General features: G+C 68.3%; 44 protein-coding genes and 7 pseudogenes (1 of these 51 cut by a window edge). 26 read left to right on the forward strand and 25 right to left on the reverse strand.

The window, feature by feature from the left end:
• From ACZ5WG_RS24515 to ACZ5WG_RS24525, 3 genes are all read right to left on the reverse strand, one after another.
• Positions 1–424: the 5' portion of an SAM-dependent methyltransferase gene (locus tag ACZ5WG_RS24515; RefSeq protein WP_468725900.1), read on the reverse strand. Its footprint begins 419 nt before the window's first position; only the first 424 of its 843 coding nucleotides appear in the window; it begins with the start codon at positions 422–424; its stop codon lies beyond the left edge, outside the window.
• Between the two features lie 285 nt (positions 425–709).
• The gene (locus ACZ5WG_RS24520) at positions 710–1,582 is read right to left on the reverse strand and encodes a transposase (RefSeq protein ID WP_468725984.1); all 873 of its coding nucleotides are present in this window, start codon (positions 1,580–1,582) and stop codon (positions 710–712) included.
• Positions 1,583–1,641: 59 nt separating this feature from the next.
• Complete coding sequence (locus ACZ5WG_RS24525; RefSeq protein ID WP_468725901.1) at positions 1,642–2,283, reverse strand: hypothetical protein; 642 nt, start codon at positions 2,281–2,283, stop codon at positions 1,642–1,644.
• A gap of 281 nt (positions 2,284–2,564) precedes the next feature.
• Here ACZ5WG_RS24525 and ACZ5WG_RS24530 point away from each other — a divergent pair, with 281 nt between their 5' ends.
• The 4 genes from ACZ5WG_RS24530 to ACZ5WG_RS24545 all read left to right on the forward strand — a co-directional run bounded on the left by ACZ5WG_RS24530 (position 2,565) and on the right by ACZ5WG_RS24545 (position 5,340).
• Positions 2,565–3,014, forward strand: a complete 450-nt coding sequence (locus tag ACZ5WG_RS24530; RefSeq protein WP_468725902.1) for a nuclear transport factor 2 family protein — start codon at positions 2,565–2,567, stop codon at positions 3,012–3,014.
• Between the two features lie 268 nt (positions 3,015–3,282).
• On the forward strand, positions 3,283–4,179 hold the full coding sequence (locus tag ACZ5WG_RS24535; RefSeq protein ID WP_468725904.1) for a suppressor of fused domain protein: 897 nt from the start codon (positions 3,283–3,285) through the stop codon (positions 4,177–4,179).
• A 147-nt stretch (positions 4,180–4,326) separates the two neighbouring features.
• Positions 4,327–4,554: a hypothetical protein gene (locus ACZ5WG_RS24540; RefSeq protein ID WP_468725906.1), complete on the forward strand. Its 228-nt coding sequence runs from the start codon at positions 4,327–4,329 to the stop codon at positions 4,552–4,554.
• A gap of 558 nt (positions 4,555–5,112) precedes the next feature.
• Entirely contained in the window at positions 5,113–5,340 is a 228-nt protein-coding gene (locus tag ACZ5WG_RS24545) for a hypothetical protein (protein WP_468725908.1), read from the forward strand.
• A 571-nt stretch (positions 5,341–5,911) separates the two neighbouring features.
• On the opposite strand, the gene ACZ5WG_RS24550 is transcribed toward ACZ5WG_RS24545, so the two are convergent.
• Positions 5,912–6,217 carry a hypothetical protein gene (locus ACZ5WG_RS24550; RefSeq protein WP_030873969.1) on the reverse strand — a complete coding sequence of 102 codons (306 nt, stop codon included), beginning with the start codon at positions 6,215–6,217 and terminating at the stop codon, positions 5,912–5,914.
• A 730-nt stretch (positions 6,218–6,947) separates the two neighbouring features.
• Between ACZ5WG_RS24550 and istA the strand changes: the two genes are divergently transcribed.
• The 3 genes from istA (at position 6,948) to ACZ5WG_RS24565 (ending at position 10,982) form a co-directional block, all read left to right on the forward strand.
• Positions 6,948–8,567 (forward strand): IS21 family transposase, encoded by a 1,620-nt coding sequence (istA, locus tag ACZ5WG_RS24555; RefSeq protein WP_468725985.1) that lies wholly within the window; start codon positions 6,948–6,950, stop codon positions 8,565–8,567.
• 12 nt (positions 8,568–8,579) lie between these two features.
• Positions 8,580–9,377, forward strand: a complete 798-nt coding sequence (gene istB / locus ACZ5WG_RS24560) for an IS21-like element helper ATPase IstB (protein WP_468725910.1) — start codon at positions 8,580–8,582, stop codon at positions 9,375–9,377.
• Between the two features lie 1,197 nt (positions 9,378–10,574).
• Positions 10,575–10,982: a hypothetical protein gene (locus ACZ5WG_RS24565; protein ID WP_468725912.1), complete on the forward strand. Its 408-nt coding sequence runs from the start codon at positions 10,575–10,577 to the stop codon at positions 10,980–10,982.
• 185 nt (positions 10,983–11,167) lie between these two features.
• On the opposite strand, the gene ACZ5WG_RS24570 is transcribed toward ACZ5WG_RS24565, so the two are convergent.
• Positions 11,168–11,587, reverse strand: a complete 420-nt coding sequence (locus tag ACZ5WG_RS24570) for a hypothetical protein (RefSeq protein WP_030862712.1) — start codon at positions 11,585–11,587, stop codon at positions 11,168–11,170.
• Between the two features lie 272 nt (positions 11,588–11,859).
• Between ACZ5WG_RS24570 and ACZ5WG_RS24575 the strand changes: the two genes are divergently transcribed.
• The gene (locus tag ACZ5WG_RS24575; RefSeq protein ID WP_468725913.1) at positions 11,860–12,249 is read left to right on the forward strand and encodes a hypothetical protein; all 390 of its coding nucleotides are present in this window, start codon (positions 11,860–11,862) and stop codon (positions 12,247–12,249) included.
• Positions 12,250–12,431: 182 nt separating this feature from the next.
• On the forward strand, positions 12,432–12,719 hold the full coding sequence (locus ACZ5WG_RS24580; protein WP_468725915.1) for an RICIN domain-containing protein: 288 nt from the start codon (positions 12,432–12,434) through the stop codon (positions 12,717–12,719).
• Positions 12,720–13,167: 448 nt separating this feature from the next.
• On the opposite strand, the pseudogene ACZ5WG_RS24585 reads toward ACZ5WG_RS24580, so the two are convergent.
• The 3 genes and pseudogenes from ACZ5WG_RS24585 to ACZ5WG_RS24595 all read right to left on the reverse strand — a co-directional run bounded on the left by ACZ5WG_RS24585 (position 13,168) and on the right by ACZ5WG_RS24595 (position 15,018).
• A pseudogene (locus ACZ5WG_RS24585) lies at positions 13,168–14,057 on the reverse strand (IS5 family transposase).
• 87 nt (positions 14,058–14,144) lie between these two features.
• A complete protein-coding gene (locus ACZ5WG_RS24590) occupies positions 14,145–14,780 on the reverse strand; it encodes a VOC family protein (protein WP_468725917.1) in 636 nt (211 codons plus the stop codon).
• A gap of 76 nt (positions 14,781–14,856) precedes the next feature.
• The gene (locus ACZ5WG_RS24595) at positions 14,857–15,018 is read right to left on the reverse strand and encodes a hypothetical protein (RefSeq protein ID WP_468725919.1); all 162 of its coding nucleotides are present in this window, start codon (positions 15,016–15,018) and stop codon (positions 14,857–14,859) included.
• A 63-nt stretch (positions 15,019–15,081) separates the two neighbouring features.
• Between ACZ5WG_RS24595 and ACZ5WG_RS24600 the strand changes: the two genes are divergently transcribed.
• Positions 15,082–15,576 (forward strand): hypothetical protein, encoded by a 495-nt coding sequence (locus tag ACZ5WG_RS24600; RefSeq protein WP_468725920.1) that lies wholly within the window; start codon positions 15,082–15,084, stop codon positions 15,574–15,576.
• A gap of 28 nt (positions 15,577–15,604) precedes the next feature.
• Here ACZ5WG_RS24600 and ACZ5WG_RS24605 read toward each other — a convergent pair whose 3' ends face one another.
• Entirely contained in the window at positions 15,605–15,796 is a 192-nt protein-coding gene (locus ACZ5WG_RS24605; RefSeq protein WP_468725921.1) for a hypothetical protein, read from the reverse strand.
• Between the two features lie 763 nt (positions 15,797–16,559).
• On the opposite strand from ACZ5WG_RS24605, the gene ACZ5WG_RS24610 reads away from it, so the two are divergent.
• Entirely contained in the window at positions 16,560–16,937 is a 378-nt protein-coding gene (locus ACZ5WG_RS24610; protein ID WP_468725923.1) for a hypothetical protein, read from the forward strand.
• A 591-nt stretch (positions 16,938–17,528) separates the two neighbouring features.
• Here the strand turns inward: ACZ5WG_RS24610 and ACZ5WG_RS24615 are convergent.
• Together ACZ5WG_RS24615 and ACZ5WG_RS24620 are read right to left on the reverse strand one after the other, a co-directional pair.
• Positions 17,529–17,810 (reverse strand): annotated as a pseudogene (locus tag ACZ5WG_RS24615) (IS5/IS1182 family transposase); the annotation flags it as partial.
• On the reverse strand, positions 17,790–17,948 hold the full coding sequence (locus tag ACZ5WG_RS24620) for a hypothetical protein (protein ID WP_468725996.1): 159 nt from the start codon (positions 17,946–17,948) through the stop codon (positions 17,790–17,792). The gene ACZ5WG_RS24620 and the pseudogene ACZ5WG_RS24615, both read right to left, overlap by 21 nt.
• A 339-nt stretch (positions 17,949–18,287) precedes the next feature.
• Here ACZ5WG_RS24620 and melC1 point away from each other — a divergent pair, with 339 nt between their 5' ends.
• On the forward strand, positions 18,288–18,713 hold the full coding sequence (gene melC1 / locus ACZ5WG_RS24625; protein ID WP_351777689.1) for an apotyrosinase chaperone MelC1: 426 nt from the start codon (positions 18,288–18,290) through the stop codon (positions 18,711–18,713).
• Positions 18,710–19,552 carry a tyrosinase MelC2 gene (gene melC2, locus ACZ5WG_RS24630; RefSeq protein ID WP_468725924.1) on the forward strand — a complete coding sequence of 281 codons (843 nt, stop codon included), beginning with the start codon at positions 18,710–18,712 and terminating at the stop codon, positions 19,550–19,552. The genes melC1 and melC2 overlap by 4 nt, the downstream gene beginning before the upstream one ends.
• 1,245 nt (positions 19,553–20,797) lie before the next feature.
• Here melC2 and ACZ5WG_RS24635 read toward each other — a convergent pair.
• The 3 genes from ACZ5WG_RS24635 to ACZ5WG_RS24645 form a co-directional block, all read right to left on the reverse strand.
• Positions 20,798–22,510, reverse strand: coding sequence for a glycerol-3-phosphate dehydrogenase/oxidase (locus ACZ5WG_RS24635; protein WP_468725925.1), 1,713 nt, complete (start codon positions 22,508–22,510; stop codon positions 20,798–20,800).
• Positions 22,511–22,558: 48 nt separating this feature from the next.
• On the reverse strand, positions 22,559–24,076 hold the full coding sequence (glpK, locus tag ACZ5WG_RS24640) for a glycerol kinase GlpK (protein WP_468725927.1): 1,518 nt from the start codon (positions 24,074–24,076) through the stop codon (positions 22,559–22,561).
• A 95-nt stretch (positions 24,077–24,171) separates the two neighbouring features.
• Positions 24,172–25,020, reverse strand: a complete 849-nt coding sequence (locus ACZ5WG_RS24645) for an MIP/aquaporin family protein (protein WP_468725929.1) — start codon at positions 25,018–25,020, stop codon at positions 24,172–24,174.
• A gap of 306 nt (positions 25,021–25,326) precedes the next feature.
• On the opposite strand from ACZ5WG_RS24645, the gene dhaK reads away from it, so the two are divergent.
• Complete coding sequence (gene dhaK, locus ACZ5WG_RS24650; RefSeq protein ID WP_468725930.1) at positions 25,327–26,334, forward strand: dihydroxyacetone kinase subunit DhaK; 1,008 nt, start codon at positions 25,327–25,329, stop codon at positions 26,332–26,334.
• A gap of 190 nt (positions 26,335–26,524) precedes the next feature.
• Here dhaK and ACZ5WG_RS24655 read toward each other — a convergent pair whose 3' ends face one another.
• The gene (locus ACZ5WG_RS24655; RefSeq protein ID WP_468725932.1) at positions 26,525–26,920 is read right to left on the reverse strand and encodes a VOC family protein; all 396 of its coding nucleotides are present in this window, start codon (positions 26,918–26,920) and stop codon (positions 26,525–26,527) included.
• Between the two features lie 183 nt (positions 26,921–27,103).
• On the opposite strand from ACZ5WG_RS24655, the pseudogene ACZ5WG_RS24660 reads away from it, so the two are divergent.
• A pseudogene (locus ACZ5WG_RS24660) lies at positions 27,104–27,930 on the forward strand (transposase family protein).
• Positions 27,931–28,697: 767 nt separating this feature from the next.
• On the opposite strand, the gene ACZ5WG_RS24665 reads toward ACZ5WG_RS24660, so the two are convergent.
• Complete coding sequence (locus ACZ5WG_RS24665) at positions 28,698–28,856, reverse strand: hypothetical protein (RefSeq protein ID WP_468725934.1); 159 nt, start codon at positions 28,854–28,856, stop codon at positions 28,698–28,700.
• Positions 28,857–28,915: 59 nt separating this feature from the next.
• Here ACZ5WG_RS24665 and ACZ5WG_RS24670 point away from each other — a divergent pair, with 59 nt between their 5' ends.
• From ACZ5WG_RS24670 to ACZ5WG_RS24685, 4 genes are all read left to right on the forward strand, one after another.
• Positions 28,916–29,773 (forward strand): hypothetical protein, encoded by an 858-nt coding sequence (locus tag ACZ5WG_RS24670; protein WP_468725936.1) that lies wholly within the window; start codon positions 28,916–28,918, stop codon positions 29,771–29,773.
• Positions 29,774–30,087: 314 nt separating this feature from the next.
• Positions 30,088–30,750 carry a tetratricopeptide repeat protein gene (locus ACZ5WG_RS24675; protein ID WP_468725937.1) on the forward strand — a complete coding sequence of 221 codons (663 nt, stop codon included), beginning with the start codon at positions 30,088–30,090 and terminating at the stop codon, positions 30,748–30,750.
• Positions 30,751–31,226: 476 nt separating this feature from the next.
• A complete protein-coding gene (locus ACZ5WG_RS24680) occupies positions 31,227–31,652 on the forward strand; it encodes a contact-dependent growth inhibition system immunity protein (RefSeq protein ID WP_468725939.1) in 426 nt (141 codons plus the stop codon).
• A 136-nt stretch (positions 31,653–31,788) separates the two neighbouring features.
• Positions 31,789–33,111, forward strand: coding sequence for a hypothetical protein (locus ACZ5WG_RS24685; protein ID WP_468725940.1), 1,323 nt, complete (start codon positions 31,789–31,791; stop codon positions 33,109–33,111).
• Positions 33,112–33,185: 74 nt separating this feature from the next.
• Here the strand turns inward: ACZ5WG_RS24685 and ACZ5WG_RS24690 are convergent, their stop codons facing one another.
• Positions 33,186–33,662, reverse strand: a complete 477-nt coding sequence (locus ACZ5WG_RS24690; protein ID WP_468725941.1) for a hypothetical protein — start codon at positions 33,660–33,662, stop codon at positions 33,186–33,188.
• 849 nt (positions 33,663–34,511) lie between these two features.
• Here ACZ5WG_RS24690 and ACZ5WG_RS24695 point away from each other — a divergent pair.
• On the forward strand, positions 34,512–35,696 hold the full coding sequence (locus ACZ5WG_RS24695; RefSeq protein ID WP_468725986.1) for an IS701 family transposase: 1,185 nt from the start codon (positions 34,512–34,514) through the stop codon (positions 35,694–35,696).
• Between the two features lie 256 nt (positions 35,697–35,952).
• On the opposite strand, the gene ACZ5WG_RS24700 is transcribed toward ACZ5WG_RS24695, so the two are convergent.
• From ACZ5WG_RS24700 to ACZ5WG_RS24710, 3 genes are all read right to left on the reverse strand, one after another.
• Positions 35,953–36,369 carry a hypothetical protein gene (locus ACZ5WG_RS24700; RefSeq protein ID WP_468725942.1) on the reverse strand — a complete coding sequence of 139 codons (417 nt, stop codon included), beginning with the start codon at positions 36,367–36,369 and terminating at the stop codon, positions 35,953–35,955.
• A gap of 314 nt (positions 36,370–36,683) precedes the next feature.
• Positions 36,684–37,904, reverse strand: coding sequence for a hypothetical protein (locus tag ACZ5WG_RS24705; protein ID WP_468725944.1), 1,221 nt, complete (start codon positions 37,902–37,904; stop codon positions 36,684–36,686).
• 426 nt (positions 37,905–38,330) lie between these two features.
• Complete coding sequence (locus ACZ5WG_RS24710; RefSeq protein ID WP_468725988.1) at positions 38,331–38,963, reverse strand: IS5 family transposase; 633 nt, start codon at positions 38,961–38,963, stop codon at positions 38,331–38,333.
• A gap of 88 nt (positions 38,964–39,051) precedes the next feature.
• Between ACZ5WG_RS24710 and ACZ5WG_RS24715 the strand changes: the two are divergent.
• Both ACZ5WG_RS24715 and ACZ5WG_RS24720 read left to right on the forward strand, forming a co-directional pair.
• Positions 39,052–40,075, forward strand: a pseudogene (locus tag ACZ5WG_RS24715) (IS110 family RNA-guided transposase); the annotation flags it as partial.
• 533 nt (positions 40,076–40,608) lie between these two features.
• Entirely contained in the window at positions 40,609–41,001 is a 393-nt protein-coding gene (locus ACZ5WG_RS24720) for a hypothetical protein (protein ID WP_468725945.1), read from the forward strand.
• 190 nt (positions 41,002–41,191) lie between these two features.
• Here ACZ5WG_RS24720 and ACZ5WG_RS24725 read toward each other — a convergent pair whose 3' ends face one another.
• The gene (locus tag ACZ5WG_RS24725) at positions 41,192–41,428 is read right to left on the reverse strand and encodes a hypothetical protein (RefSeq protein WP_468725946.1); all 237 of its coding nucleotides are present in this window, start codon (positions 41,426–41,428) and stop codon (positions 41,192–41,194) included.
• A 722-nt stretch (positions 41,429–42,150) separates the two neighbouring features.
• On the opposite strand from ACZ5WG_RS24725, the gene ACZ5WG_RS24730 reads away from it, so the two are divergent.
• The 3 genes and pseudogenes from ACZ5WG_RS24730 to ACZ5WG_RS24740 form a co-directional block, all read left to right on the forward strand.
• Positions 42,151–42,798, forward strand: coding sequence for a hypothetical protein (locus tag ACZ5WG_RS24730; protein ID WP_468725948.1), 648 nt, complete (start codon positions 42,151–42,153; stop codon positions 42,796–42,798).
• 644 nt (positions 42,799–43,442) lie between these two features.
• On the forward strand, positions 43,443–44,024 hold the full coding sequence (locus ACZ5WG_RS24735) for a hypothetical protein (protein ID WP_468725949.1): 582 nt from the start codon (positions 43,443–43,445) through the stop codon (positions 44,022–44,024).
• A gap of 467 nt (positions 44,025–44,491) precedes the next feature.
• A pseudogene (locus tag ACZ5WG_RS24740) lies at positions 44,492–45,424 on the forward strand (glycoside hydrolase family 18 protein); the annotation flags it as partial.
• 60 nt (positions 45,425–45,484) lie between these two features.
• Here the strand turns inward: ACZ5WG_RS24740 and ACZ5WG_RS24745 are convergent.
• Together ACZ5WG_RS24745 and ACZ5WG_RS24750 are read right to left on the reverse strand one after the other, a co-directional pair.
• Positions 45,485–45,844, reverse strand: a pseudogene (locus ACZ5WG_RS24745) ((2Fe-2S)-binding protein); the annotation flags it as partial.
• 322 nt (positions 45,845–46,166) lie between these two features.
• Positions 46,167–48,188: a protein kinase domain-containing protein gene (locus ACZ5WG_RS24750; protein WP_468725951.1), complete on the reverse strand. Its 2,022-nt coding sequence runs from the start codon at positions 48,186–48,188 to the stop codon at positions 46,167–46,169.
• Between the two features lie 533 nt (positions 48,189–48,721).
• Here ACZ5WG_RS24750 and ACZ5WG_RS24755 point away from each other — a divergent pair.
• Positions 48,722–48,867, forward strand: a pseudogene (locus ACZ5WG_RS24755) (ATP-binding protein); the annotation flags it as partial.
• Between the two features lie 52 nt (positions 48,868–48,919).
• Here ACZ5WG_RS24755 and ACZ5WG_RS24760 read toward each other — a convergent pair.
• Positions 48,920–49,315 (reverse strand): GNAT family N-acetyltransferase, encoded by a 396-nt coding sequence (locus ACZ5WG_RS24760; protein WP_468725954.1) that lies wholly within the window; start codon positions 49,313–49,315, stop codon positions 48,920–48,922.
• A gap of 700 nt (positions 49,316–50,015) precedes the next feature.
• The gene (locus tag ACZ5WG_RS24765; RefSeq protein ID WP_468725955.1) at positions 50,016–50,150 is read right to left on the reverse strand and encodes a hypothetical protein; all 135 of its coding nucleotides are present in this window, start codon (positions 50,148–50,150) and stop codon (positions 50,016–50,018) included.
• Positions 50,151–50,895: the final 745 nt, after the last annotated feature.

Consider the following 50,895-nt stretch of genomic DNA (forward strand, 5'->3'; position numbering starts at 1 on the left):
ACCAGACGACGTCGAAGTGCCCGGCCGGGTAGGGAATGTTCTGGAAGGATCCGGTGACGACGTCGATGAGTCCGTCCAGGCCGCGCTCGGCGTTGGTCCTGCGATGGCGCTCGTTCTGTGCTTCGCTGATGTTCAAGGCGACGACCTGGCAGCCGAACCTCTCGGCCAGGTAGCGGGCCGGGCCGCCGTATCCCGAGCCCAGGTCCAGCACCGTGCAGCCCGGCCCGAGACGGTCGGCGATCTTGGCCGCTGCGATTTCCACGGTCCGGCGGGAGGCGGCCGCGACCGGCTCCCGGGGGTCGGTGTAGATGCCGGTGTGGATGTCCTCGCCACCCCACACCGTGTCGTAGAAAGCGTCGACGTCACTCATGCCGTAGTAGCGGGCCGCTGCCTCAGAGGCCCTGGCCGCACTGTCAAGACTCATCGCTGCTGCCCTCGGTCGGTCGGGCTCCGCCGCCACAACCGGCGCAGAGGTACTGAGAGTGACGGTAGCCGGGCCTGCCACAAGAAATCAGGAACGCCGAACAAGCCACCGGGCGGTGTCGTCCTGGCCGGCCAGGACGAGACGGCCTGTCGCTTGCTGTCTGCGACGGCTACCAGGGGATGGCGTTGATGCGGCGTACGGCTTCGCGGATCTGGTCGAGGCGGGGGTAGCCCTGGCCGCCGGGCCCGAAGCCGGTGCCGGGGATGCTCAGGACGTCCGCCTTGGTCAGGAGGCGTTCGGCGAAGGCGTTCCCGGCGAGACTCGGTGGGTTGCGGACGAGGCAGTAGAAGGTGGCCCGGGGCGCAGGACTTCCAGCCCAGCCTCTTCCAGGCCGTCGCACAGCACGGTCATGCGTTCGCGGTAGGTGGCGCGAAGCTGCTCGGGATGGCCGGTGGCGTCGTTGAGGGCGGCGACGCCGGCGTGCTGGATCGCGGCGAAGGTACCGGATTCGGTGTGTGTCTTGACGGTCCGCAGGGCGGCGATGGCCTGCTCGTTGCCGACCGCGTATCCGACGCGCCAGCCGGGCATGTTGTAGGTCTTGGACAGGGACTGGAACTCGATGCCGCAGTTCATCGCTCCGGGTGACTGGAGGAAGGACGGGGGAGGGGTGTCGTAGCAGATCTCGGAGTAGGCGGCGTCGGAGGCCACCAGGACGTCGTGCTCGAGCGCGAAGCGGGCGACGTGGTCGTGAAGCCGGTGGTGGCCAGAGCGGCGGATGGGCGCGTGCGCGTGCGCGTGCGGGTGTGGGCGGCGGCAGTGGTGGCACTCGCCAGCTTGGCGTTGCCCCGGCGATCGTGCTGGCGCTGGCGGGAAATGCTGCCACTGAGACTCCACGCTGGCCCTGGCTTCTGGATGAGCTGCGGCAACAGCGCCTGCGCGGCCCGCAGCATCCGTCGAACGTCCCGTCCGCAGCCCACCTGCGGAAACGCGTGTGGAGCGTGGCCCGCGGTCCGTACGCTCGGGCACATCCCGCCAGGCCGTCCCGGTACGGAACTTCCACACGACCCCGTTCAGGACCCTGCGGTCGTCCAGCCGCTTCCGCCGCCGCAACGACTCAGGCAGCAACGGCCGGACGAACTCCCACTCGGTATGAGTCAGTTCATGTACGACGTATCACCACCCCGTGATCCACTAAAAAGATCATTTGAGGGTGCTGCCTAGTGGCCCATGTTGTGCTGCCAGGCCAGGGTCGAGACAAGCTCGGCGCTGAAAGCCTCGCAGAGCGCGAGAGCCTCTCGACCGGCTGCAGTGCCCAGGAGACCCGCAGCCGGCGGCAGTGCCAGAACGATGTCGTGACAAGCGGCCTCGGCGGCGAGGTTACAGGTGCTGTGGTAGCCGAAGTCGGAGCCGCGGCCCTGGCCGGGCGCGGTCACGAGGTACCGCTCATGGGCGCGGTGAGCCGGATGGTCCCACAGTGAATCTTGCGTGCTGCTGTCGAGCCATCCGGACACCTCGCGGGGTCGGCGAATGATCCGCTCGGCCTCCTCCGCGCTCAGTTCGTCCAGTACGTTCCACATCTCCAACTCCGCAAGAGCCTCTACCTGGACTTCGGCGATGACGTTGTCCAGTTCCCCTTCCTCCGGGTCGGTGAAGAACGAGGTGCTGACCATTTCGGCCACCGCCTCCGTGTAGGCGCGGTGGGACTCTTCCTCGCCCGGGGTGAGGATCATCGCGCGGAATACGCGCTCCACAACCGTGCGGTGAAGGCCCCACTCGGGGTCGAGCCTGAGCATCAGCAGCGGCGCACGCAGCCGCCAGAGCGCCAGCGTGGCCGCGTGGCGGCGCTGGACGGTGGTCATGGCAGTGCACCGATCTGTGAGCGCAGCGTCGTCTAGCTCATCGAATACGTCCATCATCCCTACCCATTCAGCGCCCGTGTTCGGGCCCCACTCTAGGTTCTGCTTGCAACGGCGGGGCATCGTCCTGCCAAGCCGACGTCACCGTCGCATCCCGACGTGGGCGTGAAAGATGGCTTCCTATTACCCCCGGGGTAATCGACCGCCCTGCGCTCTACCGGCAGGATCAAGCACGCCGACGGGTACCCCCGCCGGGATCCGGCCGCAGCCGCGAGGAGAGTCCTATGTCAGCCAAGTCCACGGCGAGTTCAGGCACCATGGCGAGTTCCGTCGCCGAGACCACCCGGGCCGTCGTACAGGAGTTCCTTGCCGCCCGGGTGGCCGGGGACACCAGGCGGCTTGTCGCGCTTTTCGCCGACGAGGTCGACTGGTTGCTGGCCGAGAACCCCGCCGCCCCGTGGATCCGCCCGCGATCCACCGCCGAAGAATGCGCCGCCCAGTTCACGGAGTTGATGGAGCACACCGTGCCGGAGGACGCGCGCGCCTCCGTCGACACTTTCCTCGTTGACGGCACCGACGCGGTCTTGATGGGGCACTTGGCGGGGACCGTACGCGTGACGGCAAAGTCCTTCGAAGGCCCGTTCGCGTTGCGCCTCACCGTCGAGGACGGCCGGATCACCCGGCACCACCTCTACGAGAACAGCCTGTCAATCGCCGAGGCTTGCGCTCCGTGAGAGCGCGCCACGTGCTTGCGTCTGCATTCCGGTTCACGGGGGAGATGCTCCGCGGTTGGAGGCCTCGTGCCCAGGCGGGCCGGCGGCAGGCAGGAGGCAGGCCGGCAGGGCGCCGCCCGGGGCTGGCTGACGTGGGACGGCGACGGTCGCCCCATTCCCCACCTCGGCCAGTTCGGCGTCAGGTAGTTCGGCTCTGACGGAGATCTTGTGCTCAGGCTGGCGCTGACCCCGGCGGATGGGCTGCGGCGGCCTCGGGCATCATGATCGGATGCCGGACACCGCAGCATGCCCTGCTCTTCTCGGTCACCTCCGTCGGACGCTCCCGGGTCGCGTCATCGATGAGGTCCCAGGCGTGAATGGGCCTATCGAGGATCGCGTGCCCGGATTCCGGGTGTTCCGGATCCATCCCGCGTATCCAGGCGACTGGTGGCTGTATGTGACGTCGGGCTGTTGGGAGGCAACTCAGCACGACGGCCATGGCACGGAGTTCTTTCTCGCGGCACCGCGCGACGAATGGATCAACCTGGAGAGCGTCACAGTCAACGCGTACTACCACTGCGGACCGGTACACCAGCGACTCGACGTCGGACACACCGTCCCCATTGGCCGACCGTGGCTCGATGACTCCGACTGCGACCACTACCTGGTGAGCCTGCCGTATCCCTTCGGACCCGACTTCGAGGTCTGCAAGTGGGAAGGCGGAGCCCATGCCCAAATCCTGTGGCTGTTGCCGATCACCGCAGCGGAAAAGGATTACCGTCGGGAGATGGGGCTCGAGGCGCTTGAAGTCCGTTTTGATGAGCAGGCTTTGCGATGGCTGGCGGCCGGTCTTCAGGTTGGGCAGGTGACGTGGCGGGACGAAGCTGCGCCGTGGCCTCAGCGGCTTGAGACTGACAGAACTCTCGTGCGTGATCCCGATTCCGTCGGCGTGCTCATCTCCGGCCCGGGGGACGCTGGGCTGTCCGTGGTGCTGTTCCGGGGTGGCTGGGCCGACGTGGACTACTTCGACGGCCGCGACGACGGCGGAGCGATACCGGCGTTCGGCATCAACTCGGCAGCGGCCTTCGGCACCCAGCTCGATCAGTGGGTGCCGCACGTCTTCGGGAAACCTTGGCAAGAGGTAGAGCTGGAAGGCTGGCACCAGCGAACAGCCCCACCGCGGTGATCAGCCAGCAACGGCTTGCTGCTCTGCGCGGGCGCGGGTGGTGGCGAGGCGGTAGACACCTCACGGTGCCAAGTGGTCAAGCCCGCGGGCGTGAGAGACCGGTGTAGCCTTCTGGCTGTTCGATTTCAGGCAGGGGGTGGGGATGCGATGGACGTGGTGCGGGTCATGGAGTCGTTGGCAGAGCAGGGTGTGACGGTGTTGTTCAAGGTCGACGCCGAGCGCATGCGCGATGCGACGAAGCCTTGGACCTTCGTCGCGAGCGGGGCTCCGCTTCGGGATGATCTCCTGGTTCGTACGGACGCCGTCTCTCTGGAGGCGTGCCTGGAGGTCTGCCTTCCGCGGCTGCGGGAGCTTGGTTTGGTGATTCCCGACTGACGGCGCGGTCCAGGGCGGGCAACGAGCCGTGATCGAGCTTCCCGAAGGGTCATGGTGGGACTGGGACATTGTCGCCTGGGACCCCGGGCGGTTGCGTCTGGGCGCCGGGCACGACATCTCGTATGCCCACGGCCTGGAGCTGGTGTTCAGCGACCCGGTCTTTGTCACGTGTCCGGCCGCCTTCCAGGATCCTGTGTTTCGTGCGCCGACGCCTGCCGAGGTTCCGGCTCATTGCCCGGCAGGTCGGCGAGGCACCTCCCGTACTGATTGCCTTCGAGGCCGATGCGGGCGGGCCGAGTCTCGCTTCCGGCCTGGTCGCGGCCGGGCAGCTCGACATCGTCCAGGGAACCGCCGTGTCGGAGCCATGCCGCCCGGCGCTGCCCGGTCGGGCCTGCGAGGGCTGTCGGAAACCGTGAGCAGTCAGGGGAGGTGTGTCAGGGCTGCCGCGCTCGGCGGAGCGGATCTTCGTGTGGTGGCGTGCCCTTGTGCGGGGTGGCCGGTTAGGGCCTGTCCAATGGATCAAGGTGTCTTCGTAGAGTCGGCGTCGTTGATCACAACATGAACATCGCGAAGCGCGCTTTCACTGCCGTCCTCCTCGTCGGAGCCGCCGTCTCCCTCGCCACGCCAGCCATGGCAGACGAAGGTCCCGCTCCGGGCGAATGGACTTGGAGTTGGAAGAGCAACATGCAGAATCAGAACGGCCTCCTCAACCTCGCCAACAACGGCAACCTCTGCACCGGTGTGGCTGGGGTACTGGCTCCAGCTGCTGCCTGCACCAGCAGCTGAGGCTTCACGCCTGTGACGTGTGCCCCCTGTCTGTGGATGGAGAGGGCACACGCAGAGCGTCCGCACTCATTCAAGGAGCCAGAGTCGGATGGCGGCGGTGGTGACAGTGCCGTGGAAGACCTCAGCCAGGCCATCCTGGATCGTGTACCGCGCAGGGGGGTCCGCTGGGATGCCGCCACGCTGTGGCCCGAAGACTGGGAGGCACTCATCCGCCAGGCCTCGATGCCGGCCGATGGTGAAGAGGACGTCCTCATCGTTGCCACCGAGCCCCGCAGCAGCAGCGTCGTTTCGGCCGATGTATGGGCCCCATCCCGACTGGAGCCCGGGCGTTCTACCCGCCCGGAAGAGGGTCCGAGACGTCCTCGACATCGCGGTGCGCTTCCCGTGGGGCTGGCCGCGGTGGAACGTCGGCGACCCGGAGCAGGCGTGCGCGGCCCCGCGAGCCCGGGCGCCATCCAGCGCGATACCGAGTCCAGCCGAAGGTCGCACGCGCACGCGTCACGAGTGCACGGACCGCGATCGCCCCCGGTCTGCAGTCAATCGGAGGACTCGCTGAGCCCGGGTCCGACGGCTACTTCTTCCAGTCGACCGAGGTAGCCATGAGCGCGTACTGGCCGCACTCGCCGCCGAATGCCCAGTGCCCGCGGCCGACCCACTTGCCATAGATGACCTTGCCGTTGCCGCACTCGGTCGTGGCGCGCGCCTGGCCGGAAGTGACGGTGCAGGAGGCAGTCCACTTGTGGCTGTTCGACTGCCAGTTCTTGCAGTGGTACCCGGGCCCTGCGGCGCTTGCCATTCCCGGAAGTGCGACGACCATCCCGCCAGCGAGCGCCGCCGTGGCCACGGCAGCGCCGATGCGGCGTACTGCGTGCTTCATTCTTCTCCCCAATGCTGCCCGCTGAAGACGCCCGGTACGGGACACAGCGAGCGAAACTCCCCGTACCTGCGGGTAAGGCTACGAGGCGCCTTGATCATTTAACAAGTTCATGAAGTACAGGGACGCCTGTGCGGTTAGCTCGAGCACTCGAACTCGGCACATGACCGCCGCCGGCCGGTCAAGTAGCCGGAGTTGGGGCACGCGCATCATTCCGCTCGAGCTCCTGACTGTTCCCGACCTGGTCAGTGATGTGCCGCCGTCGCATGCTTTGGTGGCGACAACGTCTCGCGCCTCGGCTGGTGGCATCTGACGCCGCGATGTTGCATCGACTGCAACCGTGGGGTGGGCATGGAATCTGTTGGTACGCCAGATGATGCAGAAGGCTGCCCCAGTGACAGCAGTCGGCCGTCGCCCTGGGGAGGAAGCCGATCTGGCATCGCGGCGCGCCAACCGGGGTGTCCAGCCAGGCTGCGCGGCTTCTTTCCGCTGTCCTGTCAGGACCTGGGACGGGACGGCGGAGGCAGCGCAGCACGCCTCAACGCTGTGGGAGCGGGGTGTTGCGGGCGTGTGCGGGGTTCTCGTGGCTCTGTCAGCGAGTTACGAGAGCGTCTGTAGCTCAGCCTCGAGAGCACCCTCTTCCACGGAAGAGTGATGTCGCTGAGATTTGAGAGCACCTGGATGCTTGCTTCGGGACCATGGTTGTGCTCTGCACGATGAGGGGGCCCGGGTGCTGCCGAAGTCCAAGGTCGATCTGTACGCGGCGATCCGCCGTGACTCGCGCCAGGGGCTGTCGAACCGCGCTCTTCAACGGAAGTACGGCGTCGGGTTCTTGACGGTGCAGAAGGCCTTGTCGTCGGCCTGGCCGGAGCCGAGGAAGCAGCTTCCGCCGAGGGCGACCCGGCTGGATCCGTTCAAGCCGTTGATCGATGAGATGCTGCGGGCGGATCTGGACGCGCCGCGCAAGCAGCGGCACACGGTGAAGCGGATCTTCGAGCGGCTGCTGGATGAGCACGGCGCGGACGAGGTCTCGTATCAGATGGTCCGCGGGTATGTGGCGACGCGCCGTGAGGAGATCCGGGTCCAGGCCGGCCGGGGTGTGGTGGAGGCGTTCATCCCGCAGACCCACAAGCCCGGAGCCGAGGCGGAGGTCGACTTCGGGGACGTGACGGTGCGGTTGGCTGGCGAGTTGGTGACCTGCTACCTGTTCGCGTTCCGCCTGTCCTACTCGGGCAAGGCAGTGCATCGGATCTTCGCGTCGGCTGGGCAGGAGGCGTTCTTCGAGGGCCACGTTCACGCTCTCAACGTGCTGGGCGGAGTGCCGACCTCGAAGGTCCGCTACGACAACCTTAGGGCCGCGGTCGCCCAGGTGCTGGGCTTCTCCCGGCAGCGGGTGGAGGCCGAGCGGTGGACAGCGTTCCGCTCGCACTACGGCCTGGAGGCTCTTTACTGCCAGCCTGGAATCCATGGCGCCCACGAGAAAGGTGGAGTCGAGGGCCAGATCGGCTGGTTCCGCCGAAACCACCTCGTCCCTGTTCCGGAAGTCGCCACGCTCGCCGAGCTCAACGAGATGATCGAGCGGTGGGACGAAGCGGACGATGCCCGGCGGATCCGGTCGCGGCCCCGCACGATCGGCGAGTACTTCACAGCCGAGCGGCCGCTGCTGGGCCCGTTGCCGGACGAGCCGTTCGAGACGGGCCGGCTCTTCACCCTGCGGGTCGACCGCTACAGCCAGATCAGCGTCCGCACCAACCGCTACTCGGTGCCGGTACGGCTGATCGGCAGGACGGTCCGAGCGCTGCTGCACGCCTCCGAGCTGGTGGTCCACGACGGCCGCGAGGAAGTCGCCCGGCATGAACGGCTCATCGCCAAGGGCGGATGCCGCCTCGACCTGGACCACTACCTGGAGGCACTCGTGCGCAAGCCCGGTGCCCTGCCGGGAGCCACCGCGCTTGATCAGGCCCGCTCCGCGGGCAGATTCACCCCGGTCCATGACGCCTGGTGGGCGGCGGCCGTCAAGGCCCACGGAGAACGCGACGGCACCCGCGCACTGATTGAGGTCCTTCTTCTCAGCCGCCACCTGCCCCACGAACACCTGGTCACCGGCCTCGCAGCGGCCCTGAAGACGGGCGCGCTGACCGCGGACGCCGTAGCACTCGAAGCCCGCAAGGCAGCGGAGGAGGACGGCCATGCCCCGGCGGAACCCGCGTCCCCTGCGGCTGGTCGCTCGAATGTGACGTCCTTGGCCTCACGCCGCCTGGCTCACCTGCCACCCGACAAGCGGCCGCTTCCTTCGGTCGCCCACTACGACCAACTGCTGCGACTGCGCCGGCCGGATCGCCCCACCACCTGAAGGAGAACGACTGTGACCTTCCCCCGCCAGCGAGGACTCACCGAGCAGGCCGCCACTGCCGCGGTCGACCAGGCATGCAGGATGCTGCGGCTGCCCACCATCCGGTCCCAGTTCCCCGAGCTCGTCGCGACAGCCGAACGCGAGCAGATGTCCTACCTCGGCTTCCTCGCCGAACTCCTCCTTGCCGAGTGCGACGACCGGGCCCGCCGCCGCTCCGAACGCCGCATCAAGGCCGCCGGGTTCCCCCGCGACAAGTCCCTGCGAAAGTTCGACTTCGACGCGAACCCCAGCATCGACGCGGCCATGATCCATACCCTCGCCAAGTGTGAATGGATCAAGAAGAGCCTGCCGCTCTGCCTGATCGGCGACTCCGGCACCGGCAAGTCCCACCTGCTGATCGCCCTCGGGACCGAAGCCGCGATGGCTGGCTACCGGGTCAAGTACGTGCTGGCGACGAAGCTGGTCAACGAGCTCGTCGAGGCTGCAGACGAGAAGCAGCTGACCAAGACCATCGCCCGCTACGGCCGCGTTGATCTTTTGTGCATCGACGAGCTCGGCTACATGGAACTCGACCGGCGTGGCGCCGAGCTCCTCTTCCAGGTTTTGACCGAGCGGGAGGAAAAGAACAGCGTGGCGATCGCCTCGAACGAGTCCTTCTCTGGCTGGACAAAGACGTTCACCGACCCGCGTCTTTGCGCGGCCATCGTCGATCGCCTCACCTTCGGCGGCAACATCATCGAGACCGGCACCGACTCCTACCGCCTCGCCACCACCCGCGCTCGCGCCGAACAGCAAGCCGTCGCTGGCTGAGCATCTGACCGCCGGAACTTCCCTCAGCCTTGATCTTGGGCACTGAAGCGGTCTACCGTCGGCGGACCTACCGTCTTCCTATCTGGAAGTGTTCATGCCTCGCCGGTCACCGGGCGAGATCAGGGCTCAGCTCCCACGCCGGGCCAACCGAGTCAGGCATCGTCGGGCTCCCGTGATCCGAGGGCTGTCCGCATCCGCGAACAGGCAGATCGCACACTTCGAACGCATCCATGGGCTCCCAGCCGGCGAGGTCGCACACGCGCTTCGCCGATGGAGTTCCACTGCCCGAAGGCCACGAAGGGATGTCACTCCCTTCTACGGATACGACGACACCGACCTGCGGAGCGGCTATTACCACGTCCGCACCCTGCTTGAGCTCACGCTCCGGCTTCTCCGCACGAAGGCACGACGCGAACTGCGTGCAGTCATCGCGCCCGTGGATGACCAGATTCTCCGACGCACGGTCAATAACCCCTTCGAGGCCCCCGATCTTCCGTGGTGGAAGCGCCGAATCGAGTGCTGACCCACTTGGCCGACGGCCCTACCGCTGCCGTGTGCTGCTACTTCTCACCGACATTCCGAGGCCTCTTGAGGGCGAACCGATGCCAGGACTCACCGACATTCGCTCTCCGCTCTCACCTACGCAGCCATTCTCGTGTGGGTGGCTTGGCGGCACCTCTGGAGGGCTTGCGGTGTTGGCCGGGTGTAAGCCCGGCCGGCTGGCGGCTCGGTCGCGGTTCGCCGGGTTCGGGGTTGGGGTGTTCGGAGGGAGTGGTCATGTCGCGTGTTCTTGATCAGCAGCAGGATTCCTGGAGGGCAGCACCTGGAGCATCGGCCTCACCGGCGGCGGTGGTTCCTCAGGCGATGTCCGCGACGGCCGCTGCGCAGGCGGTGTCGGGTACCGAGGTGTTCAGTAAGTCCGGTGAACCGGTGTACTGGACCGCGCCGGTGGGGACGAAGCGCGTCACGTTCTCCCTGTGGGGTGGTGGCGGCGGTTCGGGGGGTTGCGGGGGTGGTGGAGGCGGCGGGCACAACAGCAACTTCAAGGGTGCCGGCGGTGGTGGAGGCGGTGGTGGTGCCGGCGGTGCGGGTGGCAGCAGTGGTGCGTTCGCGACGTGCGTGTTGTGCTCCGCTTGGTGAAGGGGTTGCTGCTGTGGGAGAGCGACGGTGCGGGCGGCGCTGGCGGGAGGGCGGGCCGTGGCGGTCGCGGCTCTGATGGCCGGGGGTGCGCAGCTTCCGGTGGCGGCGGCCCACGCCGATGACGATCTGCCGCAGAACTGCAGTCGCTGGCACGCCGGCCGCGCAGCCCGACCCGCCCGCAGCTCCTCGTCCTCGGCCGCCACGCCCGGGACGGCCGGCTGCGTCGGCCACACCGTACCGCTGCGCCCGTATACCGCCCGGCAGGTCGCCGAGCACCTCACCCCGGCCGCTCCCGGACACCTGTGGGAGGGCGTGCGCTTCTCCGCGACGTGGGGGAGCCGCGACGTCCTGGACACCGCCCTAGTCCACCCGGCCTGGTCGCCGAGATCAGCGCCGACCGGGCCATCGACCACGGCGGCGTCTTCCGCCACCCGCTGTGCTTCCAGTGGCTGCGCCTGGACGTGAGCGTGGGGGACGTTCCCGGGTTTGGTGAGGGTCCGGCCGCGGCCGCCGGCTGAGCGGCCGCGGTACCGGGTGGGGCTGGCGGCTGGATGCAGCCCCTGACCTTCGTTTCGATGCGGGGACGGGCCGCGGGCTGGGGCATTGGGCAGGGGTACCTGCCGTCCCCGTCCGCAGCCCTGGGGAGGGGGTTAGGGGACGACGATGGAGAAGGAGGCGTCTTCGTAGACGCCGGGCTTTCCGGTGATGACGAGGAAGGTGTCGGTGCGGGTCCCGCACGAGGGGTGCGGCCACATGGAGATCCGGATGTCGTATTCGAAGCTGATGTACTGCAGGGTGGCGGTGGGGACGAGCTTGCGGATGTCGAGGTCCTTGTCCTCCAGCTCGACGCAGTAGTGGCCCGCCGCGGGCTTGGTGACGGCTTCGATGCCCTTGGACCGGTTGACGCTGCCGTTGGCGTTGACCACGGCCGCGGCCTGCGCGTAGGGGGCGGTCACCTTCGCGGAGCCGGGGGGTGCGGCCACCGCTGTCCCCGCCCATGTTCCGCCGGCGAGGAGTCCGAGGGCGACGCTGGTCCACACGGCTGCGCGGGTCTTCTTGCTCATGGGCATGTGCAGTTTCTTCCCCTCTGTGATGGTGCCGGCGGCCTCCCCGGGCCGTCGGCACACCCGAAGCTAGGGGCGCCGCCACGGCCTTCATGGTCCTCACGCGGTGAAACCACCGGTTGAGGGGGCGCGGGAGGTGCTCGTCCCGGACCGAGGCGCGCCTTCGGCGCGTGTGGCGGGGGCTTCCACGGGCGGGGTTTGCTCCGGACCTGGGGATGGACTGCGGGTGTGCAGTGGCGTTTCGCCGGTGAATCAGGCGCTCCGGGAGGGTGAACCCGGTGGCCCTGGCCGACACCATGCCTGAGGACGTGCATCGCTTGGTGGTCGCGTTGCACGACGCGGTGACGGGTTTGATGGGGCCGGCGCAGTACGAGGGTGGCGAGGTCCGCCCGCTGGCCGTCGTCCACGCCGCGACGCTGCTGAAGTCGATGGCGGACATCTGGCAGGCCGAGGACGTTCAGACGGCGCGTAGCGACTACTCGTGGGAGGAGATCGCGGGTGCCCTGGGCACCTCGAAGCAGTCCGCGCATGGGCGGTTCAGCCGCTTAGCTTGTGCTTTATGGTCTGGTGTCCCGTCACACCGAAGGTCGAGCGATCACACCGAAGGCTGCATTGTCCTGATCGAAGTTGCCTATGCCCTGGAGGATCGATCTTTCGCCTGCAGCTAGCGGATCGGACCGGCTATTCCGGTCCCATCCCATCCATATTTCATACCTTCAGGTGCCGCATGAACTCGACTGCATACATTATGTAGCCGAAATCGCTACCAATGGTGACTGTCAGTTCGTTCTGCACCTGGAGGCACTGTGAAGTTCCCTACCTGGCAGCCACCGCGACCACCCTTGTGGCTGTGGGTCTGCTCACCTGTGCGCAGGCGTCCACCGCGTCAGCCGCCACGTTCACCGCCCAGTTGGTGGCCTGCAACAGCCAGAAGTGCGTATCGGTAGCAGGTGTGAGCACCGCCAATGGCGCCGCCGCGGTCCAGTGGGACTGCCTGGACGCCCCGAATCAGCAGTGGAAGCTGGTGGCTTCCAGCGCTGGTTACTACACGGTGGCTGCCGTGAACAGCGGCAAGTGTCTGTCGGTCAGTGGCGCAAGCGTCCAGAACAACGCCGCTGTGGTCAGTGGGACTGCGTGAACGGCACAAATCAGGAGTGGCGGCTGGTACCACGGCCTTCGCCTGATCCTGTGCTCCGACCAAGGATGCACCTGACCAGCACGGAGGCCGTGAGGGAATGAGTCTGCTGCATCACGATGGCCAGCGGGATGCGTTCGTTGTGGCGTCGCTCTTCCGGGACGACTTCTGCGAATGCCTGACCGCCCGGCGTGATGAACTGTCGAGCTGGCCGACGCCTCTTTTGCCACTCCAGCGAGTGTGTGCAGGTCACCGGCCGCTCGGCGGTGTGACTTAGCGTCGTACTTGGCTACTTCGTGGTCTAAGTGCTGTCCCGTAATCCCCGGTGGATCAGCGCGCGGTGTCAGATGCGGTGCATCGCAAGGCGGAGGAGCGTCCTCATACCGGGCGTATCCGGGCGTTCCGACAACGCGGCGAGGCGCCGTAGCTGTCGTCGTGCGCCCGCCGGGGTTTACGGGACAGCCCTTAGGTTCTGTCTCTTTGGCCAGCGTCGTGCCCAGATGAGGATGGCGGCGAGGTGGAGTGCTGCCTGGTAGGCGATGGCGAGCTTGTTGCATCGTGTGGCCAGGCCGAGCCACTGCTTGAGGCGGTTGATGCAGCGTTCGACGCTGTTCCGCTGCTTGTAGATCTCGGCGTCGAAGCCGGGCGGGCGGCCGCCTCGGCGTCCTCGCCGCAGGCGGTGGCCGATCTGGTCGGACGGCTGCGGGATGACCGCGCGGATCCCGCGTCGTCGCAGGTGGGTCCGGATGGCACGGGAGGAGTAGGCCTGGTCTGCGAGCACGGCCAACGGCCGGGTTCGGGGCCTGCCGGGCCCGCTTCGTGGCACGCGGATGGGGGCCATGACCGCTTCGAAGGCGGGTGCGTCGCCGACCTGGCCCGCGGTGACGGTCAGGGCCAGGGGCCGTGCACGGTCGTCGGCGGCCAGGTGGACGTTGGTGCTCAGGCCGCCGCGTGAGCGTCCGAGGGCGTGGTCGGCGGGCTCGCTGCGGCCTTAGCCCCTTTTGCGTGCTCCGGCGGAATGCTGGTGGCCGCGGACGACGGTGGAGTCGACCGAGACGGTCAGCCGATGTCGTCACCGGCGTCCGCGGCCGCCGGCACGGCGGTCAGGATGTTCTGCCAGGTTCCGTCGACGGCCCATCTGATCAGCCGTTTGTGGGCGGTCTGGAACGGGCCGAGCTCGTCGGGCAGGTCCCGCCAGGGCGAGTTGGTGCGGTACTTCCACGCGATGGCCTCGAGCGGACGGCGGTGATCAGCCCACCGCCGTCCACGGACCGGATCGGCTGGCATCAGCGGCTCGATCCGGCCCCACATCGCATCCGTGATCACTAATCGGGCAGACACATCCGATCAACTGACCAACCCATCAATGAGACACGCGCTAGCCAGGAGACCCCAGCCGGCTGCTCCCGCGGGGCAGTCGGGCCCTGGTCAGATCGTGACCGGGCCGTGGGCGGTGGCGAACTCGACCGAGACCAGGCCCGGTTCCTCATCCTCGACCCAGGTGACGTCGATCTGGTCGAGGGGGTGGTCGGCCGGTTCGCCGAGGAATTCGGCGATGGAGGCGGCGTCGCCGGCGATGGAGACCCCGTGGATGGTGGTGGAGGTGCGCGGGTCGGAGCTCGGGCGCTCCTCGATGGGGACCAACCACTCGAGGAAGTAGGGCAGTTGCGGGTCCTCCAGCAGTTCCAGCAGGCCGATCTGCTTCCACCTCAGGTCGAACCCGTCGGGGCGGACACGGTGGCCCTCGGCCGAGGTGCGGCCGAGGCGGGCCTCGACCGGGGCGATGTCGTCGACGGAGACCACCCAACCGAGCCAGCCGCCGCCCTCGGCGGCGCGGCGCGCGACCGCCTGGCCGAAGGGTGCGCGGTCGGCGGCGGGGTGGTCGAGTGTGGTGACGACCTCGACGTAGGTGCCGCCGCTCAGCGGGAGAATAAAATTGCGGGTGCCGAATCGCGGGTGCACGCCCCCGTCGACGAACCCGGCGCCGAGGGCCGATCCGATCCACTGAACCGTCGAGACGAAGCTGTCGCGGGCCACCGCATAGGACACGTGATCAAGTCGCACTGCGCCATCATCACCCGACAACCCGCACAAATCCCGACGCCACGCCCGCCACGCCCCGGCCGCGTCCGCCGTGGACTCAGCCGTGGAGCGGATCGATCATCGTCATCCCGGCGGGGGAAGCCCGGTCGAAGCCAGGTAGCAGCGCTGCCGCCTCGTCGAGGCCCACGACCCGCTCGATCAGCCGCTGCGGGGCGAGCGCGCTGCTGCCACAGGATTTCGATCCGGCATGCAGCACCATGCGCACCGCACTCCCAAAGACAGGCCCTAGCTGCGCCTGCTGGCCCTGGGCGCGTCTGCCAGCTTGGCGTCCCAGATCCTGTTCGACGGTGCCGGGCAGGCCAACACGTGGCGCGGCGAGCAGCCGGCGTTCGCCGCCGCATGCGACGCAGTGGCCGCCGCGACCGTGCAGCGGGCGGAGCGCCGGCCCTGCCGGTTCACGCCCGAGCGCCGCCGGCAGTTCCTGGAGTATCTGCGGGCCGGGATGGCGCCGACGAAGGCCGCGGCTGAGGTCGGCATCACGACCGCGACGGTCTACCAGCGGCGCCGCCGCGATCCCGACTTCGCCGAAGCCATGGACCAGGCAACCGCCACCCGCAGCACCCCGGAACCAGGAGCCGCTGTCACCGACGCACAGTGGACCGCCTTCTACGAGCACCTCGCCGCCCACGGCGTGCTCCGCCAGGCAGCCCTCGCCGCCGGGATCCGGCCCGAGATGGTCTACGACCGGCGCAGATCCGACACGGACTTCGCGAAGCAGACCGACCACCTGCGCCTTCAAGACGAGGAAGCGCCGTAGACAAGCACGGCCTGGTGCCGGGGGAGGGTCAGGCGAGGAGTGAGCCGATCCGGAACCGCATCTCGCCCGCGGCCCGACGAATCTCCTCGCTCTGCGCGGTGTCATCCAGGAGCCCGAGGAGCACCATCAGAGCCCGTGCCTCGTCTTCGCTGATCAGTTTCAGGCGGGGTTCGGTCATGCCGTCGAGGAGGGTGTCCAGCTGGTCCAGTGTCTCGTCCATGCCGGGCACAACGGCGCACAGGCTCGCAGGTCACCGTGCTTCCCGGCGCACCGCACGAGCGGGGCCAACGCGGCGCTGTGTCCGGCGGCGGGATGCGGTCGAGGTCGCCGACGCAAGGTCCTGGATGTGTTACTGGTCTAGCGGGTTCGGGCGTCAACCCTCGCCCGTGTGTCTCACGCGGGATGTCGAATGCTGTGCTTGTGCTGCTGATCGGTGCTTGGGCGTGGCTAAGGGCTGTCCCGTAATCCCCGGTGGATGAGCGCGCGGCGTCAGATGCGGTGCATCGCAAGGCGGAGGAGCGTCCTCATACTGGGCGTATCCGGGCGTTCCGACAACGCGGCGAGGTGCCGCAGCTGTCGTCGCGCGCCCGCCGGGGATTACGGGACAGCCCTTAGGGTGGGGGTCAGTCCGCGTCGATAGGGCGTGCGCGGGCGAGGCCCGGTGACCAGAGCGCTCTGGCGGCCGTAGCACCGGGCCGCCCAACCACCCCGCGGACCGATGTCCGGCGTACGGGCACGCGTCTCCTCTGGTACGGGCCACCCCGCTCCGGCCGCCCCACCGGCTCGGGAGTAGGCGGACCACGAGCGGTCGATACCGCTGCTGAAGGCGATTTGGCGGGGCTATCGATGACGGGAGTGGCCTGCTCCGGGCCCCGGCAGCGGGAAGGGAGGCAGCGGAGGGAACGCCTCCGCTGTGGTCTGCCTCTTCCCGGGCGAAGACCGCCCCCGGCCGTTTCGACCGGCCGTCCGACAGGAGAACCGCCGTGCCGCTCTCGTTCCGTCGCACCCGCCCCCGTACTCCTGCCCGCGCATCCCGCCTCGTCGGGATCTGCGCCGCCGCCATCGTGGTGGTGCTGTCAGCCGGGGCCGTGGTCGCTGTCCGGGAGGGCCGCGCGCCCGGGCTCATGCCGGAGCGCAGCTGGGGGCCCTGGACCGACGGGGGCATCGAGGGCTGGTCGACGCACGTGCGTGTCAACAGCTGGGGCGACGCGGCCGAGGCCGACATCCACTTCGGCAAGGCCGAGGATCTTGCCCTGCGGGCCTATGGGAAGACGGCCCGTGTGACCAGCAGGATGGAGCCCACCGTCTTTACCCTCACCTCCGACGGTAGGCTCACAGCTCGCCGCCTGTCTGCGCGGTGAGCGGCGGGTTGAGCCGGGTGCATCCTTCTGGCACTGGTAGGGGAAGTGCAGCACTGGTCGGCCTGTGCCCCGCCCCGACCGCTTCCACAGCTCTGTTCGCTCTCGCAGGAGAACTGCAACAGGAGTCGTCCGGGTCCAGCCCGGCTCGCCGCAGTGGAACTCGAGTAGATCGGCGGGTCCCCTGGGCGGCGCGGCCGAGGATTTCGCCGTCGCATCGGACGCGGCGCTCGCCCCGGGCGTCCGGTCGACGATCACGCGCAGCGCAGGGCTCATCCCTGCTTTCTCCATACCCGCATTGAACCCCTCAGCCGATCCGAGCCACACCACGACCCTGAGCAGCCGCCTTACCAAACACCATCTACGGGATGAAACGCTCTTTTAGCCGTCCGCTGCCAGGGTTGCTCCTCCTCACCTCGCCATGACACCCGGCAGGGCCCGGTACCGTCCGGCGCCACGCTGTGACCCGCCTTAAGAGGGCGGTTCGTGGGGTGATATCCGTTGCAGGCGAGGCTGGTGCGGGCTACCGCTTCCTGGTGAAGCTGCCGACGTCGGCCTCGGTGAGGATGTCGAGCTTGACCAGGCGTTCAGCTTTGCGCGGGTGCCCTCGATGTTCTTCGGCAGCAGCTGCAGTTCGGTGATCTGACCGCGGAGATCGTCCGCCAGGGCCCGGGCGGCGTCTTCCTGGATCCCGAGGGCATCGACCGGGACTCGTTTCGCGGCGTCTCGGCCGGTCGTGGAGGCGGGGACCCCGGCAGCCGCGCGGACACTCTGGGTGTCCAGCACCACCAGGGTCGGGTCCTGTAATCGGCGGGCCCGCTCGCGGACCTGGCAGCGCAGGAGCTGGTGGATGACCTAATCGGTCCCGTCATCCCGCCCGTGCGCGGCATCGTGCTCGTCCTGCCCGTCGAGAAGGGCGACGGGACCCAGTACGACCACGCCCTGGACGAGATCCGCAGACCTTCCGCGGACCTGCACGACGGGAACCTGGGGCATCTGGTCCCCGTCCGGCATGTACGCCCACATCCTCGGACGTGTGCTGCTGGTCCCGGCCTTCTTCCGGTTTCCCTCACCCGAGCGCGGCCCCCTTCCCGTGAGTGGTGGGGACGCTGACACGTGACCCCGTCGCTACGCGAGGAGTGCCTGCGCCAGTTGGGATCCGTGACGATCCAGATAAGACGGTAGCGACAAGCCGGGAGAAGCCGCAGGGCCGGCCTGGCCTGCGGCTGATGTCATGGCCACGTAAGATGACCTCGGCGCCGGCACGCACCCGCCGGCATTTCATCCCGGCCGGGCCGTAAATGTGCGAGTCATCGATCGAATGTTCGAAGACTTCTGATACATATTCAAGCCATGAACATGATCACTCGCCGACAGGCGCTGGGGCTCGGCTCCGCCGTTGCCGCGGCCGCCGGACTGGCCGCCTGCTCGTCCAAGTCGACCTCCGAGGCGCCGGCGGCCGGGGCCTCCGGCGCCTCGGGAGTAGCCGGCCCGTCCGGAGCGCCCGTCTCCCTGCCCACCGGCACCATCGACGAGACCTACGAGGGCCACCGCATCCAGATCACCGTGGGCCCAGGCGGCCACCACGGCATGGTGATGCCCACGGTCAAGGTCGACGGCAACGACCTGCACATCATGCCCAACGCCGATGGCAGCTGGGTCACCGTCGTCAACCACTACGAGACCTTCCCGGACCCGGTCTCGGCCGCCCGGGCCGCCGTCCGCGAGCTCCAGGGCGCCGACCTCGTCCCCTTCACTGCCAAAGAGGCCAAGCTGTGACCGTCCGCAAGAATCAGGCCACCCTCACGCCGGATGAGAAGAGCGCCTTCGTCAACGCGGTCCTCGAACTCAAGCGGACGGGCATCTACGACCGGTACGTCAACGCCCACAACTGGTACCTGCTGAACGACTCGGACTTCGGCGACCGGACAGGCCACCGCTCACCCTCCTTCCTGCCCTGGCACCGCCGGTTCCTGTTGGACTTCGAGGCGGCGCTCCAGCGGATCGACAAGAACGTCTCCCTTCCCTACTGGGACTGGACGGCCGACCGTACGGCCAACTCCTCGCTATGGGCTTCCGACTTCATGGGCGGCACCCGCCGGGCGCGCGACGGCCAAGTACTCGATGGGCCGTTCGCCTTCCAAGGCGGCAAGTGGGCCCTGACGGTGGGCGTCGACCGGCGCACATACCTGCGACGCGGCCTCGGCTCCGGGACCCCGCAGCTACCGACGCGGGCCGACGTGGACTCCGTTATCGCCCTGCCGGTGTACGACTTCGCCCCCTGGAACAGCGCCTCGAACGGGTTCCGCAACGCCCTGGAGGGCTGGCGGGGCGTCAACCTGCACAACCGGGTGCACGTGTGGGTCGGCGGCCAGATGACCTCCGCTGCCTCTCCCAACGACCCGGTGTTCTGGCTGCACCACGCCTTCATCGACAAGCTGTGGGCCGAGTGGCAGGCGAAGCACCCGAAGTCGGGCTACCTGCCCGCCGTCCCGACGGCGAACGTGGTCGACCTGCGGTCCGTCCTGAGCCCGTGGAACAACGTGACCCCGGCCGACCTGCTCGACCATCACCGCTTCTACACGTTCGACACGGAGAACGGCGGGCAGCGCTTTTAGTCGGTGGTTTCGTTCATGAAGGCGGACAGCGTTTGTCGATGACTTTGGGCGGCCATCGGTGATCACTGTGCCTCAACATGTCGACGAGTTTTGAGGTCTGGCACAGATCTTGGGGAGTGGTCGCGGAGCCTGGTGGGCAAGCCCCTCGCGGACGACGACACCTCTAATTCGTTAGTAATTAGAGGCTTTGGATCTCTGATGGGCCCGGGGTGGCGTCGTCCAGCCGCGGGCAGGACATGTGTGGTCCGGTCGGTGCCGTGGCGACCCCTACACCATCACGGAGCCCTGTTCGTAGCGGGAAGCGATGGGCTGGAAGAACCAGCGGCGAGGCCAGGTTTGAGCAGCACTCGCCGATTCCGCCTGCAGACCGGGTTCCGCAGTGCCCAAGGCTGGCCCCAGACTGCCGCAGAGCGTTCAGCGGTCGAGGCGACGACGAGCCTGGGGGAGACCCTTGCTGTGACTCCGCAGCTGTGCGCCGTACGGGACGCAGAGTGAGTTCGCGCCGCCGCCGTTGCGGCAGCAGGGCTGACCTGTTGACCGCACTATCTGGGTGTGGTGTCCGGTGGCTCTTTCGCCAGTGTCAAACGCTGACGAGCGACCAACCACTTCCTCGCCTGAGATTCATGTACGCCGCATGCCTCAAGGAACGCCCACAGCATGGAGACCGAAGGCAGACGCGTGCCTCGTTTCCGCAATGCAAGCGACACTCCGGTGCGCGGCTATCTGTGTCTGCCGAGGTGGTCTCTGCCGCCGAGTGTTTCGAGCTGGCGCAGCGTCGGAGCGCCGGCTCGGGCATGCATCCGCCGTAGCTCAGCGGCGAACTGCCCTCTTGTACGGACAGCCTTCGGCCGCGCCCTCTTGGGGCGTGCAGGACCCCAAGAGCCCGGTCCTTTCGCGCTTGTGCCCACCACCTCCGCGCCTCGTCTGCGGAACCACCGCAGACTTCGGCAAAGGTGACCGCTGTGCGTTCGGACATCCAGCACACGCCTGCCCCGGCGCGGCGGAAAGTGCTGGTGGCCGACTCTCGCGGCTCCGACCTGGAGAAACGGTGCAGGAAACGCTCGTGCAAAGCCTTCAGTTCACCAGCCCACGACCGGGCATCAGCAAGTTCCCCACCCATGACCTGACCAACGACCGACCTGCCCAACCGTCATGGCAGGCACCGTTGCAGTACCAGCTGCGCCTGCTTGCCCTGGGCGCGTCTGCCAGCGGGTCGGGCACCTTCTACTTACCCCCGTGGGCCGTTCAGTTCACCGGGATGATGTCGGGGGCGCCGAGCCGCACAGCGTCGGCGGTCAGGTCGTCCGGCTGCTGCTGGGCCTCACGTTCGGCGGCGACGCGCTTGAGGTAGTGGTCGACCTCGCGGTCCTGGTGCGCCCGGTCCCATCCCAGGTGGGGCGCCATCAGCTGGGCCACGGTCGGCGCCGCGTCCACCCCGCGGTCCCAGGACTCGATGGAGATCCGGGTGCGCCGGGCGAGGACGTCCTCCAGGTGGCGGGCTCCCTCGTGCGTTACCGCGTACACGGCCTCGACCCTCAGATAGTCGTCGGAGCTCGGCAGTGCCTCGCCGAGCGCGGGCTCGGCCGCCACCAGGGCGAGCAGTTCGGGCGCCAGGGAGCCGTAGCGGTTCAGGAGGTGTTCGATGCGGGCGACATGGAGCCCGGAGCGCTTGGCAAGCCGTTGCCGCGAGTTCCACAGCGCCAGGTAGCCGTCGGCGCCCAGCAGCGGAACGCGGTGTGTGACGCAGTCGGGAACCTTCTCGTCCAGGCCTCGGACGGCCTCGTCGACCGCGTCCTTGGCCATCACCCGGTACGTGGTGTACTTGCCGCCCGCCACCACGACGAGTCCGGGCACAGGATGGGCGACGAGGTGCTCCCGGGACAGCTTGCTGGTCTCCGCCGCCTCGCCGGACAGCAGGGGGCGTAGGCCGGCGTAGACGCCCTCGACGTCTTCGGGGGCCAGGGGGGTGGTCAGGACGCTGTTGACGTGTTCCAGCAGGTAGGTGACGTCCTTGGAGCTGAGGGCGGGGTGGGCCTTGTCGAGTGTCCAGTCGGTGTCTGTGGTTCCGATGATCCAGTGCCGGCCCCAGGGGATGACGAACAGCACGCTCTTCTCGGTGCGCAGGATCAGCCCGGTCCGGGAGTTGATCCGGTCGCGCGGGACGAGCAGGTGGACGCCCTTGGAGGCGCGGACGTGGAACTGGCCGCGCGTCCCGGCCATGGCTTGGGTGTCGTCCGTCCACACCCCGGTCGCGTTGATGACCTGTTTGGCCCGCACCTCCGTCTCGTTGCCGCTCTCCAGGTCCGTGACGACGGCGCCGACGACCCGCTCGCCCTGTCGCAGGAAGCGGCTGACGCGGGTGCGGTTGGCGGTCAGCGCCCCGTACGAGGCGGCCGTACGGGCGAGGAAGAGGGTGTGCCGGGCGTCGTCGACCTGGGCGTCCCAGTACTGGATGGCGCCCACCAGGGCGTCGGAGCGCAGGGCAGGTGCCTCGCGCAGGGCCCCGTGCCTGCTCAGGTGGCGGTGGTGGGGCAGACCTCCGGAGGTGCCGGAGGCCCGGGCCATCGCGTCGTACAGCAGCACGCCGCTGCCGACGTACGGGCGCTCCGTGACGCGGTGTTGCAGGGGGTAGAGGAACGGCACCGGACGTACCAGGTGGGGGGCGAGGAACCGGAGCAGGAGGCCCCGTTCCTTGAGTGCCTCGGCGACGAGGCGGAAGTCGAGCATCTCCAGGTAGCGCAGGCCGCCGTGGATGAGCTTGCTGGAGCGGCTGGACGTACCCGAGGCCCAGTCGCGGGCTTCGACGAGTCCGACGCTCAGGCCGCGGGTGGCGGCGTCCAGGGCGGACCCGCTGCCGACGACGCCGCCTCCGACGACGAGGACGTCGAGTTCGCCCTGTCCCATGTCGGCGAGGGCCTGTGTGCGGGCTTGCGGTGAGAGGGCCACCGGATCGACCATGGTCTCCTCCTCAGTGCTGCGGGCGCGCGCGGCCGGATCGGCCGGAACTTATTCGACCTTGGCCCAGTCGAGCGTGCGCTCCACCGCCCGCTTCCAGCCCTCGTACCCTTCCGCGCGCCGTTCCTCCGACCACTCGGGCGCCCAGCGCTTGGACTCCTGCCAGTGGGTGCGCAGTTCGTCCGTGTCGCGCCAGAAGCCGGTGGCGAGCCCGGCCGCGTAGGCGGCGCCGAGCGCGGTCGTCTCGGCGACGACGGGACGGCTGACCGGTACGCCGAGGACATCGGCCTGGGTCTGCATGCACAGGTCGTTGGCCGTGACTCCGCCGTCGACCTTGAGCACGTCGAGGTGGACGCCGGAGTCCTGCTCCATGGCTTCCACCACGTCGCGGCTCTGGTAGCAGATGGCCTCCAGGGTGGCCCGCGCCAGGTGTCCGTTGTCGTGGTAGCGAGCCAGACCGACGATCGCGCCGCGGGCGTCGGAGCGCCAGTACGGGGCGAACAGGCCGGAGAAGGCGGGCACGAAGTAGATGCCGCCGCTGTCCTCGACGGTGCGGGCCAGGCGTTCGCTCTCGGCGGCGTCACCGATGATCTTCAACTGGTCGCGCAGCCATTGCACGGCGGATCCGGTGACCGCGATGGATCCCTCGAGGGCATAGATCGCGGGGCTGTCGCCGAACTGGTACGCCACGGTGGTCAGGAGGCCGTGCTGCGAGCGGACCAGTTCCGTCCCGGTGTTGAGCACCAGGAAGTTGCCGGTTCCGTACGTGTTCTTCGCCTCGCCGGGCGCGTAGCAGACCTGCCCGACGGTGGCCGCCTGCTGGTCGCCGAGGACGCCGGTGATGGGAATGGCCTCGCGCAGCGGCCGGGAGGTGCGGGTCCGTCCGTACGCCTCCGGGTGGGAGGAGGGGTTGATGGTGGGCAGCATGGCCCGGGGTACGCCGAAGAAGCCGAGCAGTTCGTCGTCCCAGTCGAGGGTCTCCAGGTCCATGAGCATGGTGCGGCTGGCGTTGGTGACGTCGGTGGCGTGGACGCCGCCGTCGGGTCCGCCGGTGAGGTTCCACAGCACCCAGCAGTCGGTGTTGCCGAAGAGGGCGTGGCCCTGTTCGGCGGCCTCCCGCACGCCGTCGACGTTCTCCAGGATCCACTGGATCTTTCCGCCGGAGAAGTAGGTGGCCGGTGGCAGTCCCGCTTTACGTCGGATGACGTCGCCCTGGCCGCCACGCTCCAGTGCCGCGGCGATGGAGTCGGTACGGGTGTCCTGCCAGACGATGGCGTTGTAGTAAGGGCGGCCGGTGCGGGGGTCCCAGACGACGGTCGTCTCGCGCTGGTTGGTGATGCCGACGGCCGCCAGGTCGGAGGCGCCGAGGTTTCCGTGCCGGAGGGCGTTCTGGATCACCGAATTGGTGCGTTCCCAGATCTCCACCGGATCGTGTTCGACCCACCCCGAGCGCGGGAGGATCTGGGAGTGCTCCAGCTGGTGCCGCGCCACCTCGCTGCCGGCGTGGTCGAAGATCATGAAACGGGTGCTCGTGGTTCCCTGGTCCACTGCGCCGACGAAGTCAGCCATGGGTGCCGCCTCCTCTTGGGGATGCCGTGTGTGGGGGCTGTCGTCCGCGACGGGACGGGACGGGCCGTGCCGTGTCCCGCCCGCCGCGGACCCGGTCAGCTCTCTTCCGGTGCCGGTACGCGTCCGGGCGGCTCCGGTTCGGCGGTCGGCAGGAACCTGCCGATGAGCAACTTGTAGATACCCGCTCCCAGCACACCGCCGATGAACGGGCCGATGATCGGCACCCAGAAGTAGAAGTTGCCGTACTGATCTCTCCATGCCCCGCCGTACCCGGTGAGGAAGCTGGCCAGGCGGGGGCCGAGGTCACGGGCCGGATTGATCGCGTACCCGGCGTTGGTGCCCCATGCCATGCCGATCGCCACGACGATCAGGCCGACGATGAACGGGGCCAGGTTGGCGCCGGGAGGCGTGCCCAGCAGGTCCGTGACCGCGAAGATCAGCAGGAGCAGGATCGCGGTGCCGATGATCTGGTCGCGCAGTGCGCCCCACTCGGTCACCGGCAGGTTCGGGTTTCCGTTGGCCGGGAGCGTGGAGAAGACGCCCTGCGTCTTGATGGTGTGGCCGGGGTCGGCCTTGGCCAGAGCCTCGGTGTAATTCCAGCGGACGATCAGCGCGGCAACGAAGGCTCCGGCGATCTGGGCCAGCGCGTACGGGGCCACCCTGCTCCACGGGAAGCCCTTGAAAGTGGCCAGGGCGACCGTCACCGCGGGATTGAGGTGGGCGCCGCTCAGCCTTGCCGCGACGTAGACGCCCAGGGTCACGCCGAGACCCCAGGCCCAGGCGATGCTGTCGTGGTTTCCGAGGCCGCCCGCGGGGTCTGTCAGGGCTCCGCCGGCGACCACCTGGGCCACGACACCACAGCCGAAGAGAATGAGGATCATGGTGCCGGCGAATTCGGCCGAGAGCTCGCCGACCAGCCCATGTGCTTTGAGGCGCTCCTTCATGGGTGCCCGCTTCCCGCCGGCCCGAAGACCGGCATTCGACTGCCCCGAGCCCCCCGGTTCAGCGTAAGACGGGTCGCCCGTACCGGAAAGGCGAGGGCGGTCCCCGTCCCGCGGAGGCCGGTGCCCGCTTCGGTTTCCCCGATCCTTCCGCGAGGCGGTCGCCCGAGTTCTCGCGGATGTCCGCGGCATGGCAGCACACTGTTTGTAAGGCGTGCCCTCGCTGACGCGCCTGCCCGGCGCGCGGCGCTCGGTGCTCCGTGACGGCGCCGGGCCGCTCAGCCGCCGGCTCCGACCGGGAGGCACACGATGAAGATGTTGATCAACAGTCCGCAGACCGTGGTCGCGGACGCCCTGCGCGGGCTGGCCGCGGCCCACCCGGAACTGGACGTGGACGCCGACGCCCGGGTCGTCGTACGGCGGGACGCGCGGCAGGGCGGGCGGGTCGGTCTCGTCTCCGGTGGCGGCTCCGGACACGAGCCCTTGCACGCCGGCTTCGTCGGATACGGAATGTTGTCCGCCGCCTGTCCGGGCGAGGTGTTCACTTCCCCCGTGCCCGACCAGATGGTGCGGGCGGCCAAGGCCGTGGATTCCGGCCAGGGGGTGCTGTTCGTCGTCAAGAATTACACCGGGGACGTATTGAACTTCGACATGGCCGCCGAGCTCGCCGAGGAGGACGGCATCCGGGTCGAGCGGGTGCTGGTCAACGACGACGTCGCCGTGACCGACAGCCTCTACACCGCCGGGCGTCGCGGCACCGGGGCCACGCTCTTCGTTGAGAAGATCGCCGGGGCAGCGGCGGAGGAGGGTGCGCCGCTGGAGCAGGTCGCCGCGGTCGCCCGACGGGTCAACGAGGCCTCGGGCAGCTTCGGCGTGGCGCTGAGCGCCTGCACCACTCCTGCCAAGGGCAGTCCCACCTTCGACCTGCCGGACGGCGAGCTGGAGCTGGGCATCGGGATCCACGGCGAGCCGGGCCGGGAGCGGCGCCCGATGATGCCGGCGGGGGAGATCGCGGAGGTCGCGGTGGGCTCCGTGCTGGACGACATGGCGAACGCGACCCCGGCCGCCGACGGGCCGGTACTGGCCCTGGTGAACGGGATGGGCGCAACGCCGCTGCTGGAGCTGTACGGCTTCCACGCGGAGGTGGCCCGGGTGCTGGCGGCTCGGGGCGTCCCGGTGGCCCGGACCCTCGTGGGGAACTACGTCACCTCGTTGGACATGGCGGGGTGCTCGGTGACGCTGTGCCGGGCCGACGAGGAAATGCTGCGGCTGTGGGACGCGCCGGTGCAGACGGCAGCGCTGCGCTGGGGCCGCTGACCTCAGCGATGCTCCCCACGGGAGCATGGCTGAGGTCAGCAGATCGCCCTCGCCGAGATGCTCCAGGCGGTCGGCCGCGGCTGATGCCTGGAACTGGCTCCGTTGCTACGCCGGCGCGCGGAGCAACTGAGGTCTTCTCGGCAACGTGACGGTTGCGGTGTGTGACAGGGTGCGGGTGCCCGCTGGCGGCCTAGTTCTGCGGTGCCAGGGTGCGTAGGACGTCGAACTCGTTGCCCTCGGGGTCTGCCATGACTACCCAGTTTCCGTCTGAGCCCTGGCCCGCATCCGTCTTGGTGGCGCCGAGGCCGAGCAATCTGGTCACCTCGTCCTCGGTGCTGCCGTCGATCGGGCTGACATCGAGGTGAAGCCGGTTCTTCACGGTCTTGCCCTCGGGCACCTGGATGAACAGCAGGGTGGGCGGCATCTGGCGGGCCCGGACATCCTCGACGGTCGGCACCCAGGAGCCGATCTCGACCTTGCCCTCGCTCCGGTCGATCACCTTGAAGTCCAGGACCTCGCACCAGAAGGCCGCGAGCCTCTCCGGATCGTGGCAGTCAACGGCCAACTCGGTGAACCTACTTGTCATGACTCTCCCAGATAGTGCGGACGGAGCTCAGAGTATTGGCTGGGCCGCCCGTCCGACAGATCCGCGATCTTCTTGACCGACTGGGGTGATCAGACGGGCTTGACCCGGCATCAGATACGCGAGAAGCCCCTGGCGGGAACAGGTCTGCGAAGATCACGTTCCGGAACCCAGAGGCTTCACGCGTTGACCAGCATCACCTGCACCGCAACACTCGACACCGGAAGGGAGACCGCCGAGACGCTCGCCCGGCTCTTGCGCGAGCATCGCAAACGGCTCGGCACCCGCAAGGACACGCGGTCCCTGGGCGCCTTCAAGCAGGGTGTCCTGATGCTGCGGTGGTCCGTCGATGGAACCCGGCTGACCCAACTCGCCCGGGACAACGGGGTATCGGTACCCACCGCGTACCGCTACGTGCACGAGGGGCTGACCGTACTCGCCGACCACGCCCCGGATCTGTCCACCGCGCTGGAACGGGCGGTGGCCGCCGGCCACACCATCTCAATCTGGACGGCACCGTCATCCGTACCGACCGCATCGCCGCCCCCGGCCCCAACAGCGCCGGACCTCTGGTGGTCCGGGAAGCACAAGCACCACGGCGGCAACGTCCAGGTCATCTCCGCCCCCGACGGCTGGCCGATCTGGGTCTCCCCGGTCCGCCCCGGCCGCGAGCATGACACCACCTGCGCCCGCACCCTCGGCCTGGTCGACGCCCTCAACCGGCTCGCCTCCACGCTGGACATTCCCACCCTGACCGACCTCGGCTACGAGAATGTCGGCGACGGCTTCCGCCACCCGGTCACGAAGCCCAATGGCGGCGAACTCGACGACGCGCAGGGGACGTTCAACTCGGTCATTGGAGGCGTTGATGCGGTCGTCGAGCGGGCCAACGCCTTGCTCAAGGTCACCTTCAAGGCTCTGCGCTCCGTGTCAGCCTCGACCCAAGCGGCATCACCCGGATCGCCCGAGCCGCCCTCGTCCTGCCCCAGCTGGAGCGCGGCCGCACCACCTGAAGAAAGATCACGAACCGTAACGAGATGTTACCGAGAAGGGTTCACTGAGCGGAGGTCGTCCCCCCGGTCCAGGTTCCGTGAGCCGTCCGCGGCATCACGTGCACCGGTCAAGAGCAGCGATGCCGGTCAGTTGTCAGTCGCCTCCAGGCAGGCGCATTGCGTCAGGCGCAGGGGCCTGCCTTGAAGACTCCTGGCTTGTGCGGACGCGGGCCGGCCTGAAGATCGCGATGAGACCGTCCTCGGTGGCCTAAAAGAGCGCTCTATCCCGTAGATGGTGTTTGGTAAGGCGGCGACTCAGGGTCGTGGTGTGGCTCGGATCGGCTGAGGGGTTCAATGCGGGTATGGAGAAAGCCTTGTGGGACAGACTCTCGGTCGACGTCCGGGTAGAGGTGGACCGCCTCATTGCCGCCGAGCGGAACGTGCAGGCCATTGCGTTGATGCGCGAGCGCGCTGAGCTGCCTCGACCACGCCGACCAGGGGATCCGAGTCATGAGTAACGAGGGTTCGCCGCGCGCCTGCATGCTCTGCGAACGGGTGCAGGGCTCAGCCAGGAGGAGCTGGCGCAGACCGCGGGGTTGAGCGTGCGGGCCCTTTCGGACCTGGAACGCGGACGCTCCCGGGGGGCCGCAGCGCCGCACCGTCCAAGCCCTGGCCACCGCCCTGGACCTGGACGATGCGGCCGCCGCCGAACTGGAACACGCCGCCAGCCTCGGCCGCCCCCGCTCCGGAGCCGGGCCCGCCACCCAGTCAGAGACACAGCCCGTCCCTCAACCCTCCAACTGCCGTGCGACCTCGGCGACTTCACTGCCAGCGGCCTTGCCCTGGACCGGCTCCGTGCCCTGGCCGAACACCTCGACCCCGCTCACCCACCCGTTGCCGTGGTCAGCGGACAGCCCGGCCTTGGCAAGACCGCCTTCGCCGTCCACGCCGCCCACACCCTCGCCCCCACTTCCCGCACGGCCAGTACGCCATCGACCTGCGCGGCATGGACCCCCACCTCACCCCGCCGCGCGACGCGCTCGCCCGGCTCCTGCGCGCCCTCGGCACCGCCGACAGCGCCATCCCCACCACCACCGAGGACCGCAGCGGCCTCCTGCGCTCCCTGCTGCGCGACCGCCGGATCCTCCTCCTGGACAACGCCGCCGACGAGAACCAAGTCCGCCCCCTGCTGCCCGGCCACAGCGCCACCCTCACCGTCATCACCAGCCGCAACACCCTGGCCCGCCTCGAAGCAGTCCACCGCCCCGAACTCACGCTGCTGCGCCGCGAGGAAGCCGTCGAACTCCTCACCCGCGTCATCGGCCCCGAACGGGTGCGCCGCGAGAGCCAGGCCGCCCGCGCCCTCCCCGACCTGTGCGGCCACCTCCCTCTCGCCGTCCGCATCGCCGCACAACGCCTCGCCGCCCGCCCCGGCGAACACCTCACCAAACTCGCAACCCAGCTCGCCGAAAACACCACACGCCTGGACACCCTGCAAGCCGGCTCACTGCAGGTCCGCGCAGCCTTCGCCCTGTCCTATCGGCAACTGCCCCCCCATCCACCCGCACCGTCTTCCGCCGCGCCTCGCTCGCCGCCGGCCCCGACTTCAGCCCTCAGAGCGCCGCCCTCCTGGCAGGACTGCCCCTGCGCGAAGCCGCCAAATGCGCACACGACCTCACCGACGCCGGACTGCTCCAGCCCCACCCCACCACCGACCGCTACCGCTTCCACGACCTCCTCCACCTCCTCGCCGCCGAACAACTCGCCGAAGAGGGCGAGCCTGCACAGACCATCGCCGCCCAGAACCGGGCCGACCTCTGGACACTGCACCGCGCGACGGCCGCAGCCCAGCCCACCTCTTTGACACCGCACCCCACCCGGACACCAGCCCCACCCCCGACCCCGATCCCGCCACCGCACCCGTCGACCACGAACAGGCACGGGTCTGGCTGGAGGCCGAGAAGGCCCAGTGGCTCGCCGCCCTGGGCCGCGCCCAAGCCCGCGGCCTGCACCAACAGGTCATCGATACCGCCGAGGCGATGCACTGGTTATCCGACCGCACCCCGCACTGGGAAGCGTGGGCACAGGTTCTTCCAGTGGGCCGCCGACTCTGCCCGCGCCCTGGGCAGCAAACGCGACGAGGCCGTCCACCTCAACTACCTGGTCTGGGTCTACAACATGTGTCTCTACGACCACACCGCCGCCCTGACCACCGCACAGGCGGCCCTGGCCGCAGCGCGCGAAAGCGGCGACCAGCTCCAGGTCGGCTGGGCCCTGGGCTACGCCGCCGGCGTGCTCCACCGGCTCGGACGAACCAGCGAATCCATCACCTGGCTCCAAGCAGCCGCCTCCCACCTCAGCAGGCAGACCGGCCCACAGAGCCGCCTCGCCGAACTCACCGTCCTCAACACCCTCGGCCAGTACCTGCGCCAGACCGGCCGCGCCGAGGAAGCCCTGACCATCCACCACCGCAGCGAAGCCATCTGCCAAGCCGGCGTCCCCGGAAAGCCCCAGGAACTGATCGGCCTCTACCTCGCCGTAACCCGCCAGCACATCGGCAACGACCTCGCCGCCCTCCACCGATGGAACGAAGCAGAACACCCCCTGAGCTACGCACTCACCCACTTCCAGGCAGCGCAGATGCCCGCCTGGAGCGAACCGGCCCGCCTCGACCTCGGCATCGTCCTGCGCCATCTCGCGCGCCACCACGAAGCCCACGCAGCCCTGACCGCCGCACGCCAATCGCTCGTCCGGCTCAACAACCCCCGCACATCCGAAGCCGCCGACCACCTCCACCAACTCAACCGGACGCTCGACGCTGCAGGTCACTCAACCGACTGAGGGGGGCGAAGGCTGCTCATCATGCTCCAGGCGACCGTCCTCACCATCGCCGGACTGCCGGACTTCGCCATCGCGCATTCCTCGGGGGTACTGCCGCCGGGCCTTTGCCTTGGGCTTGGCGACGGGGCGCACGACGCGCCTCGGCGGGGTGGCCTTGCGCGGCTGCGCTGCGGCCGTCCGACGGGGTGCCGGCTCGGCGTGCCGGTCCTGGCCTGATGCCTCGCGGGCGGCGGGGGCGGGTCGGTCGGCGCCAGCTGCACGGTCCGCCTCGGGAACGGTGTCGGCCGCGGCGGTGGGGCGGGCTCGGGCAGGCGGGAGAGAGGCAGTACCGGCCCGGTGCACGGCCGTGCGGGGCGTGGTTCCAGGGCGTCCGCTGCATGATCGGGCAGGCCAAGACGGGCGTGCCGTGACACCATGCCGAACTGGCCCGGTGACCTGAGCCGGAGACTCCCTGCCTGTTCTGGCGAGAATGAACCATGAACCATCTCTTGCACCTCGACCGCACGCTCGATGAGCTGGACCCACCGCGCTGGACGCCTCCTGCCTGCGACGCGACCCATCTGGTCCGCAAGGTCCATGAGTTGCGGCGTGTTCCGCTGGGCGAACTCGAGCCGGCGGATCTACGGACCCTCATCTCGCAGCAGGTGGCGCTCCCGTACGTGCTTCCGATCGCGGTGCGCTTGGTGCTTGAGGAGCCGCTGCTCGACGCCTACTTCTACGAGGGTGACCTCCTGCTTGCCACCGTCAATGTCCCCGTTTCGGCCTGGTCCCTGTTGCCGGACATCGCCGCGCGACTGAGTGCCGTGATCACTGCATTGCCGGAGGCAGTGGTTGCAGGCTTGCCCCGCGGCGCCACCGAGGAAATCGCCCGATTCGTCGCGCGCGCCGAATCGCTTCGCTGATGAAGGCGCGGGTGAAGGATGCCCCGACTTCCTTGTGTGGGTGGGGCGCGGTCGATGCCTGGTCGGGCGGGTGTTGGGGGAGGCTGGGAGGACGGCGGCGTGGGTCGTGTCAGTGGCCGGGGGCATGATGGTGATCATGGTTTCGATCCTGCCCCTGACCCTGCCCGCGTCCGTCGTCGACGGGCACCGTGTCGATCTGACCGCCCGGCCCTCCGACGGGTGGGGGTTCAGGGCATACGACGCTGTCGCGAACGCGGCCGGTGAGACGTACGCGCTGTGCGCGGCGGTCCGCTATCGGCCGCAGGAAGTCGCCTCCCACGACCCCTTCGGGCAGAACTTCACGTACCACCTGATCATCCGGTATGACGTCGACGGGACGCCCACCGCCACGGCCCTGCTCGGCGGTCCGACGCCCGGCAACGTCCCGACGGGGCTCACCGAGGGCTCGGACTTCGACCTGGCCGTCCTCCCGGACGGGACGGTAGCGGTCAGCTCCAAGCCGGGGAACACCCACCTCTTCTCGGCCAGTCTGGACCGCCTCGTGGAGTCCTGGCGCTCGCCATGGGGATGGGAGGAGGAAACGGAGCGCACGGGTGATCCGTTCGCCGTCTCGGTGGACGTCACGCCCTCCGGCCGGCTGCTGTGCGCGACGACCGAGTACGGGGTGTCCAACCGGGCCGGGAGGGTCACCAACCTGGTCTCGCTCTCCGAGCCGGGCAGCACGCTCGGCCCCGGAGCCAAGGCCACCCTGCGGGCCATCGCGACGCACGACGCGCGCACCGACCGGCAGACCGCGGCCGACCGGAACCCGCACGTCGTCTTCGACGGCGCCCCCGTCGGCGGCGCGAACCGGCCCTCCCCCTCGCTGACCGAGATGGTCTCCACGGACGACCGAGCCCGCTACGACTACGCGGACTGCCGGATGGGCCGCCCGGCGGCGATGGGCGACGACCTGTTCGTCGTCCCCGTCTTCGGCCGGACGTACCGGTCGGGCAGCCGCGGGCAGGTGTTCTCGTTCCTGCTGCTCGACGGGCAGGGCGCGGCGCGGGGGAAGCTGGAGGGAATGCACCGCTACGAGGACAGTCCGTTCACCGGGCTCTGCTACACCGTGGCGGGCGACGCGTACCGGGCGCGGGCCTTCCACCTCAACCGCTACGGCCTGTACGCGTGGGACGCCGAGGGGCGGATGCGGGCCCGGATCCCCACCGGGGACGCGCCCTTCAAGGCGCTCACCCACTTCGCCCTGATGGACTGCACCCCCGCCGGCGAGCTGCTGCTGGTCCACCACAAGCAGCACCTGCTGCTGCGCGTGCCGGTGCCGGAGGACCTCGGCGACCTGGAGGACGCGGTGCGGGCCGCCCTGAAGGGCTACGGTCCTGCGCGCAACGCGCTCAAGCGGCAGTACGCCCCGGTGAACTGGCACTGGGTGGCGGGGGCGGCGCCGGTGCACCGCTTCTGAGGCGCGCGGGGGCTCGGGCAAGAGGGGCCGTTCTTTTCGGTCCGGTGGGGGCCCGAGGTTACTCGCTGCGTCTCTCAGGTGGGCCAGTTGACCTGCCCGCTCTTGACCTGAAGTGCATCTGGAACCTCGGCTTCATAGAACCTGAGGGATCCGATCCCGACTGAGCTATCCCTGAGTTGGTGCGTTTCGTGAGCCCTTGCGGCCAGCCAGCAGAGCAGCTCGCCGACCTTCTCGAACTCGTCGGGGTGGATCTCCTGGCGGGACGTCAGCGACCAGCCCTTCCACGGCAGGTCCGCGCGGGGGGCCAGTGCCGAGCAGAGCACACCACCCACCCGCCATGCCGCGCCCCGCCCGGCCAGCAGCGGATTGGGGTCGTCCTCAATCACCGGGATTCCCGAGCCGTCTTCCACCACGACTGGGAACTCGGTGACGATGGACAGGCGCTCCGGCTGGGGCCCGATCCCCAGATGCCAGCTCAGCTCGGCGAGTTCCTGCTCGGACATCTCGTCCCTCAGGTCGACGGCAATCATCAGCTCATAAATGTCACTCACCCGGTGAACCCTACGACTGGCCCCTGACAAGCTGTCGCTGGTCAGGGAAACTGAGCAGTCGTCACGCTCCTGACCAACGGCTGGCCTGAAGACGACTGCACCGACGTTCCACGAACAGATCGGGGCACTCAGCACTGCTCTGGGCACGCTTCGCGCGTCGCTGGAGAAAGCGGGCGCTGCCTGGGGAGACGACGACCCGGGCAAAAAGTTCCACGACAAGAACGGCCGATCGTCGCACAGATCGAGAAGTCGGCAGGCATCATCAAAGAAGGCTTGGCGAGCATCCATACGGCCATGACCGACATGGCAGACGGCCACATAGAAAACGATGCCCTGGTCGGGTCAATGTTCCGCAAGATCGCCACTGTGCCCCACGGGGATCCTGGCGGCCCGGACCGTCGGCAGTGAGCACCGGCGACAAGGTTCGGAAGGTCGTCACCGAGGTCACCGGAATCGAGTGGCCTGCCGGCGACGTCGGAAAACTGCGCAACATCGCGAGCGCCTGGCGCAAGTTCGCGGATGACATGGAAGGCGTCGCGGCAGCTGCCAGCAAGGCTGCCCAGACAAGACCTCCGTGTACCAGCGCTGGAAGACCCGCGAAAACCTCATCTTCGACGCACTCGCCACGCACACCGAGCAGGCGCTGCCCACAGCCAACACCGGGGCGGTCCGACAGGACCTGTGCGAGCAATCCGGGAGGAAGGCGCCCTGGAAGAGAGGCGGCGCGCGTACTGGCAGGCTCGCCTGGAGCGCGCCGAAATCCTCGTCCAGCGAGGCATCGACCGCGGCGAACTAGTACTGCAACGGTGTTTGCCGTGACGGTTGGGCAGTTCGGTCGTTGTTCAGTTCATGGGTGGGGAACTTGTTGATGCCCGGTTGTGGGCTGGTGAACTGAAGGCTTTGCACGAGCGGTTCGTGCATCGTTTCTCCAGGTCGGAGCCGCGGGAGTCGGCTCTTGCCTATATGCGGGGGCTGGTGGCTCCGTTGGAGCGGAAGAACGGGTGGACGCTTGCCGAGGAGGCTGGGCATGAGGGTCCGGACCGGATCCATCGGTTGCTGAACCGGATCGACTGGAACGCCGATGAGGTCCTGGACGACATGCGGGACTACGTGGTTGAGCATCTCGGCGACGCGGAAGCGGTGCTGATCGTGGACGACACCGGATTCCTGAAGAAGGGTGTCCGCTCGGCCGGGGTCCAACGCCAGTACTCCGGAACCGCCGGGCGGACAGAAAACTCCCAGATCGGAGTGTTCCTCGCCTATGCCGGCGGCCGGGGCCGCACGTTGATCGACCGCCGCCTGTATCTGCCTACCTCATGGACGGAAGACCGGGAACGGTGCCGGGCTGCCGGCATTGAGGACACGGTCGCCTTCGAGACGAAGGTGGTGATGGCCAAGGCCATGGTCCACCGGGCGATCACAGGCCGGATTCCGTTCCGGTGGGTGACCGCGGATGCCGCTTACGGCTTCTCCAAGGGCTGGCGCACCGAGCTCGAGCGGGCGGATGTCTTCCACGTCATGGCCACCACCCGGCACGACACCGTCGTCACCCGCTGGGCCATCGACCACCCCGTCCACGACCTGTTCCCCGCCCTGCCCCGGCAGAAGTGGAAGCGCCGTTCCTGCGGCGATGGTGCCCATGGCCCGCGGCTCTATGACTGGGCGAGGGTCGAGGTGAGGCCCTGGCACCGCGAGGACCGCCGGCACTGGGTGATCGCCCGCCGAAGTGTCCGCAGGCCCGAGGAGATCTCCTACTACATCGCCTACTGCCCGGCCGAGACCACACTGGATGAGCTGATCCGCGTCGCGGGAAGCCGGTGGGCGGTCGAGGAATGCTTCCAGACTGCGAAACAGGAGTGCGGCCTGGACGACTACCAGGTCCGCCGCTACGACGGCTGGCACCGCCACATGACCCTGGCCATGGCCGCACACGCCTGCCTCACCCTCCTGCGAGCCCGCGAACTCGAGACGGGTAAAGCAGAAACGGATCCCCACAGCTCGTACCCCTCACCCTCCCCGAACTCCGACGCCTGATCAGCCGCCTCACCCGGCCCCGCCCGACCATCGACCACATCCTGCACTGGTCACACTGGCGTCGCAGACGACAACACCAAGCCCGCGTCAGCCACTACAAACGACGCGGCCACACACCACCAGAAACTACCCAACCATCACGACAAGCACCGTTGCAGTACTAAGCCCTCATCCTCCCTGCTACGTGGCTGAGGGGTCGCCGGCGGCGGGACCGGTCTGAAGTCGTCCCACAGATAACGCCCTATAATCTGTGGCATCACTCAGCGCGACCTGCGGCGAACGACCGCGCTGATAGGCGCCGTGACGGTCGGTGGGACCATCGGAGGGACGGTGCTCGGGTCGTGGCTCGAGGCCCGTGGCGGCCGCAGTCGGAACGCACCTGCTTGAGCTTGTCGATGAGGGCCGAGTACCCAACAAGCTGCTTGCGCTGGCGCTTGATTTCGGTTGCCCGTTCTCGATTCTCCGCGTGCCGCCGTTCGACAGCGGCCAGTTCCTCGGACATCGACGCCGAGGACAGCGAATATTCCTCGTGGCGGAGCCGGGTGTCCCGCTCGTAGAGGTCGGTTCCCGCGGCATTCAGGGCCACCGCCAGTGCGTCCTCCGCCGGCTTCGCGGTGACTGGGTCGTCGACGACGAACACCGTCTTCACCTCTCCGGTATCCGGGTCCACCATCTCCTTGCGCTGACCGGGGAGGTTGACGGGGATGGATTCGGGCGGCTTGATGCCCTGCAGTTTTCACGAACTCGCGGGGGTCTAGGGGTGCCGTTAACGAACGGCGAATCAACCGACATGTAGCTGAGTGCGATGCTCAGGCCGTGGGGTCGACCCCGGCGAGGATGCGGTAGACGGTGGCGACCGAGGGGTGATCACCCTTGTTCTTTGCGGGCGATCTCGGGGATGGTGGCGCGGCTCGGCATGGGGCACGTGTTACTCCTGGGATCGCGTGAACAGCTCTCTCGCCCCGATGATGTGGCTGAAGGGGCTGGTCAGCGCTGGCTCTTGATCTCGCCCAGCGTCTGTTCGACCGGGCCCGCCAAGACGTCGAACAGGCCGTAGCGGTTCCGCATCTCGCGGATCGTCCGTTCGGAGAATGTGCGACCTTCCTCACCCACCGGCGCGATGACCGGCGCCACGTCTGCACCGTGTGGCCCAAAGCGCCAATAGGTAGTGACACGGCGCCGTTCTCTCGTATAATTATCGATCGCATTGTTTTCTTGCATCGGAGCCGTTTGGACGATGACGTCATTCTCTTCATGTCCTTCCTTCACCCAATGGGGCAGCTCGACGCCCCGCCACGAGTATCCAGGCGTTCCGAAATTTCCCATAACGAGCTTGTCTTTACGCGCCAGACTCAGGGTTGCGTAGAAGGTCAGCTTGTCGAAATTCGTGTCGATGGGAAGTTGAACAACGGTTCGCGTGAGCGACTCGCCTCTCGCCTCGACCCAGTTTCCGGCGGGGATCCATGGCTGGGCCGCTACCAGCTTGCCGGGCTGGTAGACCTCCCTGCGGGTGAGCGGGTGCTTCTCCCGGTATATGGCCCATTGCTCAGCACCTTCCCGCCACTTCGAGGGGGCCAGGTCCGTCGGGGTCACCGTCACGTCCTCTCCCATGGCATGGAACTCGGTGCCCAGCACATAGAAACTCACATCGCTGTGGTTCACGAGCTTGATGTCGACCGGCACGGAGAACGCCTTGCGGTCCACACTGAGCACCCCCTTGCCCACGTTCAGCTGCACGAGAGGGGCGACATCTCGCCGGTACGGCTGAAAGAGGTACTGGTAGCTGAAATTGGCGACCGCCACGATCGTGGAGACGATGAGTGCCGCAGCCACCCGCTTCGGAGTGGGGATCTCATCCAGTCTTCGCCACACCTGGATGACAGCCAATAGCGAACCCACGCTGAGCGCAATGGACAGGACCATGTAGCCGACCCTCTCGCCGTCATTCCATGTCTGAAACGCGAGCAAGACGTTCGTCAACAACGCCACGCCGGTACTGATCAGCGCGACCACTCCAAAGTTGGATACCGGCCCTCGGACCCAACAGTCCACGACTGCGGCAACACCCACGACCATGGTGAGGGCCGCCAGCATGAGGGCCGCTCCGGTGACGTAACCCGGGAAAGTCAGAGTATCCCTGAAGTCCTTGAAGCCGCACCAACCCACCGGTAGCGCCGTCAGGAGCAGGACCAGTACAACCCAGGCCATTTCCGCCCGTGAGTATTTGGATTTTGTAAGGCCCCGTCGTACCATCACGTGCGAGCCGGAGTGGGACCCCGAGTCGCGCTCTAATGAATTCGTCACATTATCACCTCCTGGCGATACGCCGGAATTCGATCATTATGCCCCAATCTGATCCACGTGGTCACTATCCGCATTCCGCCTGTCGGCCTAAGCCTATTTCTCTTGGAGAGCAGCCGGAGTACGCCAGAAACAGGAAATAGCGCTGCGGCGAGCGCGATCTGACGCTTGGAGGCTCGTCTACTGATCACCCGGTCGGATGGTCTTCGTATGGGTTGCGGCGGGTTTCTGTACGGCCTTTCCCTGGTCACACGCCCGTGAACGGGTGCGACGGTTCGGGAGTCGTGTCGGCCTGCGAGCTACATGGCTGCGACCGTAGAGCTCGTAACACGATCATGAGTAGGGCTTGTTGAGGCGTCGCCAGCAGATGAGGCTGCAGGCGAGGGAGACGGGCGCGTCGTGGAGTTCGGTGCGGCGTTCCCATCGGACGGCGAGTCGTTTGAAGTGGTGGAGCAGGGCGAAGGTCCGTTCCACGACGTAGCGGAGCTTGCCCATACCCTTGATGTTCGGGGCTCCCTTGCGGGAGATAACCGGCAGGATCCGGCGTTTACGCAGCTCCTCGCGGTTGGGGTTGGAGTCGTAGCCCTCGTCTCCGAGCAGGGCCTCGGGACCACGGCGCGGACGGCCGGGTCGGCCCGCCACAGGTGGGATGCCGTCGACCAGGGCGAGGGTCTGGGTGACGTCGTTGACGTTCGCCACGGTCGTGATGACTTTGAGCGGAGTGCCGCGTCCGTCGCAGATCAGGTGGTGTTTGCTGCCCGTCTTCCGCCGGTCGACCGGCGACGGACCGGCGACGGACCGGTGTCGGCGCCCCGTTACCGTCTTCGTGGCCTCGCAATGGGGCTCCCGGCCTTCGGCCCCGGTATGACTTGAGCCCCCAGTCGAGATGATCGAAAAGGTGGTGTCGCCGCTGTCGGAGGCATTGGCAGACCGCTGATTAGAGGCACGAGCGCCGGACCCGTGGATGGGCGAGGCAGTCTCTTCGTCACGTGGATGCCGGCACGCTGATGCCGCAGGTGAGGCTGGGGAACAGGCGAGGGCGGGAGCAACAGTCGTGACGGACGAAACTGACGTCGGCGTCTATCTGGGGCTGGATGTCGGCAAGGGCGAACATCATGCCACCACCGTCAATCGCGTTGGGAAGAAGGTCTTCGACAAGCCGCTGCCCAACAGCGAACCGAATCTGCGGGAGCTGTTCGACAAGCTCCAGGCCAAGCACGGGACGGTGCTGATGGTCGTCGACCAGCCGGCTTCCGTCGGCGCTCTGCCCCTGGCAGTCGCCCGGGATGCGGGATGCGGGATGCCAGGTCGCCTACCTGCCCGGACTGACGATGCGGCGGATCGCCGATCTCTACCCTGGTGAGGCCAAGACCGACGCCAGTGACGCGTTCATCATCGCGGACGCCGCCAGAGCAATTCCCCACACCCTGCGGACGATCGATCCCGCCGATGAGACGGTCGCCGAACTTGCGATGATTGCGGGCTTCGACGACGACCTGTCAGGCGAGTCCACCCGGATCGCCAACCGGCTCCGCTGCCTGCTCACACAGATCCATCCGTCGCTCGAGCGGGTCCTGGGCCCGCGGATCCAGCATCCGGCAGTGCTCAGGCTTCTGGACCAGTTCGGCTCACCCGCCCAGATCCGCAAAGCCGGAAAACGGCGGCTGGTCACACTGATACGGCCGAAGGCACGGCGGATGGCCGAGCGGCTGGTCGACGACATCTTCACCGCACTCGACGAGCAGACCGTCGTCGTCCCCGGCACCGACGCAGCCGCACTGATCGTCCCCAGTCTCGCGAGTTCACTCCAGGCAGTGCTTGACCAGTGCAAACTCCTCGCGGCCCGGATCGAGGAACTCCTGGACGCCCACCCTCTTTCCCAGGTCCTGATCTCGATGCCCGGCACCGGGGTCAGGACCGCGGCCCACATCCTCATCGACGTCGGTGACGGCAGTGGCTTCGCCACCGCCGGACACCTCGCCGCCTACGCCGGCCTGGCACCCGTGACCCGGAACTCCGGCTCATCCATCCGCGGCGAGCACCCCTCGAAACGCGGCAACAAAAAGCTCAAGAGGGCCAACTCCTCGGCCAGTTCGGTGATCACTGGGAGGTCGAAGGCCAGCGCGTGGCAGCTGGAGCGCGGGACACTGCGCCGGGCCTGTCGCCCATTTGGCCCGGGAGGTGAAGTGAGCTCCTGGTGCTGGGACTTCATCTCCGAGGCGGCGCCGGCGCATGTGCCGTCAGGCACCCTCGGCGTCAGCCTGATCGAAATGCCTGGCGAGGACTCGGACCGTACAGGTACGCTCCACACCGGGTTGGGCATGAGGCCGGCGCCTGTGGCGCTGCCGAGACCGCATTGCGGACAGCTGACCGCGTCCAGCCGCGAAGACGCACCGGCAGGTAGGTCTCGACGCATCGCTCGTCGGCCGGTTGCTATCGCGCGACCATCTTCCTGGTGGGCGGACGGCAATCAATGAAGTCCGCTACGTGATTACTGACCAGCCCACCGACACCGATGACCACGCGGTGGCCACCTCTGCCCGGCTGGAGGAGCGTGCCGCCGACACCAACGCACAGGCCGGAGCTCCGGCCGAGGAGAGGCGCAACACATATGAACAGCCAGGAATACACGGACGTCTGGTTCCGCACCTACCTGCCGCTCGAAGACATCGCGGCAGCACTTGACGCGTCGGTTCGCACGGCCGACGAGGAGAACTACTGGGAGTGGGTCATAGCCGACCTCACGGGCATCGACATCGACATCACGCGCACCCATACCACGGCCCCCGAGAACACCGATACCCGCATCTTCCGCGTCGGACATCCCACGGGTGGGCGGGAGATTCCCGAGTACACGCTCCATCAGATCGTCGCCGGCCTCCAACGCGCCGGGGTAGACCCGGTCTACCTGGGCGAGTGGAAATATCTGGACGGCAACGAGTTCGACCACGTGGTCCACAAGATGATCACATGGCGGGCACCCCACCCGGACGGCGACGCCTGACGGCGGCACTCCAGGCTGGGGCGAACCTGTGCCTCCACCTTCGCGAACATTGCGACAACAAGTGTGACGGCGGGCCCCGAGCAGCATCGTGCCGATCACCGGAGCCACCGACTCGCGCGCCGACTGTGCTGATCCGCTCCAGAACCAGCCACTTTCGCTGGAGGAGCAGGGGCGGCACGCCCATCGTTGCCTATACCGTACTGCGACGCGCTCCTATGGGGGCCTGCGAGAGCAGCGACACCCCGGTGTCGAGGCGGCCGGCGTTGTCGATGGTCGCTCGCTCGGCGTCCCTCGACATGGTCTGCATTTCCTGGTACAGCCAGAAGAACTCGTCGAGGTCGGCCGCGGTGGAGCGCATCCGCTGATACAGGGCGCAGAAGTGGGGATCGTGGTGCAGCGGACGTATGGGGGCGATGTGGAGCGCCACGCAGTCGTTGAAGCCAGCTGCCACCGTGGCGTCGAGGTGGAAGATGCCCTGGTCCGCCTGTCCGCCTGTCCGCGTGCGATGGCCAGGCCGCCGAGGAATTCACGCGCGGGCGAGGAGGAAGCATCGTGCCCCGGTACCACCGCGGCGGCACCGTGGGTCAGGAGAGCCACCAGCAGTTCGTGAACCCGGGCGGCCAGGGAGGTAACGGTGTCGACCATTGATCTCCTTGGACCCCGGCGGTGAAGAGCGAAAGGGGTGTTGAATCTGTGGCGATTCCCTTGGAGATGACGGGCGGCCGGGGTGAGCGGTTCCTGCTCCAGCTTCGGTCTCGAGCGTCTGGCCGTTCGCCGGCCCCATCACGTGCGCGAGACTGCCGTCATGAGCACGTGGCACCAGCTGGGCACCGAGTCTGACGGCCCCACTCCCGTTACAGATGTGTTGGCGTGCGTTGGCGGGCCGGCCTTGCTGCGTGGGGAGCGGGCCGGACCTCGCCCGTGAACCTTGGATGGCGGCCCGCAACAGCAGTGCTCGCCAGCCCCAAGGTCGGATTTGTCACACCGAGGCGCTACAGTGTGCGCCGCGGTTGAGACGGCTGACCACCGACTCCTCGGGCAGGGCCCACCGCAGCACTCTCTTGACATGACGTCAGGGGCATACGGGGGCCGGCCGTCGGCTGTTGCGGCGCGTCCCCGTTCAGTAACCGAGAAACAGCCAGGAGATCCATGAGAAAGAGAGCGCGGAGAGCGAGCATTCTCGCCGCCGCCACCGCCGTCGCGGCCACGAGCATGTTCATGGCCGCACCGAACGCCAGCGCGGGCACGTCCGAAATCGTGAACGCCGGCTTCGAGAGCGGCAACGCGTCCTGGAACGAGAAGGTGACCCCCTTCGCAGGGCACCCCATCAACAACTCCTCCGGGTGGCCGGCCCACACGGGTGCTGGCAAGGCGGAGCTGGGCGGCCAGGGCCTGACCGGCATAAGCCGTATCTCGCAGCAGGTCACGGTCCCGGCGTACCGGGTTCCGGTGCTGTCGTTCTGGGTGCGCAGCGATGTGGTTTCCGGCGGGGCGAGCGGCTTCGGCTTCCGCCAGCTGATCGTGGAGGCCACGGCGGAGGACGGCACGCCCTATGAGCTGCACGACCGCATGAACAAGGCCGGGACCAACGGTTCTTACGAGAAGGTGACGGTCACATTGCCCGACGCCTTCTACAGTTCGTCTCCGCAGAAGGTGAACATCAGCTTCATGGCGATCGAGGACGCGGCGAACCGGATGCCGTTCCTGATCGACGACGTGAGCATGGAGTACCGCCTCAAGGCGATCGACCGTCCGGTGGTCATTCCGGGCGGGATCTTCCGGCCCATCGGGGGCTGATCTCCCCGGCCGGGCGGGGCGGCGCGGCCCACGTGTTACCACGGTGGCCGCGCCGCGATGCCGTCATTCGTCGGCCGGTGATCGGCGTCCGTGCTGCTGACCGGCGGCGCGGACGCCGGCGGCGAGACGCTGCCGCTCTCCAAGATCCGTGCGGTGCGGACCAGCCAAGGCAGACGTGCGGCCCAGGCGGCCGCCACAGGGGAGGCTGGGCGAGGCGCTGTCTGGCGGACCGCGCGTCTGGCACTGGGTACTGGGCCACGCGCGGTGCCCGAAAGTGCGGCTCGGCAGCGGACCAGCGGTGCGTAGGAGGTGTGGCCGCGGGTGCCCTCTCACGTACGCGGGTAGCCCTCGGCACCCTGCGTCCGGACAGGCAGGTCCGTTGCGATGGCTGTTGTCCTGGTCCTGCGGTGGGCTGGCGTTATCCTCGAGCTCCCGTCCCGGGCGGCTCGGCCGCTGGGGAAGGGGTCCGGCACCGGGGAAGTCGGCTGCTCCGGGTTGTCGGTGGTGTCATAGATCATGTTTGGATGACTCATCGAACGCAGGACACTGACACTGCTCCCCTCGGACCCGAGACCGGGATTGCCTGGCTCGCGGCGCCCCGCTGGATTCCTTTCGGCGGATACAACGTGGTGATGGCCCGAGGGATGACCCCGGACGAGCTGGTAGAGCGGCTCGCGGTGACGGCCTTCGAGGAGGTGCCCGCCGTTGTCCGCCGGGCGTCCGGCGAGCACACCGCCGAGGAGGTGGCAAACCCTGACCTCTTCGATGTCGACGAAGACGTGCACCTGCGGTACGGCGAGCACGCCGGCCTGTCGTTCGCGGTCATGTACGGCGCGTGGTGGGGCGAGTTCGACGAGCTGGCGCGGGTTTCGGCAGGCGGCGCGCACGTCTTCCAGGTGAAGTTCGAAGAGGACAACGGCAAGCCCGTGCCGCCGTTCTTCGAGTACTACCACGACGAGGTTCTCGCCTGCTCGTTCAATCTGCACCTGGACGGGTCATGGGGATACGACGGAATCGACGGGGATCCGGCGGTGGCGACGCGGGTGACTGCGGCCCTAGCAGAGGCCGGCCTGCCCGTTGCCGGCCGAGAAGGCTACACAGGCGTAGAGGACGAAGAGCAGATGCGGCGCACACTGCTGGGAATCCTGGGCAGCCTGTTCGACCTCTCCCTGCCTCGAGGCCGGATCCTTCAGGGGGCTCTCGCCACGGCCACGCTGACGACCTGATGTCGTAGCCCAGGGAGCCCAGGGAGCCCAGGGAGCCCTGGGCTCGGCCGGCCTGAGGCCGAGCCCGGCTCCTCCCGTGCACCGCGGTGCCTGCGTCGGCGGAAGCCGGCAGGACCGACGGATCCGCATCTCCTCGGCTCCGGCCTACCGCTGCGCCCTTGGCGCGTCCGGAACCCCGTCGCGGACGGCTTCCGCTCGGGTCAGCGTAAACGGAAGCGGGCCTGTCTCTCCGGCCGGAAAGGTAGCCAGGCAGCTCGCCTCGCTCGGGGACAACTGCGCCCTGCACACCTTCCCCGGGCAGACCACGCCATCGACCCACGCGTCCTCGCGCCCGCGCTGACCCGGTTCTTCACCACCGTGCGCTGCGGGTGATGCCCAACACGCACCCCGCGGATTCGCGTCGAGCCGCCCTACGCGTCGCCGCAGCCGGGCTCTTCCTGGCACTCGCCCTCCAGTAGTCCGCCGGCGCGACCACCGCGCCACAGGGCCCCGCCGTCGAGACCTGCCCGGCCAAGCCGAGGACGGCGCGCAAGGTGCTCCAGGGCTACCCCCATCACCGACAGCGGCATCAGGGACCACGGCTACAACGTCATCAACGCCGCGTTCCCCGTCATCCTCTCCGAGGCATCGCCCTGTGGCAGGACGGCATGGACGCTGGCGTCAAGGTCGCGACCCCGGCTGAGATGTGCCAGGCCAAAGAGGCTGGAGCGACGATCCTGATGTACATCGGCGGCGCCGCGGCCGGGATCGACCTCGGCTCACAGGCAGCCGCGGACCGGTTCGTGGCGACCATCGTGCCGATCCTGAAGAAGTACAACTTCGACGGCATCAACATCGACATCGAGACCGGACTCGTCGGCAGCGGCTCCATCATCCGCCTCTCGCCCTCACAGACCAGCCTGATCCGCATCATCGACGGCATCCTCGCGCAGATGCCGGCGGGCTTCGGCCTGACGATGGCCCCGGAGACGGCCTACGTCACCGGCGGCAGCGTGACGTACGGCTCGATCTGGGGCGCGTACCTGCTGGTCATCAAGAAGTACGGGGACAACGGACGCCTGTGGTGGCTGAACATGCAGTACTACAACGGCAGTATGTACGGCTGCTCCGGCGACTCCTGCTCCGCCGGTAGTGTCCACGGCTTCACCGCGCAGACCGACTGCCTGAACAGGGGCCTGGTCATCCAGGGCACGACCATCCGGGTCCCGTACGACAAGCAGGTCCCGGGCCTGCCCGCCCAGCCTGGCGCGGGCGGCGGTCACATGAGCCCCGTCCTGGTCGCGCAGGTCTGGAACCGCTACGGGGGCGGGCTGAAGGGCCTGGTGACCTGGTTGGTCAACTGGGACGGCTCGAAGAACTGGACCCTCGGCAACAACGTGAAAGCGCTCCAGGGCCGCTGACGCACCGCCGGTGCGGCGGGCGCGGCGCCGCACCGCCGTGAATCACAGGCTCGTGAGGAGGCCGGCGGCGGCTTCTCGGAGCGCGCCGACCGCGGAGCAGAGCTGGCCGGGGGTGCAGTAGCCGCACTGGAAGGCGTCGTGCTCCATGAAGGCGTGCTGGAGCGGGTGGAGGGCGCCTTCGGGGCCGGCCAGGCCCTCGACGGTGGTGATCTCACCGCCGTCGAGGGCCACGGCGAGGAGCAGGCAGCTGTTGGCGCGCCGGCCGTCCACCAGGACGGTGCAGGCACCGCACTGCCCGTGGTCGCAGCCCTTCTTGGCGCCGGTCAGGTCCAGGTGCTCGCGCAGGGCGTCGAGCAGCGTGACCCGGTGGTCCAGGTCCAGGTCGAGGTCGTGGTGGACACCGTTGACGCGGAGGGTCACACGGGAGCGGGCGGACCCTGGTCGGGTTCGACTTCTCCGGCACCTCCGGCCATTCCTTCCCCTGGCTGGAGAAGCAGGGGCACTTCCCGTACGCGCGGAGCGTCCTCGGCTTGTCCTTGGTGACGATGGTGGCCGCGAGACCGGGGGAGAGCAGGAACGTTCTGCCGAAGACTTGCTGGCACGCGCGGAGCGGTTCGTGTGCAGTTCGCCGCTGTTTGTCTGTCGTTCGGGCCAGATGGTGATGGCCGGAATGGCGCAATTAGCCGCCGATGTCCCGGCTCCGGAGGTCGTCCAGGTCTCGCGCCGGTGGCCTCTTCCGCTCTCAGTGCCAGGAGGGATGCCCCTCGGCGCCGTCGCCGGTGGTGAGCGTACGCTCGCCGGTCTTGTCCGCGCGCACGGCCCAGATCACGGGCTTCTCGTACGGGCCGCGGACGAAGGCCACCCATGTGCCGTCGACGGACCAGGCGGGGTCCATCTCGTGGGCGCTGGTGGCGACCAGTTCACGATCGTTACTGCCGTCGGCGTCCACGAGGCGGATGTCGCCCTGAGTGCCCGTGCCGTAGATCCCCGCCGTGTAGGCGAAGGTGGAGCCGTCGGGTGACCACACCGGGTCGAGTGCCGGATGGGGCAGCCGGGTCACCTGCTGTGGGGCGCGGCTCGGAGCGGCGGGGTCGACCAGGTGGATCTGCCAGTTCTCGGGCGCCGTCTGCAGAGAGACCGCGATGCTCTTGCCGTCCGGCGACCACGCTGGATCCTCGACCTGGCTCCCGCCCGAGGTGAGCTGGCGGGCCGTGCCGTCGGCGACGCCGACCACGAACAGCTGCTGGACACCGTCCTTCGTGCGGAGCACGGCGAGCTGGCTGCCGTCCGGCGACCAGGACACCCTGCCGCCGGCGATGGAGGTGATCCGCCGAGCGTTCGAACCGTCGGCATTGGCGGTCCAGACGGCCGTGCCCTCGGGTGTGCTGCGGGTGAACGCGAACGACCTGCGGTCAGGGGACCACTGGGGCAGGGTGTCGCATGCGCCTGCGCCCCCTGCGATGAGCAACACGGGCTTCTCTGTCGCGGCGTCCCGGCGGGCGATGACGCTGTGGCACGTCCCGGGCCAGCCCGGGGCGGTGTCCTGCCGGATCAGCAAGGGATCGGCCGGGAACGGGGCAGGGGCGGATCCGGTGGGCGTGGCGGCGCCGGGCTTGGAATTGTCCTTGGTGGAGTCGGTCCAGGGTTGCCACACGTACAGGCCGACGACCGCGAGAGAAGCCACGAGCACCGCCGCCACCACCGCGCGGCGCCGTCGGGGCCTCTCTGTAACCGCCTGCGGCACCTGCGCAGGGGCGGGGGAGAGCCGCGCCGCGGGTCCCGTCACGGTGCGCGGCTGTTCCGTACGGGGCTCCGCGACGACGGGCGGGACGGCGTCCGGTACCGCGAGGTCCTGCGCCGTGTCCGACGGGCCGTCCGGCACGGTGGGACGCGCCGCCGGTTCCGGGGGCGGGAGCAGCTGCGTTGCCGCCTCCGGCAGCCAGGAGCCACCGTCCGGGTGGCGGACGGTGAGAGTGTCGAGGAAGGCGGCCGGGGTGGGCCGCGCCGCCGGGTCCTTGGACAGGCAGGCGCCGATGGCTTCGCGGAGTTCACCGGGCACCGCGGTCAGGTCCGGCTCCTCGTAGACCACCTTGAAGTGCCTCGCCGCGGAGGGGCCGTCACCGAAGGGGGCGCCGCCCGCCGCCTGGGTGAGCACCACCCCTAGAGCGAACATGTCGACCGCAGGGGTGACCGCGCCACCACCGGTGAGCTGCTCGGGTGCCAGGAATCCCGGCGTGCCGACCTGCAGCCCGGTCTGTGTCAGGGACGTTCCGTCCAGGGCGCGCGCGATGCCGAAATCGATGACACGCGGCCCGTCCTCCGCGACGATGATGTTCGCGGGCTTGAGGTCGCGGTGGATGACCCCCGCTCGGTGGATCGCCTCGAGTGCCTCGGCCAGGCCGGCCGCCAGGACGGTGAGCGTGTCCAGAGGCAGCGATCCGACGCGCGCGAGTACCGCTTGCAGGGTGGGACCGGGCACGAAGGCCGTCACCAGCCAGGCCGGCTCCCCGTCTGGGTCGGCGTCGACCACCGGCGCGGTGTGGAAGCCGCCGACCCGCCGCGCGGCCGCGACCTCGTCGGCGAACCTGCGCTTGAACCCGGGCTCGGTGCTCAACTCGGGACGTACGACCTTGACGGCGACCGCACGGCCGGACTGGGAACGGCCCAGGTAGACCACGCCCATGCCCCCCTGGCCGAGCCGTCCCACCAGCCGGTAGCGGCCCTCGCCGAGCGAGGTGGGATCGCCCGTTTCGAGCGGCTTCATATGTCCCCCGTTTCACACCTTGCGCAATGAACAGCCTCTCCCTACCCGTCGCGCCGTCCACCAGTCAAGCGAGGCCCATGCGGGGACCCGGCACGGGTGCCCTTGGCAACCAGTGCTCCAGGGCCCCGTACCCGGCCGACCGCACGGCGTCCGGGGCCGGGGCGGAGGACGGTCGTCCTGTCCGTCACCGACTGCCGCACGAGCTCGTCGAGGCCCTCCGCAGCCTGTACGGCCACCCGTTTTGGACTACGCCCCGCACATCCCCGACGGGCATGGTCGAGCTCCGCCGCCAGGCCCGCGCCCGCCTGTGGGTGCCGGCCGCGTAGGGGAGCGATTCCCCGTGGCAGCCCCTCGCCCAGGAACCTCGATACCGGCCCCCCGGAACGACCAGCCCGCCGACTTCACCCCGCCCCCCGTGCAGATCCTGCTCCCCAAGGCAAGGTCACAGGGTTGCTGTGGGAACGACGGCAGCTGCCCGGCGGATGGCTCTACCTGGTCTCCTTCGACCTGTGGGTCTGTGACGAGGACCAGACGGCTGGACCAAGACCTTCACCGATCCCCCCTCTGCGCGGCCATCGTCGACCGTCTCACCTTCAACGGCACGATCATCGAGACCGGCACCGACTCCTACCGCCTCGCCAGCACCCGGGCTCGAGTCGAAGAGCACATCACCAGCTGAAGATCTTCCCTCCCGCCCTCCGGACACATCCCCAGGGCCGGGAGGCCCAAGGTCACAAGGCGATCAGCCCTGCCGCCGTCTCTCTGAAGCCGCAGGCATCGAAGTAGAACGATCGCAAGTGCTCTTCGAAGTCGACATGCAGCCACTCACACCCTGCAGCACGGCATCCCTCAGCAGCCGCCTTGACCAGCGCGGCTCCCACCCCGTTCGAACGATTGCGCTGAGCTACGACCGTGTCCAGGACGAACGCATGGACGCCGCCGTCCCAGGCGACGTTAACGAAGCCGACCATACGATCATCCTCCCAGGCGCAGACCCAGCCGAGGCTGTGACGTTGAAGCCTTGCGCGCCAGTCCGTCTGCCCGACCGGATGATCGAACCCTTCGGCATGCAGCTTGTTGAGAGCTGAGTTGTCGACGTCGCCTCGCCACTCATACGTGATCGTCATGATCCGAACCTAGCGACTACACGGAGTCGGACTACAGGGCGGGCCGACTCACTCACTCTCGGCTGCCGTCAAAACTCGGTTCTGGCACAGATCTTGGGGAGCGGTCGCGGAGGGTGACAGCTTCGTTCGATTGCAGGGAGGGGCGGCGACCTCGGGGACCGTCAGCGTTCACGCATTCTGGTCCACCACCAGCGCGTCGCCGCCCACTCGTTGTAGTTGGGCTCCGGCAAGGTGCGGCGCTCGAGTTCCTCATCGATACGCGTGATCAATCGGCCCAAGTCCCGTTTGGCTCCGGGCGGAAGGTACAGCATCGCCCACTCCAGGTCATCACGGGCATCTGCCACCCCGGGCGAATCAAACGCGGAGGCGTCCAGGTAGCGTCCGGGCTCCTTAAAGCCCACTCGAAACACGAGAGTGCCTTGGCGACCGCGTTGGGCCACATCTCCTGGTCTTCGATCCGGCGGATCGCTGCACGAGTCCGCGCGGAGACACCGGGGACCCGCAGAACCGGATACTGCCATCGTGGCCGCCACCGCTCTGCACGGACGGCCTTGGGACGCCTACGCGGCATCGCCCTTTCGGATCAACATGAGGCCATCCTGCCACGGCTGGGCGCCTGCATGCACTGGCTATATGCCGACCGCAGCAGGGGTTCCTACTATCCGGTTCTCGCACAGCTCTTGGGGAACACCACGAAGCGTTACTGGAGAAGGATCATCTTGCGGAGTAGTGCGAATCCGGCGCGACCGTAGAGCTGCCGCTTGATCTTCTTGATGCGGTTGACGGCGCCCTCGATGCTGCCGGAGCTCCAGTCGAGAGTGAGTCCTGCTGTCACGGCGTCGAGATCTCGGAGCAGGTGGAGCGCGAAGCCGGTGAGGCAGGATCCCGCCGAAGTCGCGGACGTGTCCGGCGGCCTTGTCCAGTTCCGGGCACCGGGCCAGGGCCTCCTTCAGGCCGGCCCGGTCCTCCTCGTTCAGGGTCGTGGGGTGTCGGGTGAGCCAGCCGGTCACCTGCCGCACTGTCGGCGGTCGCGGCGGCGCGCCGGCCGGAGCCCTGCGCAGGGTGGAGATGTGGGCGCGGACCATCTGGTACGTGACGGGCGCGTTGTCGGCAACCAGTTCACTGTGGAGGTGGGTGACGCTGGTGCATCCCGCGGCGAAGCATCGCTCCAGGTAGGGCTTGTAGGGGTCCAGTCTGCTGGGCTGGGGCCGGTTTTCGCGGAAGGTGTCCTGCCAGCGTGCGGCGTTCGCGTACCGGAGGACGGTGTTGAGGCCCCAGCCCAGGTGTCGGGCGATCGCCCGGCGTGAGTGGCCTCGGGCCAGGAGCTCGTGAACCAGGGCGTGTGCCGCCTTCTTCCGCTCGGCGCGCTGGCCGACGGGCTCCGAGTCGTCCTGCGGTCGACCGGAAACAAGTCCAGTGGCCCCCGGCAGCATGCCGCTGGGCGATGGGTTGCGCAGGCAGTCGCGGTGGGCGGCGACGCAGGTTTCCACGGCTCGGCCGAGGCCCTGCCACAGAGTACTGGTGGGCCGTCGGCGAGGTGCCTGCTGAACAGGTCCTGTTCCCACGACCCCCAGCCCGAA

This window comes from Streptomyces sp. NPDC032745, assembly GCF_055579465.1.

Excerpts from the sequence above, each read along its gene's own strand:
- ACZ5WG_RS24750 (WP_468725951.1), bottom strand. The coding sequence starts at position 48,188 with ATGAAGCCGCTCGAAACGGGCGATCCCACCTCGCTCGGCGAGGGCCGC.
- ACZ5WG_RS24760 (WP_468725954.1), bottom strand. The coding sequence starts at position 49,315 with ATGACGATCACGTATGAGTGGCGAGGCGACGTCGACAACTCAGCTCTC.
- ACZ5WG_RS24705 (WP_468725944.1), bottom strand. The coding sequence starts at position 37,904 with ATGGCCTGGGTTGTACTGGTCCTGCTCCTGACGGCGCTACCGGTGGGT.
- ACZ5WG_RS24670 (WP_468725936.1), top strand. The coding sequence starts at position 28,916 with ATGGACCCCCACCTCACCCCGCCGCGCGACGCGCTCGCCCGGCTCCTG.
- ACZ5WG_RS24550 (WP_030873969.1), bottom strand. The coding sequence starts at position 6,217 with ATGAAGCACGCAGTACGCCGCATCGGCGCTGCCGTGGCCACGGCGGCG.
- ACZ5WG_RS24530 (WP_468725902.1), top strand. The coding sequence starts at position 2,565 with ATGTCAGCCAAGTCCACGGCGAGTTCAGGCACCATGGCGAGTTCCGTC.
- ACZ5WG_RS24645 (WP_468725929.1), bottom strand. The coding sequence starts at position 25,020 with ATGAAGGAGCGCCTCAAAGCACATGGGCTGGTCGGCGAGCTCTCGGCC.
- ACZ5WG_RS24540 (WP_468725906.1), top strand. The coding sequence starts at position 4,327 with ATGGACGTGGTGCGGGTCATGGAGTCGTTGGCAGAGCAGGGTGTGACG.
- ACZ5WG_RS24675 (WP_468725937.1), top strand. The coding sequence starts at position 30,088 with ATGTGTCTCTACGACCACACCGCCGCCCTGACCACCGCACAGGCGGCC.
- ACZ5WG_RS24680 (WP_468725939.1), top strand. The coding sequence starts at position 31,227 with ATGAACCATCTCTTGCACCTCGACCGCACGCTCGATGAGCTGGACCCA.
- ACZ5WG_RS24720 (WP_468725945.1), top strand. The coding sequence starts at position 40,609 with ATGAACAGCCAGGAATACACGGACGTCTGGTTCCGCACCTACCTGCCG.
- ACZ5WG_RS24635 (WP_468725925.1), bottom strand. The coding sequence starts at position 22,510 with ATGGTCGATCCGGTGGCCCTCTCACCGCAAGCCCGCACACAGGCCCTC.
- ACZ5WG_RS24605 (WP_468725921.1), bottom strand. The coding sequence starts at position 15,796 with ATGGACGAGACACTGGACCAGCTGGACACCCTCCTCGACGGCATGACC.
- dhaK (WP_468725930.1), top strand. The coding sequence starts at position 25,327 with ATGAAGATGTTGATCAACAGTCCGCAGACCGTGGTCGCGGACGCCCTG.
- ACZ5WG_RS24700 (WP_468725942.1), bottom strand. The coding sequence starts at position 36,369 with ATGGTGGACCCGGATACCGGAGAGGTGAAGACGGTGTTCGTCGTCGAC.
- ACZ5WG_RS24655 (WP_468725932.1), bottom strand. The coding sequence starts at position 26,920 with ATGACAAGTAGGTTCACCGAGTTGGCCGTTGACTGCCACGATCCGGAG.
- ACZ5WG_RS24570 (WP_030862712.1), bottom strand. The coding sequence starts at position 11,587 with ATGCCCATGAGCAAGAAGACCCGCGCAGCCGTGTGGACCAGCGTCGCC.
- ACZ5WG_RS24545 (WP_468725908.1), top strand. The coding sequence starts at position 5,113 with ATGAACATCGCGAAGCGCGCTTTCACTGCCGTCCTCCTCGTCGGAGCC.
- melC1 (WP_351777689.1), top strand. The coding sequence starts at position 18,288 with ATGAACATGATCACTCGCCGACAGGCGCTGGGGCTCGGCTCCGCCGTT.
- ACZ5WG_RS24730 (WP_468725948.1), top strand. The coding sequence starts at position 42,151 with ATGAGAAAGAGAGCGCGGAGAGCGAGCATTCTCGCCGCCGCCACCGCC.
- glpK (WP_468725927.1), bottom strand. The coding sequence starts at position 24,076 with ATGGCTGACTTCGTCGGCGCAGTGGACCAGGGAACCACGAGCACCCGT.
- ACZ5WG_RS24685 (WP_468725940.1), top strand. The coding sequence starts at position 31,789 with ATGGTTTCGATCCTGCCCCTGACCCTGCCCGCGTCCGTCGTCGACGGG.
- ACZ5WG_RS24535 (WP_468725904.1), top strand. The coding sequence starts at position 3,283 with ATGCCGGACACCGCAGCATGCCCTGCTCTTCTCGGTCACCTCCGTCGG.
- ACZ5WG_RS24525 (WP_468725901.1), bottom strand. The coding sequence starts at position 2,283 with ATGACCACCGTCCAGCGCCGCCACGCGGCCACGCTGGCGCTCTGGCGG.
- ACZ5WG_RS24735 (WP_468725949.1), top strand. The coding sequence starts at position 43,443 with ATGACCCCGGACGAGCTGGTAGAGCGGCTCGCGGTGACGGCCTTCGAG.
- ACZ5WG_RS24595 (WP_468725919.1), bottom strand. The coding sequence starts at position 15,018 with ATGGTGCTGCATGCCGGATCGAAATCCTGTGGCAGCAGCGCGCTCGCC.
- ACZ5WG_RS24695 (WP_468725986.1), top strand. The coding sequence starts at position 34,512 with ATGGGTGGGGAACTTGTTGATGCCCGGTTGTGGGCTGGTGAACTGAAG.
- ACZ5WG_RS24620 (WP_468725996.1), bottom strand. The coding sequence starts at position 17,948 with ATGCCGGACGGGGACCAGATGCCCCAGGTTCCCGTCGTGCAGGTCCGC.